51 protein-coding genes (2 of these 51 only partly in view) are annotated in these 55930 nt (G+C 73.3%); 34 read left to right on the forward strand and 17 right to left on the reverse strand.

The window, feature by feature from the left end:
- Together ACIPSJ_RS17740 and ACIPSJ_RS17745 are read left to right on the forward strand one after the other, a co-directional pair.
- Positions 1–428: the 3' end of a PP2C family protein-serine/threonine phosphatase gene (locus ACIPSJ_RS17740; protein WP_359211270.1), read on the forward strand. It extends 694 nt beyond the left edge of the window; the window shows 428 of its 1122 coding nt (coding positions 695–1122); its start codon lies off the left edge, out of view; the stop codon is at positions 426–428.
- Positions 429–871: 443 nt separating this feature from the next.
- On the forward strand, positions 872–1927 hold the full coding sequence (locus ACIPSJ_RS17745; protein ID WP_359211268.1) for a hypothetical protein: 1056 nt from the start codon (positions 872–874) through the stop codon (positions 1925–1927).
- 7 nt (positions 1928–1934) lie between these two features.
- On the opposite strand, the gene ACIPSJ_RS17750 is transcribed toward ACIPSJ_RS17745, so the two are convergent.
- The 3 genes from ACIPSJ_RS17750 to ACIPSJ_RS17760 form a co-directional block, all read right to left on the reverse strand.
- The gene (locus tag ACIPSJ_RS17750) at positions 1935–3905 is read right to left on the reverse strand and encodes a YncE family protein (protein ID WP_401346692.1); all 1971 of its coding nucleotides are present in this window, start codon (positions 3903–3905) and stop codon (positions 1935–1937) included.
- A 190-nt stretch (positions 3906–4095) separates the two neighbouring features.
- A complete protein-coding gene (locus ACIPSJ_RS17755; RefSeq protein ID WP_359211263.1) occupies positions 4096–4860 on the reverse strand; it encodes an NPP1 family protein in 765 nt (254 codons plus the stop codon).
- A gap of 243 nt (positions 4861–5103) precedes the next feature.
- A complete protein-coding gene (locus tag ACIPSJ_RS17760; protein WP_359211260.1) occupies positions 5104–5277 on the reverse strand; it encodes a hypothetical protein in 174 nt (57 codons plus the stop codon).
- A 112-nt stretch (positions 5278–5389) separates the two neighbouring features.
- Here ACIPSJ_RS17760 and ACIPSJ_RS17765 point away from each other — a divergent pair, with 112 nt between their 5' ends.
- Entirely contained in the window at positions 5390–6733 is a 1344-nt protein-coding gene (locus ACIPSJ_RS17765) for a tetratricopeptide repeat protein (protein ID WP_401346695.1), read from the forward strand.
- Between the two features lie 10 nt (positions 6734–6743).
- Here the strand turns inward: ACIPSJ_RS17765 and ACIPSJ_RS17770 are convergent, their stop codons facing one another.
- Complete coding sequence (locus tag ACIPSJ_RS17770; RefSeq protein ID WP_401346697.1) at positions 6744–7730, reverse strand: Lrp/AsnC family transcriptional regulator; 987 nt, start codon at positions 7728–7730, stop codon at positions 6744–6746.
- Positions 7731–7856: 126 nt separating this feature from the next.
- Between ACIPSJ_RS17770 and ACIPSJ_RS17775 the strand changes: the two genes are divergently transcribed.
- From ACIPSJ_RS17775 to ACIPSJ_RS17785, 3 genes are all read left to right on the forward strand, one after another.
- Positions 7857–9464, forward strand: coding sequence for an amidohydrolase (locus ACIPSJ_RS17775; RefSeq protein WP_401346698.1), 1608 nt, complete (start codon positions 7857–7859; stop codon positions 9462–9464).
- Between the two features lie 144 nt (positions 9465–9608).
- Entirely contained in the window at positions 9609–10613 is a 1005-nt protein-coding gene (locus ACIPSJ_RS17780; protein ID WP_359211249.1) for a permease, read from the forward strand.
- Positions 10610–11380: a TIGR03943 family putative permease subunit gene (locus ACIPSJ_RS17785; RefSeq protein ID WP_401347429.1), complete on the forward strand. Its 771-nt coding sequence runs from the start codon at positions 10610–10612 to the stop codon at positions 11378–11380. The genes ACIPSJ_RS17780 and ACIPSJ_RS17785 overlap by 4 nt, the downstream gene beginning before the upstream one ends.
- Before the next feature lies 1 nt (position 11381).
- Here the strand turns inward: ACIPSJ_RS17785 and ACIPSJ_RS17790 are convergent, their stop codons facing one another.
- Both ACIPSJ_RS17790 and ACIPSJ_RS17795 read right to left on the reverse strand, forming a co-directional pair.
- On the reverse strand, positions 11382–12167 hold the full coding sequence (locus ACIPSJ_RS17790) for a hypothetical protein (protein ID WP_359211246.1): 786 nt from the start codon (positions 12165–12167) through the stop codon (positions 11382–11384).
- Between the two features lie 180 nt (positions 12168–12347).
- Positions 12348–12920, reverse strand: a complete 573-nt coding sequence (locus ACIPSJ_RS17795) for a TetR/AcrR family transcriptional regulator (protein WP_401346700.1) — start codon at positions 12918–12920, stop codon at positions 12348–12350.
- A gap of 95 nt (positions 12921–13015) precedes the next feature.
- On the opposite strand from ACIPSJ_RS17795, the gene ACIPSJ_RS17800 reads away from it, so the two are divergent.
- Together ACIPSJ_RS17800 and ACIPSJ_RS17805 are read left to right on the forward strand one after the other, a co-directional pair.
- Positions 13016–13906 (forward strand): SDR family oxidoreductase, encoded by an 891-nt coding sequence (locus ACIPSJ_RS17800; protein ID WP_401346702.1) that lies wholly within the window; start codon positions 13016–13018, stop codon positions 13904–13906.
- Positions 13907–14106: 200 nt separating this feature from the next.
- A complete protein-coding gene (locus tag ACIPSJ_RS17805; protein ID WP_359211237.1) occupies positions 14107–15087 on the forward strand; it encodes a nucleoside hydrolase in 981 nt (326 codons plus the stop codon).
- A gap of 104 nt (positions 15088–15191) precedes the next feature.
- Here the strand turns inward: ACIPSJ_RS17805 and ACIPSJ_RS17810 are convergent, their stop codons facing one another.
- Positions 15192–16142: an LAETG motif-containing sortase-dependent surface protein gene (locus ACIPSJ_RS17810; RefSeq protein WP_401346703.1), complete on the reverse strand. Its 951-nt coding sequence runs from the start codon at positions 16140–16142 to the stop codon at positions 15192–15194.
- 250 nt (positions 16143–16392) lie between these two features.
- On the opposite strand from ACIPSJ_RS17810, the gene ACIPSJ_RS17815 reads away from it, so the two are divergent.
- Positions 16393–18039, forward strand: a complete 1647-nt coding sequence (locus ACIPSJ_RS17815) for a glycoside hydrolase family 13 protein (RefSeq protein ID WP_401346705.1) — start codon at positions 16393–16395, stop codon at positions 18037–18039.
- A 1-nt stretch (position 18040) separates the two neighbouring features.
- On the opposite strand, the gene ACIPSJ_RS17820 is transcribed toward ACIPSJ_RS17815, so the two are convergent.
- Positions 18041–18793 carry a DUF4142 domain-containing protein gene (locus ACIPSJ_RS17820; RefSeq protein ID WP_359211227.1) on the reverse strand — a complete coding sequence of 251 codons (753 nt, stop codon included), beginning with the start codon at positions 18791–18793 and terminating at the stop codon, positions 18041–18043.
- 270 nt (positions 18794–19063) lie between these two features.
- Between ACIPSJ_RS17820 and ACIPSJ_RS17825 the strand changes: the two genes are divergently transcribed.
- The 3 genes from ACIPSJ_RS17825 to ACIPSJ_RS17835 all read left to right on the forward strand — a co-directional run bounded on the left by ACIPSJ_RS17825 (position 19064) and on the right by ACIPSJ_RS17835 (position 21164).
- On the forward strand, positions 19064–19792 hold the full coding sequence (locus ACIPSJ_RS17825; protein ID WP_401346707.1) for a DUF6445 family protein: 729 nt from the start codon (positions 19064–19066) through the stop codon (positions 19790–19792).
- Between the two features lie 151 nt (positions 19793–19943).
- Positions 19944–20684, forward strand: coding sequence for a DUF4232 domain-containing protein (locus ACIPSJ_RS17830; RefSeq protein ID WP_401346710.1), 741 nt, complete (start codon positions 19944–19946; stop codon positions 20682–20684).
- Positions 20685–20732: 48 nt separating this feature from the next.
- Positions 20733–21164, forward strand: a complete 432-nt coding sequence (locus ACIPSJ_RS17835) for a hypothetical protein (protein WP_401346712.1) — start codon at positions 20733–20735, stop codon at positions 21162–21164.
- A gap of 13 nt (positions 21165–21177) precedes the next feature.
- On the opposite strand, the gene ACIPSJ_RS17840 is transcribed toward ACIPSJ_RS17835, so the two are convergent.
- The gene (locus tag ACIPSJ_RS17840) at positions 21178–22155 is read right to left on the reverse strand and encodes a formylglycine-generating enzyme family protein (RefSeq protein ID WP_401346714.1); all 978 of its coding nucleotides are present in this window, start codon (positions 22153–22155) and stop codon (positions 21178–21180) included.
- Between the two features lie 116 nt (positions 22156–22271).
- Here ACIPSJ_RS17840 and ACIPSJ_RS17845 point away from each other — a divergent pair, with 116 nt between their 5' ends.
- The 4 genes from ACIPSJ_RS17845 (at position 22272) to ACIPSJ_RS17860 (ending at position 25484) form a co-directional block, all read left to right on the forward strand.
- Positions 22272–22940, forward strand: coding sequence for a hypothetical protein (locus ACIPSJ_RS17845; protein ID WP_401346717.1), 669 nt, complete (start codon positions 22272–22274; stop codon positions 22938–22940).
- A gap of 73 nt (positions 22941–23013) precedes the next feature.
- Entirely contained in the window at positions 23014–23664 is a 651-nt protein-coding gene (locus ACIPSJ_RS17850; protein ID WP_401346720.1) for a DUF4328 domain-containing protein, read from the forward strand.
- An 86-nt stretch (positions 23665–23750) separates the two neighbouring features.
- Positions 23751–24416 (forward strand): SDR family NAD(P)-dependent oxidoreductase, encoded by a 666-nt coding sequence (locus tag ACIPSJ_RS17855; protein WP_359211214.1) that lies wholly within the window; start codon positions 23751–23753, stop codon positions 24414–24416.
- Between the two features lie 129 nt (positions 24417–24545).
- Positions 24546–25484: an MIP/aquaporin family protein gene (locus ACIPSJ_RS17860; protein ID WP_359211211.1), complete on the forward strand. Its 939-nt coding sequence runs from the start codon at positions 24546–24548 to the stop codon at positions 25482–25484.
- Positions 25485–25497: 13 nt separating this feature from the next.
- Here the strand turns inward: ACIPSJ_RS17860 and ACIPSJ_RS17865 are convergent, their stop codons facing one another.
- Positions 25498–25719: an antitoxin gene (locus ACIPSJ_RS17865; RefSeq protein ID WP_355721146.1), complete on the reverse strand. Its 222-nt coding sequence runs from the start codon at positions 25717–25719 to the stop codon at positions 25498–25500.
- Between the two features lie 149 nt (positions 25720–25868).
- Here ACIPSJ_RS17865 and ACIPSJ_RS17870 point away from each other — a divergent pair, with 149 nt between their 5' ends.
- On the forward strand, positions 25869–27104 hold the full coding sequence (locus ACIPSJ_RS17870; protein WP_401346723.1) for an amidohydrolase: 1236 nt from the start codon (positions 25869–25871) through the stop codon (positions 27102–27104).
- Between the two features lie 28 nt (positions 27105–27132).
- On the opposite strand, the gene ACIPSJ_RS17875 is transcribed toward ACIPSJ_RS17870, so the two are convergent.
- Positions 27133–29856: a LuxR C-terminal-related transcriptional regulator gene (locus ACIPSJ_RS17875; protein WP_401346726.1), complete on the reverse strand. Its 2724-nt coding sequence runs from the start codon at positions 29854–29856 to the stop codon at positions 27133–27135.
- A 488-nt stretch (positions 29857–30344) separates the two neighbouring features.
- Between ACIPSJ_RS17875 and ACIPSJ_RS17880 the strand changes: the two genes are divergently transcribed.
- The 3 genes from ACIPSJ_RS17880 (at position 30345) to ACIPSJ_RS17890 (ending at position 33686) form a co-directional block, all read left to right on the forward strand.
- Complete coding sequence (locus tag ACIPSJ_RS17880; protein WP_355721154.1) at positions 30345–30947, forward strand: response regulator transcription factor; 603 nt, start codon at positions 30345–30347, stop codon at positions 30945–30947.
- A 124-nt stretch (positions 30948–31071) separates the two neighbouring features.
- Positions 31072–31731, forward strand: a complete 660-nt coding sequence (locus ACIPSJ_RS17885; protein ID WP_355721157.1) for a DUF4255 domain-containing protein — start codon at positions 31072–31074, stop codon at positions 31729–31731.
- The gene (locus ACIPSJ_RS17890; RefSeq protein WP_401346730.1) at positions 31728–33686 is read left to right on the forward strand and encodes an AAA family ATPase; all 1959 of its coding nucleotides are present in this window, start codon (positions 31728–31730) and stop codon (positions 33684–33686) included. Before ACIPSJ_RS17885 ends, ACIPSJ_RS17890 begins: the two co-directional genes overlap by 4 nt.
- Here the strand turns inward: ACIPSJ_RS17890 and ACIPSJ_RS17895 are convergent, their stop codons facing one another.
- From ACIPSJ_RS17895 to ACIPSJ_RS17905, 3 genes are all read right to left on the reverse strand, one after another.
- A complete protein-coding gene (locus ACIPSJ_RS17895) occupies positions 33687–35126 on the reverse strand; it encodes an RICIN domain-containing protein (RefSeq protein WP_401346732.1) in 1440 nt (479 codons plus the stop codon).
- Positions 35123–36568: a hydrolase gene (locus ACIPSJ_RS17900; RefSeq protein ID WP_401346735.1), complete on the reverse strand. Its 1446-nt coding sequence runs from the start codon at positions 36566–36568 to the stop codon at positions 35123–35125. Before ACIPSJ_RS17900 ends, ACIPSJ_RS17895 begins: the two co-directional genes overlap by 4 nt.
- 89 nt (positions 36569–36657) lie before the next feature.
- Entirely contained in the window at positions 36658–38718 is a 2061-nt protein-coding gene (locus ACIPSJ_RS17905; protein ID WP_401346738.1) for a DUF4157 domain-containing protein, read from the reverse strand.
- A 237-nt stretch (positions 38719–38955) separates the two neighbouring features.
- Here ACIPSJ_RS17905 and ACIPSJ_RS17910 point away from each other — a divergent pair, with 237 nt between their 5' ends.
- The 4 genes from ACIPSJ_RS17910 (at position 38956) to ACIPSJ_RS17925 (ending at position 41676) form a co-directional block, all read left to right on the forward strand.
- On the forward strand, positions 38956–40536 hold the full coding sequence (locus ACIPSJ_RS17910) for a phage tail sheath subtilisin-like domain-containing protein (protein WP_359211185.1): 1581 nt from the start codon (positions 38956–38958) through the stop codon (positions 40534–40536).
- A gap of 65 nt (positions 40537–40601) precedes the next feature.
- Positions 40602–41045, forward strand: a complete 444-nt coding sequence (locus tag ACIPSJ_RS17915) for a phage tail protein (protein ID WP_355721173.1) — start codon at positions 40602–40604, stop codon at positions 41043–41045.
- A complete protein-coding gene (locus ACIPSJ_RS17920; RefSeq protein WP_359211181.1) occupies positions 41045–41512 on the forward strand; it encodes a hypothetical protein in 468 nt (155 codons plus the stop codon). The genes ACIPSJ_RS17915 and ACIPSJ_RS17920 overlap by 1 nt, the downstream gene beginning before the upstream one ends.
- Positions 41509–41676, forward strand: coding sequence for a DUF6760 family protein (locus tag ACIPSJ_RS17925; RefSeq protein ID WP_355721179.1), 168 nt, complete (start codon positions 41509–41511; stop codon positions 41674–41676). Before ACIPSJ_RS17920 ends, ACIPSJ_RS17925 begins: the two co-directional genes overlap by 4 nt.
- Here ACIPSJ_RS17925 and ACIPSJ_RS17930 read toward each other — a convergent pair.
- Complete coding sequence (locus ACIPSJ_RS17930) at positions 41616–42836, reverse strand: hypothetical protein (protein ID WP_401346741.1); 1221 nt, start codon at positions 42834–42836, stop codon at positions 41616–41618. The two genes, ACIPSJ_RS17925 and ACIPSJ_RS17930, sit on opposite strands and share 61 nt — an antisense overlap.
- Before the next feature lie 1711 nt (positions 42837–44547).
- On the opposite strand from ACIPSJ_RS17930, the gene ACIPSJ_RS17935 reads away from it, so the two are divergent.
- From ACIPSJ_RS17935 to ACIPSJ_RS17975, 9 genes are read left to right on the forward strand one after another with little or no spacing between them, the layout of a single operon-like run.
- Positions 44548–44940 (forward strand): hypothetical protein, encoded by a 393-nt coding sequence (locus ACIPSJ_RS17935; RefSeq protein ID WP_359211177.1) that lies wholly within the window; start codon positions 44548–44550, stop codon positions 44938–44940.
- Positions 44941–44990: 50 nt separating this feature from the next.
- Entirely contained in the window at positions 44991–45413 is a 423-nt protein-coding gene (locus ACIPSJ_RS17940) for a phage tail protein (RefSeq protein ID WP_355721187.1), read from the forward strand.
- A gap of 26 nt (positions 45414–45439) precedes the next feature.
- Complete coding sequence (locus ACIPSJ_RS17945; RefSeq protein WP_359211174.1) at positions 45440–46162, forward strand: LysM peptidoglycan-binding domain-containing protein; 723 nt, start codon at positions 45440–45442, stop codon at positions 46160–46162.
- The gene (locus ACIPSJ_RS17950; RefSeq protein ID WP_359211172.1) at positions 46162–48072 is read left to right on the forward strand and encodes a VgrG-related protein; all 1911 of its coding nucleotides are present in this window, start codon (positions 46162–46164) and stop codon (positions 48070–48072) included. Before ACIPSJ_RS17945 ends, ACIPSJ_RS17950 begins: the two co-directional genes overlap by 1 nt.
- A 40-nt stretch (positions 48073–48112) precedes the next feature.
- Positions 48113–48556, forward strand: a complete 444-nt coding sequence (locus tag ACIPSJ_RS17955) for a GPW/gp25 family protein (RefSeq protein WP_355721196.1) — start codon at positions 48113–48115, stop codon at positions 48554–48556.
- A gap of 6 nt (positions 48557–48562) precedes the next feature.
- Positions 48563–50524, forward strand: a complete 1962-nt coding sequence (locus tag ACIPSJ_RS17960) for a putative baseplate assembly protein (protein ID WP_359211169.1) — start codon at positions 48563–48565, stop codon at positions 50522–50524.
- Complete coding sequence (locus ACIPSJ_RS17965; protein WP_359211167.1) at positions 50521–51081, forward strand: phage tail protein; 561 nt, start codon at positions 50521–50523, stop codon at positions 51079–51081. The genes ACIPSJ_RS17960 and ACIPSJ_RS17965 overlap by 4 nt, the downstream gene beginning before the upstream one ends.
- Positions 51078–52430: an NADase-type glycan-binding domain-containing protein gene (locus ACIPSJ_RS17970; RefSeq protein WP_401346742.1), complete on the forward strand. Its 1353-nt coding sequence runs from the start codon at positions 51078–51080 to the stop codon at positions 52428–52430. The genes ACIPSJ_RS17965 and ACIPSJ_RS17970 overlap by 4 nt, the downstream gene beginning before the upstream one ends.
- 60 nt (positions 52431–52490) lie before the next feature.
- Entirely contained in the window at positions 52491–52787 is a 297-nt protein-coding gene (locus ACIPSJ_RS17975) for a hypothetical protein (protein ID WP_401346744.1), read from the forward strand.
- On the opposite strand, the gene ACIPSJ_RS17980 is transcribed toward ACIPSJ_RS17975, so the two are convergent.
- Both ACIPSJ_RS17980 and ACIPSJ_RS17985 read right to left on the reverse strand, forming a co-directional pair.
- On the reverse strand, positions 52784–53689 hold the full coding sequence (locus ACIPSJ_RS17980) for a glycoside hydrolase family 26 protein (RefSeq protein ID WP_401347432.1): 906 nt from the start codon (positions 53687–53689) through the stop codon (positions 52784–52786). The two genes, ACIPSJ_RS17975 and ACIPSJ_RS17980, sit on opposite strands and share 4 nt — an antisense overlap.
- A complete protein-coding gene (locus ACIPSJ_RS17985; protein WP_401346747.1) occupies positions 53577–54377 on the reverse strand; it encodes a M23 family metallopeptidase in 801 nt (266 codons plus the stop codon). The genes ACIPSJ_RS17980 and ACIPSJ_RS17985 overlap by 113 nt, the downstream gene beginning before the upstream one ends.
- Positions 54378–54551: 174 nt before the next feature.
- Between ACIPSJ_RS17985 and gndA the strand changes: the two genes are divergently transcribed.
- Positions 54552–55930, forward strand: the 5' portion of a protein-coding gene (gndA, locus tag ACIPSJ_RS17990) for an NADP-dependent phosphogluconate dehydrogenase (RefSeq protein ID WP_401346749.1). It continues 61 nt past the right edge of the window; only the first 1379 of its 1440 coding nucleotides appear in the window; it begins with the start codon at positions 54552–54554; its stop codon lies off the right edge, out of view.

Raw genomic sequence — 55930 nt, forward strand, 5'->3', positions numbered from 1 at the left:
ACGACGGCGACCGCTTCGCCACCGCGGTCCTCCTGGGCTTCCCGCCGGGCGCCTCCGATGTCGTCGAGGTGGTCAACTTCGGCCACGAGCCGCCGCTGGCGGTGAGTTCCGGCGGCGTACGGTCGCTGCCGCCGGGCGGCGGGCTCCCCCTGGGCATGGGCGAGTTGCAGCCGGCGTCCGGCCCCCCACCCACCCTCACCGTCGCCCTCGCCCCCGGCGAGACCCTCCTCATCACCACCGACGGCGTGACCGAATCCAGAAACGGCGACGGCGAGTTCTACGACCTCCTCCAGGCGGTCTCCCCGACGGCCCCACCCGACCCCTCCCGCCTGGTCGCCCGGATCCGCGACGGCGTACTCCACCACACCCACGGCCACCTCTCCGACGACACCACGATCTTCGCGATCCGCCGCAACCTGACCCCGTAGAAACTGAGGCACGGCAGCGCCCCGGCAGGGGCGCGGGGCTGCATTCGACATGCGGCTACCGCCGCGTGGGCGCGTCCAGCCACGACGGCGCGGCACTCCGCAACCGGTCGGCAGACCGATGGCGGGCAGCGGCAGTTCGGCACCGCCGAGTCGCACCGACGTGCCTGAACACCGTTGCGGTGGAAGAAGGGGCACGGCAGCGCTCCGTCAGGGGCGCGGGGCGGCGGAGAAGAGTGGGGAGTGCCGGGAGAGAAGGGCGGGACAGGGGCGGAGGGCGTGACTGTCAAGGGGAGCGGGGGCAGGAAGGGTGGTCCGGGGGAGCTCTGGTGGTGGTCGTACCGGTCGTTACCCGGCCCAAACCTCCCCCGTGGCCCCCGCTTTGCAAGCGCAGCGGTTAACGTGCTGACGTAAGTGAAGCCGGTGAACAAGGGGGGGAGGGCGCGATGCCCGGAACCGTGCTGCTGCTCGCGGCCTCGCCGAACGGGAAGGGGCGGCTGGTGGACGCTGCCTCGGTGCTCCCCGTGCTCGCGGCCGTGCCCCCGGCGATACTCTCCGGCACCGACACCGCCAACGTGGTCGAACTCGCCGACCCGCTGGAGCCGCAGGCCGTGCTGACCAGGCTGCGGGCGGCCGCGGCCGCCCCCGGTCCGCTGACCCTCTTCGTCGCCGGGCAGCTGCACCTGGACCGCAAGCAGCGGCTGCCGCATCTCGCGCTGGCCCGGACCACGCCCGCCACCGTCCGGTACACCGCGCTGCCCTGGCACTGGATCCGGGAGGAGCTGCGGCTGCGGCCGGCCGGCGCCACCACCCTCGTCCTCGATCTGCACGCGGATCAGGAGACCTGGGAGCTGCTGCGGACCGCCCCGCTCGACTCCGGGCGCAACAACGCCGTGCACGGGCGGATCGCCCCGCCGCCCGCCCGGCGGGAGGTGGCCGCGCCGTCGTACATGAAGGCCGTGGCGACCGTGCTGCGCAGCGGGCACCGGCCGCCGCTGGCGCAGTTGCACCAGCAGGTGCTGGCCCGGGCCGGCGCGGAGCTCGCGAGCAGCATGCTGCTCAGCACGCACACCGGCGACGGCGGGGATCCGCACGACGCCATCAGCACGGCCGTGCGGGGCGGGCGGCACGCGGAGGCGGACGAGCTCGCCGCGCGGTGGGAGGAGGCGGCCGCACGGGCGCACGGGCCCGCCTCCGAGGACGCGCTGCACTGGTCCGAGGTACGGGCCGATCTCGCGATGTTCGCCGGGGACCCGGTGCGCAGCTGCCGGGCCTGGCTGAGCGTGGCCCGGGTCCGGCTGGGTGCGGGGCAGCCCGCCGACGCACCGCAGGTGGAGGCCGCCGTGGACCGGGCCCACCACCAGTGGGGGGCCATCAAGGACGCGGCGCGGGCCCGTGAACTCGGGCCCGCGCTCGCGGAGTTGAGACTGCGGGTGCCGGGCCGCCGGGAGGGCGCCCTGGACCATGTCCAGCAGCACCTCCGGCAGCTTCAGACCAGCTGAGCAGCCGCTAGTTGGTGAAGGTGAAGTACTTCCAGGCGCCGTACGTCGTGGAGTTGACGGTGTCGCCGGAGGAGCCGTTGATGTAGTCGGAGCGGACCCGGAAGCGCCAGCCGACGTCGTCCTTGTGGCTGCCGGTGAACTCGACCTTGGAGAGGCCGCTGCTCGCCAGCCCGAAGTACTGCGAGGTGTCGGAGTACCACGTGCCCTGGTAGTAGACCTGGAAGTCGAAGCGCTGCGCACGGCCGGTGTAGTACGGCATCTTGGTCGTGAACAGCGGGTTCTTGGTCTTGTGGAAGACGTAGTACTTCTGGCCCCAGGCCGACTTCGTCTTGTAGTGGCGGCTGACCGACATGGAGATGCTGACCTTCGCGCCCACCGAGCTGGACACCGAGCGCGGCTGCCAGCGGGCGTCGCCGGTGAACTTCGCGGTGACCTTGGTGTCCCGCTTGAGGTCGAGGACCACGGACAGGTTGCCGTGCGAGTCGACCTTCCCGGACTTCACCAGCTTGTTGGGCTTGTCCGAGCCGAACGGGTCGGCCCAGATCTCCACCGTGCGGTTCTTGTACGTCGTGCCGAGATGGGCCGTGAACTTCACGTCCTTCCCGTACGTGTACACCTTGCCGTTGTTGTTCAGCGTCAGCGTCGGCTTGGCGCGGGAGACGTCGACGGTGTCCTTGGCGGTGCTCGGCCCGTGGTCGGCGTCGCCCGCGTAGGAGACCTGGTAGGTCACCTTGCCGCCGGCGGGCGGGGTGTCCTTGAAGGAGTAGCTCCCGTCCGCCGCGACGGTCACGGCGGGCAGGGCCTTCCCGGCGGGGGTCTCCAGGTCGGTGCGGACGACCGTGACCTGGGTGCCCGCGGGCAGCGCGGTCGCCGAGGAGAGCGCGCCGGTGACCGTGAGCTGCTTGGCGCGGGTCGCCGTCGCCGGGGCGTTCACCGTGAGGGTGGTCGCCGTCTTGCCGGGGGCGTCGTACTCGCGCAGGGAGTACGCGCCCTGGCTGTTGGAGGTCACCGCGAACAGGCGGGAGGCGTCCGGCGCCCAGGCGAGGCCCGCGTCGGCGACCAGGTCGGAGCCGCTGCCGCCGCCGGTGTTCGGCAGGTCGTAGCTGCGGACGGCCTCGCTGCTGCCCGGGTGGAAGATGTAGATGTCCGCGTTGTAGGAGGCGTCGCTGCCGCCCGCCACCGTGCCGTCGGGCGCGATGGCGACCGAGTTCGGGTAGTTGACGCTGGTGTACTTGCCGTCCGCGCTGAGGTCGGACGTCTTGAAGATCTGGTGGTAGTACGGCGCCCCGCTGGCCACCACGACGTCCTTGCCGTCGGGGGTGACCTGGAGGTCGCCGAGGTTGCTGCCGGCGTCCCGGGTGCTCGCCAGCTTGCTCGGGGTGCCCGACGAGACGTCGTAGGAGGCCAGTTCGACCGGGCTCTGGCCGACCGCGCCCGCGACCAGCACGTCGGAGCCGGGTGCGGCGTCCACCAGCGGCGCCTGGTACCAGCTGCTGTCCTGGCCGAGGGTGACCGTGTGGTCGCCGGTGAGGTCGACCGATCCGAGGTTGCCGGACGCGGCACCGCCGTAGCCGAACCACAGCTTGCCGCCGGCGAGGGCGACGCTCAGCGGCTTGTCGCCGACCGGGTAGCGGGTGGTCTCGGTGTCCGTCGCGGTGTCGATGACGGCGATGGCGTCCATGTCCTGCACGGCCGCGTAGAGCGTGCCGGAGTCGGCGGACAGTTCGAGGCCGTCGACCCCGGACAGGTTGGTGGTGAGCTGCTTGAGCACGTTGCCCGAGTAGTCGGTGACGACGATCTTGCCGTTGCTCGGGTCGCTGAGGAAGACCTGCTGGTGAGCGCCGTCGACGACGATGTCACCGAGCGACTTGACCGGCAGGAGCCCGCTGGTGTCGGCGTAGGCCGGAGTGGCGGCCAGGGCGGCGGAGCTGAAGAGGACGGCCAGAGTGGTGGCGGCCGTGACGGTGCGCATACGCACGCTGATTCGAACCCCCCGGATCGAATGTGAGTGGACGCCACGGAACGCGGCCCACGAGTGTGCGAGTCCTCTTGTGTGAGTTCTCTGTGGGCCACGTGTGGCGGATGCAACGAAGACTAGGTCATGCCACTGACAATCGGCATCCGGGATTCACCGGGGGCTGGATTCACCGGCGGGGGGCGGGAGTTGGTCAGGCGTACGGGTCGAACGTGATCGCGCTCGGCTTGGCCTTGTTGAGGTGGTCGTCGAACTTCGCGTCCTGGAGCGGGAAGTTCGCGTCGCCCCAGTCGGAGGCGTTCAGGATGTCCCGCAGGTTGGACGCCATGTTCTCCCAGGTGAGCAGGTTCTCCTGGTGCCAGGCGCCGTCGTCGTTCTCCGGGGTCTCGCCCCACTTGGCGAACCGGAAGTCATGGGTGCTCAGGCCGTCCTTGTGGTAGACGACCTCGACGCGCTGGCTGCTCATCGGGACGTCGGCGACCGCCTCGGTCTCGAAGTCGCCGTGCTGGGAGGCGGACAGGTACGACGGGGTGGAGTCGCCCTGCTTGACCCAGACGACGATGCACTCCCAGTCGTGGCGGTGGCCGATGCCGGGGGAGGCCTCGTCCTTCTCGAAGTAGCTGGCGTAGATGGTCCCGCACCAGCCGTTGTTGCACTTGGTCCGCGAGTAGGTGTTGGCGTGGTCGAGGTGGCCGCTGCGGCAGCTGCCGGTGACCGAACCGGTCGGCTTGAGGCCGCCGTTGAGGTTGCCGTCCGGGTCGATGGCGGCGGCCGGGTAGCAGCTGTCCGTGTCGTAGTCGTACAGCGGCTCGAAGTTCTTCTCGTACGCGGTCGCGTTCTCCGGGAGGTTCTGCAGCACGCCCGCGAAGGCGCTGGAGGGGAGGGCGAGGGTGAGCGCGGCGGCGCTGCCCACGACGGCGGCGGCTCGGCCGAGGCGGTGGGTCCTGGTGCGGGACATCGGGGGCTCCAGTCGACGGTCCGGGGCGGTTGGTACGGTCCTTTTCGCCCCGGACATGACATCCGGTTCGGAGAGAGACTGGCGCTCCGAGGCGTGCGATGGAAGGGCTTTCCGTGAAACGGAGGAAGGTATTTCGCCGAACTGATCAGCGGGCGTTCACAGGAACGGGCGGGAACGGTGCTCCCGTCAGAGAGCGCTTGCCCTCGGCGCTGGTTATCGCCGCTGACTGTCGTCGGTGTGCCGCTAGCGGGTGGCGGTGGGGTGGGCCGCGGCCGGAGCCGGGAAGCCGGCCGGGTCGTCCGTCGCTCTGGCCGGCCCGGCGTTCGCCGCGATGATGAGCGCGGCGACGGCGGCGACGGCGGCGGCGACGCTGCGGAAGTAACGTGCGGTGGGGCGTGCGGATGTGCGTCCGAGCACGGCGACCTCGCAACGACAGGGGCGGGTTAAGCACGTTTAACTCGCGGTTTAACCTAGAGGTAGTCAGAGCTCAACGGCAAGAGGCACAGGGGGAGTTGGGGGGAGTGGCACCATGCAGGAAAGGGACGACCCGGAGACCATAGGGCGGCGCGTGCAGCAGCTGCGCACCGAACGGGGGCTGACCCAGCGGCAGCTGGCCGAACCGGCCTACACACCCGCCTACATCTCCACGCTGGAGGCGGGCCGGGTACGGGCCTCGGACGAGGCGCTGCGGCACATCGCCGGGCGGCTCGGGGTCGGCTTCGAGGAGCTGGCCAGCGGACGCCCCGCCCATCTCGCCACCGACCTCAGGCTGCGGCTCACCGAGGCCCAGCGCACCCTGGCCACGGGCGCGGCCGAGGAGGCCGCCGCCCAGTACGCCGCCCTGTTCGAGGAGGCGGAGGCACACGGGCTGGCGGTCGAGCAGGCCACCGCGCTGCTGGGGATGGGCGAATGCGCACTGGACACCGGCGAGTTGGGGCAGGCCAGGGAGTTCTTCGAGCGGGCCGAGCTGTGGACGGCCGACGAACCGCTGCCGGTGCGCGTCCCGGCGATCCGCGGCCGGGCGGTCTCGCACTACCTGGCCGGTGAGCTTCGTTATGCCGTCTACCTCCTTGAGACCACCCTCGACGAACTGAACCGGAGCGGTCTGCACGACCCGGACGCTCTCCTGCTCCTCTACGCCTCCGCCATCGGCCCGTACATGGACATGGGCGCCCACGCCCGCGCCGCCCAGGCCGCCGAACTCGCACTCGCCCTCGCCCCGCACGCCGGCGACCCCGCCCTGATCGCCCGGATGCACCGCTCCGTCGCCCGCACCCTGCTCGCCGAGGGCCGGGTCGCCGAGGCCGACGCCTCCCTCGCCAAGGCCGCCGAGCTCTACCGCCAGCTCCAGCTCCGCACCGAACTCGCCAACTGCCACTGGATGCGCGGCTACGTCTATGCCCAGAACGGCGAACTGGAGCGCGCGGAGAGCGAGTTGCGGGACGCCCTCGCGATGCTCTCGGAGACCCGGGCCGCCCTGTACCGCAGCCAGGCCGCCGTCGAACTCGCCGACGTACTGCACCGCCGGGGCAAGTCCGACGAGGCCGCCGCACTCCTCCACGACGTGCTCGGCGACTTCAACTCCGAGCGCGGCGCGGTCCATTCGGCCGCCGCCCACCGGCTGCTCGGCATCATCGCCGAGGACGCCCGGGACACCGAGGCGGCCGAGGAGCACTACGTCCGGGCGCTCAGCCTGCTGGAACGGGCGGGCGCGGCGGGCGACCTCGCCGACCTGTGCCGGCTCCTCGGCGACCTGCTGCGCCGCACCGGCCGGGTGGAGGCGGCCCTGGACGCGTACCGCACGGGCCTCGGCCACCGTACGGCCCCGGGCACCACGACCCTCGGACCCGCCCCGGCCCAGCCGCCACTGTGACCGGCCGCCGCTACCCCTGCCCCTGGCCGGAGTGGCGGATCAGGCCGGTGCGTTTGACGGTCGCCAGCAGCGGGGTGGTGTCGATGGCGGTGATGCCCTCCAGCGGACCGACGGTGCCGGTGAGGAAGGTGTAGAGGGCGTCGAGGTCCGCCGCCGCGACGGCCACGACCAGGTTGGCGGGGCCGGTGGTGGCCGCGCAGAACCGGACGTGCGGGTGGGTGCTGAGGGTCGCCGCGGTCTCCTGGAGCGCCCCGGGCCGTACCGCGATCCACAGCAGCGCCTCGGTGCGCGCGCCGAGCAGCGCGAGGTCCAGCTCGGTGGCCGGCCGCAGCACCAGCCCCGCCATGAGCGCGTCGAGCCGGCGGCGGGCGGTGAGCGCGGTGGTGCCGGCCCGGCGGGCCAGGTCCGTGTAGGTGGCCCGGCCGTCCTCGGTCAGCGCCGCGATCAGCGCGGAGTCGATGTCCTGGGGCACCGGCGGGTCCGGCGGTGCCCCAGGGGCGGCCGGGTCCGGGGCCAGTCCGGCCAGTTCGGCGGGGGTGAGCAGACCGGCGGTCCAGCGGAACGCGGTGGGGAAGACCCGTAGCAGGGTGTGGGCGGTCCAGGTGCCGACGGCCTCGGTCGCGGGCAGGTCGCGCAGCAGCAGGGTGTTGCGGGCCTCGGTCCCGTCCAGGAAGAAGACGGTGGAGATCTCGTCGCCGCCGCCGAGGATGTCCACCCAGACCGTGTCCGGGCGCCGGGCCAGCGCCTGTGCGACCTGCCGGATCCGGTGGGGCCGGCAGCGGATCCGCAGCACCACCGGGACCAGCCGCGGGAAGCGCGCAGGGTTCCGTACGACGGTCGCGCGCAGGGTGCCGTCGGCGTACAGCAGCGCCACCCGGCGGACGACGGTCCGCTCGGACAGCCCCAGCACCCGCGCCACCTCGCGCCAGGAGGCCCGCGGGGCGGCGACCAGCGCGGCCGCGATCCGCCGGTCGGTCTCGTCCAGCACGTGTCGCATGATCCGCATGATAGGCCGCATCGGTGGCGTACTTTCTGCGTGAAGGTGCTCGGTATGGCAGTGAACCGGCGACCCGCCCCTAGAACGGTCTCCTCAGCCGAACGCTTCCAGCCGAGGGAGAAGACGATGACCGACCACGGAGCCGACCTGCTGATCCGCGCCGACGTGGTGCACACCCTGGTGCCCGGCCAGGCCCCGCAGCGGGCGCTGGCGGTGCGCGGCGACCGGATCATGGCCGTGTCCGCCGACCCGCACGGCCTCGACCACCTGGTGACGGAGCGGACCGAGGTCCACGACCTGCCCGGCGCCACCGTGCTGCCCGCCTTCGACGACACCCACACCCACCTGGTCTTCGCCGCGCTCGGCGCCCAGGACGTCCCCGTCCACCGGGCCCGGACCATCCCCGAGTTCCTCGACCTGATCCGGCAGCGGGCCGCGGTCACCCCCGAGGGCGAGTGGATCCGCACCACCACCAACTGGCAGGAGCTCAACCTCGCCGAGCGCCGCATGCCCACCGCCGCCGAACTCGACACGGCCACCGACCGGCACCCCGTCCTGGTCAAGCGCGGCGGCCACAACGACGTCGTCAACCACTACGCGCTGCGCCTCGCCGGCCTCACCGAGGACACCCCCGTACCGCCCGGCGGCACCATCGGCCGCGGCGCCGACGGCAGGCTGGACGGCCGGCTGATCGACAACGCCCTGCACCTGGTCGAGCACCTGGTCCCGGCCCCCGACCGGGCCCGGCGCATCGAGGGACTGCGGCTGGCCTCCCGCGACTACGCCGCCACCGGCATCGGCACCGTCCGGGACTGCGCGGTCACCCCCGAGGACCACGCCGTCCTGCGGGCCGCCCGGGACGCGGGCGCCCTGCACACCCGGGTCCGGACGCTGATCTCGGCCCTCGGCCTGACCGGCGCCGCCCAGGTGGAGGACCTCCTCGACGTCATGGAGGAGTGGCGCGACACCTCCGACCCGTGGCTGTCGGTGTGGGGCGTGAAGTTCGGCCTCGACGGCGGCCTGGAGGCCGGCGCCACCGAGCAGCCGTACGCCTGTGACCACTCCTTCTCCGGGATGCTGGTCTGGGAGCCGGACGCGCTGGTCGAGGCGGTCGAGGCGGTGGTCCGGCGCGGCTGGCGGGTCGGCACCCACGCCTACGGCGACCGCGCGGTCCGCACCCTCCTCGACGTCTACGCACGCGTCCTCGCCCGCAACCCCGGCCTGCCCGCCGGCACCCTGGTCATGGAGCACGGCGGCCTCGCCGGCCCCGAGCAGCGCGCCCGCGCCGTCGCCCTCGGCATCCCCGTCACCATCCAGCAGCCGCTGCTGCACGACACCGCCGAGGTCGAGGAGGTCTTCTGGGGCCCCGAGCGCGTCGCCCGCCTCTTCCCGGCCCGCGGCTGGATCGACCTCGGCGCCCGGGTCAGCGCGGGCTCCGACTTCCCGGTCGGCCAGTTCGGCGCGATGCGCTCGGTGTGGGGCATGACGACCCGCCAGACCGTCATCGGCGTCAAGGGCCCCGAGCACGCGATCAGTTACGACGAGGCGGTGGCCCTGCACACCACCCAGGCGGCCCGCCTCACCGGCGAGTCCCACCTCCGCGGCACCCTGACCCCGGGCCGCTGGGCGGACTTCACGGTCTGGGACCGCGACCCGGCGAACGCCTCCGGCGAGGAACTGCGTGACCTGATGCCGACCCACACGGTGATCGGCGGCTCTGTCGTGACCCCGTGAGCGGACGCGCCCCGTCAGGGGCGCTGGGGGCACCCCCGGCCGAAGGCTGGGGGAGGAACTGCGCGCTCAACCCCCACCGGACCCGCACCCGACACACAGCAGTCTCTCTGCAAACCAACAGCCCCTCTCACTACCGTCCCCCACGTGCAGAACCACCGGACCACCGCCGACGGCCTGCGTCTTCTGACGCGGGCCGTCGTCCACGTGGTCCTCGGCGGCACCGCCCTCCTCGCGACAGCGACCGTCGTCTCCTTCCTGGGCCCGACGCTCGCCCTCGACCTCTACACCCCACCGGTGGCCGCCTGGTGGACCGTGTTCACGGCGGTCGCCGTGCAGGGCGTCCCCTTCCTCCTCCTCGGCACCGTCGTCTCCGCGGCGATCGGCGCCTTCGTCCCGGAACGCGTCTTCGCCCGCCTCCTCCCCCGCAACCAGGCCCTCGCCGTCCCGCTGGCGGGGGCCGCCGGCGTCGTACTGCCGGGCTGCGAGTGCGCGTCCGTCCCCGTGGCCGGCAGCCTGATGCGGCGCGGGGTGGCCCCGGCCGCGGCCCTCGCCTTCCTCCTCTCCGCCCCCGCGATCAACCCGGTCGTGCTGGTCGCGACCTCGATCGCCTTCCCCGGCCGGCCGATGATGGTGCTGGCCCGGCTGCTCGCCTCCCTCGCCGCCGCGGTGGTGATGGGCTGGCTGTGGGCACGGTTCGGCCGCGACGAGTGGCTCCGCCCGCCCCGCGCCGAGCACGGCCCCCGGACCTCCGGCCCCCGCGCCTTCCTCACCGGCCTCCAGCACGACTTCCTGCACGCCGGCGGCTTCCTCGTGCTGGGCGCGGCGGCCGCGGCGACCTTCAACATCGCCGTACCCAGATCGGTCCTCGACGTCTTCACCGGCTCCGCCTGGACGGCCGTCCCCCTGCTCGCCCTGCTCGCCGTCGTGCTGTGCGTGTGCAGCGAGGCCGACGCCTTCGTGGCCGCCTCGCTCAGCGCCTTCCCGGCGACGGCGCGGCTGGCGTTCATGGTGGTGGGCCCGATGGTCGACCTGAAGCTGATCGCCCTCCAGGCGGGCACCTTCGGCCGGGGCTTCGCGCTCCGCTTCTCCTCGGCGACCTGGCTGGTGGCCCTGTCCTCGTCCGTCCTGGTGGGCTGGTGGCTGCTGTGAGGCGGTACGGCGGCCCGGTCCTGCTCTGCCTCGTCGGCGCGGCGGCCCTGCGGATCACGCTCTTCGGTGACCTGTACCTCCGCTACGTCCAGGCCGCCCTGCGCCCGTACCTGATCGCGTCCGGCATCGCCCTGATCCTGCTCGGCGTCACGACGGCGGTGCTGCGGACCCGTACGCACACGGACCCCGAGGACGACGAGAACGCCCCGGAAGAACCGGAAGAACCGGAAGAACCGGAAGAGCAGGCCCACGGTCACCACCACGGCCCGGCCGGCCCCCGGATCGCCTGGCTGCTCACCCTCCCGGCCCTCGCCCTGCTCCTCTTCCCTCCCCCGGCCCTCGGCTCCTACAGCGCGGGGCGCGAGGCGGCGCAGCGGGCCGCGCAGGGCGTCGGGACCTTCCCGGCGCTGCCGGCCGGGAACCCGGTGGAGCTGACGCTGGCCGCGTTCAGCTCGCGGGCGATCTACGACAGCGGGCGCTCGCTGACGGGTCGTACGGTCCGGATGACGGGCTTCGTCACGCACGGCGCGGACGACGGCACCTGGTACCTCACCCGGCTGATGGTCACCTGCTGCGCCGCCGACGCCACCACCAGCAAGGTCGAGATCAGGGGCGAGGACGCGCCGTCCACGGACACCTGGGTCACGGTGACCGGCACCTGGCACCCGAAGGGGAGGCTCGGCTCGGACGCGGCCTGGCCGCCGGTGCTGGACGCGGGCTCGCTGAAGACCGTACGGCAGCCGTCGGACCCGTACGAGACGCGGTGAACTAGGCCTGCGCCCGGCCCTGTTCGCGTACCTGGGCGAGGCGCTGGACGCCGATGCCGAGGGCCTGCTCGGTGGTGTCGTCCGGGAGGGTGCCGAGGGCGCCGGCGGTCAGGACGATCGCGTCGTCGCCGACCCGGACGACGGCGACGTCGACGGTGAGGGTGGTGGGATCGGCGTTCGGCGAGGCCTGCGCGGTGACGGTGACCCGCAGCCCCTGGCGGGCGTCGCCGACCTGGGGCAGTCCGGCGTCGGCGACCCGGACGGCCGTGGTGCCGGCCCCGGTCGTCTGCGCGGCGAACTGCCCGCAGACACCGGGCAGGGTCCGCAGCCAGGCCAGGGTCCGGTCCACGTCGGCGGCGTGGCTGGCGTCGACCTGGTAGCGGAGCTGGGCCTCGTCGTCGCCGTCGTCGAGGACGGCGACGGCCTGCGGGCCGGCCGGGGCGCCGAGGAGTTCGTCGGTGTACAGGGATTCGAGCAGGCGCTGGCACTCGGGCTGTCCGGTGGCCGCCTTGAGCAGGCCGTCCCGCCAGGTGGCCGTGCCGTCGGTGGCCGTCCACGGCACCCCCAGATCGGCCTCGCCGATCAGCGCGGCCTGCGCCTGCTCGACGGTGAGCACCGGGGTGCCGGTCGCGGCCGCGGGGCCGGTCGGTGCGGGCCGCTCGGCAGCGGTCGCGTTCGGGGCCGGGGCGGAGCCGGGAGCGTCCGCCTCCGGCGGCCCGGCGGCCGTACACGCGGAGACGGCCGCGAGGAGACCGGCGACGACCAGACCGGAGGCGGTGACTCTCATGACGGGGCCTCCCCGGGAGCAGGTGAGCAGCGGAACGCGTGCTCTCACGCCCCCACGCCATCACCACCCGGCCCCACCGACCACCGCTCCGGTCCGTCCGGGTGAGTCCCCCGGGTCGCGGGTTCACTCGGACCGGCGACCGGCGAGATCACCGTCACCGCCAAGTCCCCCGCCGGGTCGTCAGGTCAGGGCCGCTGCCGCTCTGCGGAGTTCTTCGAGGGAGTGGCGGGCGAGGGTGGGGAAGGGCCGGTCGTTCGTCGGGGTGATCCAGTGGGTGAAGGCGGTGGCGAAGGCGCGGACGGCCAGGTCGGCGGCGAGGGTGGCGGTGGGGTCGGGGATGCCGCGGCGGTGGAGGGCGTCGGTGGCGGTGGCCGCGAGGTTGAGTTCCTTGAAGGCGAGGCGTTCCCGCAGTTCGGGGTGACCGGCGATGACCGCGCTGAGGCGGGGGGCGAAGGCGCGTTGCTCGGGGGTGAAGGAGGCGGTCAGGGCGTCCAGGCCCGCGGCGACCGCCTCCAGCGGGGTCGCGGACGCGGGGGCGCCCTCGATGCCCTCCGTGAGGAGGCGGCCGTGCTCCTGCTGGCCCGTGAACAGCACCTCGCGCTTGTCGGGGAAGTGCCGGAAGAAGGTCGTCTTCGTCAGCCCGGCCCGCTCGGCGATCTGGGCGACGGTGGTGCTGTCGTATCCCTGCTCGCCGAACAGGTCGATCGCGGCTTGTACGAGGCGCAGTCGCGCGTTCGGTTCCCATCGGGCCATGAGGACACTCTAGGTGATGTGACTCGGTACCGTCACGGTGCTACGGTGACGGTACCGAGTCACATCACTTTCTTCTCGCTCTCGGGAGAGTCGTCATGCGTGTTTTCGTCACCGGCGCGGGCGGTCATATCGCCTCCGCCGTCGTTCCCGAACTGCTGCGGGCCGGGCACGAGGTCGTCGGCCTCGCCCGGTCGGAGAACTCCGCCGCGGTGGTCAAGGGGTGGGGCGCCGAGGTGCGTCGCGGGGACCTGAACGATCTGGACGGGTTGCGGGCGGCCGCCGGCGACGCCGACGCCGTCGTCCATCTCGCCTTCGACCACACGGCCATGGCCGCCGGGGACATGGCCGGTGCCGCGGCCACCGACCTGGCCGTGGTGCGGGCCTTCGGGGAGGTGCTCGCCGGGACCGGCAAGGCCCTCATGGGGATCGGCATGGGGCACGGAGACGGCAACGAGCACCTCGGCAAGGCGTACGCGGCCAATCCGCGGATTGCCACGGGGCGCCTGCTCGGCGAACTCGCCGGACAGGGTGTGCGGACCGTGCTCGTGGGGATCCCGCCGGTCGTGCACAGCACTCGGGACCGGAGCGGGTTCCTGCCGACGCTGATCCGGATCGCGCGGGCCAAGGGGGCCTCCGGCCATGTCGGGGAGGGTACGAACCGGTGGTCCGCCGTGCACACGCTGGACCTCGCCCGGCTGTACCGGCTGGCGCTGGAGAAGGCGCCGGCGGGCGCGGAGCTGCACGCGGCGGCCGAGGAGGGGGTCGAGGTACGGGCGATCGCCGAGGTGATCGGGCGGCGGCTGGACGTGCCGGTGGAACGGATCCCGGACGAACGGGTCGCGGAGCACTTCGGGTTCTTCGGGGCGTTCATGACCCTGGACGTGCCGGTGCGCAGCGGGCGGACGCGGGAGCTGCTCGGGTGGGAGCCGGCGGAGGCCGGGCTGCTGGCCGACCTGGAGGAGGGCCACTACTTCGCGGACCAGTGATCGGGGATCGGGGGGGCGGAGGGTGGGGGCGGGGATCCGTGATCGGCGGGCGGGGAACTGGGGGCGGCTGCGGGTTCGCGGTGGCCGGTCGCGTCCGCGCCGTGGTGGCCGGTCGCGTCCGCGCCGCGGTGGCCGCATATTGGTACGGCCCCGCGCCCCTTTAGGTTGGCTGCCTTGCCGCCTGTCGCGAAGGAGCCCCCATGTCCGGTCAGCCCGTCCCCGTGATCATCGACTGTGACACCGGTGTCGACGACGCCCTCGCCCTGCTGCTCGCCGTGCGCCACCCGGGGCTGGAACTGCGGGCGGTGACCTGTGTCGCCGGGAACACCGACGTGGACGGGGTGGTGCGCAACACCCTGACCGTGCTGGAGCGGGCGGGGGCCGGGGACGTTCCCGTCGCGCGCGGGGCCGAGCGGCCGCTCCTGGAGGCGGCGCGGTCGGCCCGGCATGTGCACGGGGCGGACGGGATGGGGGACCTCGGGCTGCCCGCGCCCACCCGGCGCCCCGCCGACATCGACGCCGTCGGCCTGCTGCGGCGCGAGATCCTCGCCTCGCCCCGCCCGGTCACCCTCGTCCCGACCGCGCCGCTCACCAACATCGCCCTGCTGCTGCGCACCCACCCGGAGGTGACGCGCAACATCGAGCGGATCGTGTTCATGGGCGGCGCGGTCGCCACCGGGAACGCCACCCCGGTCGCCGAGTTCAACGTCTGGCACGACCCCGAGGCCGCCGCGATACTCCTCACCGCCGGGGTGCCGATCACCATGTACGGCCTGGACGTCTTCCAGCGGGTCGTGGTGCCGGGCGCGGAGGTACGACGGCTGCGCGCCAGCACGGAACCGGGCGCCCGGCTCGCCGGTGAGCTGCTCGCCCACCGGCCCGCCGCCCCCGACCCGGACGCTCCGGAGAGCGACGACGCGGCCGGCGGCCTCGGGGACGCGGGCGCGGTGTGCGCCGTCGCCGATCCGGAAGGTCTCACCACCCGCCGCCTGCCGGTGGAGGTCTCGCTGGCCCCGGGGCCGACCCGGGGCCAGACGATCGTCGACCGGCGGCCCCGCCCCGGCGAGGCCGAGATCCACGGCGGCGCACGTGAACAGGCCATGGTGGACGTGGCGTTGGACGTGGACGTGGAGCGGTACGTGAAGCTGTACCTGGAGACCGTCGGGGGAGTGCGGGGGTAGGAGAGAAGCCGGTTGGCGGGCCGGGCCCACTGCTTCCTACGCGTGTGCCCCAGCCGTCATGGACGGCTGGGGCACACGCGTGAGCGCATCGCATCCAACAGGGACTAGGCGCGGGTCGCCTTACGGCGTCGCGTCGCGACGACGATCGCGCCGCCGCCGACCAGCAGCACGGCCGCGCCGCCGGCGAGGTAGCCGGTGCTGGAGCTGGCGCCGGTGTGGGCGAGGTCGCCGCCGCCGCCCGAGTTGGTGCTCGGGGCCGCCGCCGGGCCGGTCGTCGAGTCGGACGGGGAGGGGGTGGCGCCGGCCGTCCCGGTCTCCGAGGACTCGGAGGGCGCCGGGGTCGTGGTGTCCGAGGCCGGCGGGGTCGACGACTCGGCCGGGGTCGACTCGGAGGCGGAGGCCGACGGGGACGGGGACGGCGAGGACGACTCGCTCGTCGAGCAGTCCTTCGTGCCGCCGTTCCAGGAGGCGATCAGCTTGTCCTTGATCACCGCGTGGTCCGGGCCGGCCGGCAGGTCACCGTGCTCGAAACCGTCGTTGGCGTCCTTGTCGCCGTCGAACTTCGTCGCGCCCCGGTAGAGGTCGATCTGCCCGAAGCAGCCGGCGTCCGGCACCGCGATGTCGAGGGAGTCGGTCTGGCCCTGCTTGACCGTCACCGAGTCGAAGTCGACGAAGACCTGCTGCCCCGAGGTGGCGAAGGTGGGGCCGTGGGCGATGTAGGAGGCGAGCGAGGCGGTGCAGCTCGTGGCGTCACCGGCGGCGCGGACCTTGAGGTGGACCTTGCCGTCGTCGGTGACCTTGAGGTTCTGGTCGTCGACCTTCACCGAGTCGTAGAAGTTCGAGCCGTCGATCGAGAACTGGCACTTGTCGGTGCCGGTCTCCGTGCCGGCTCCGGTGCCGGGGCTGTAGTGGCCGCCGGACTTCCAGCCGTCACCGCCGGGCGTGCCGTGCGCCCAGGCGCCGGACGCCCCGGCGACGGAGACGGCACACAGGGCGAACGACGCGACGCCCGTCCCCAGCAGGCGGCGCGCGGTGACATGTCTGGCTATGGACATGGATATCCCATCGTGAAGGCTCGCGGAATGCGAAGAAACACTGGGCCCATTGGTCACATGCGCCACAGCGTGCGCCCATGGTCGTCGGGCGCGCCGAACCCTGTCAACCTGCGGTGAAGCAAGGAGTGTTGGGGGCTCATCACAACTCCCTCACACAGGGAACGATCCCCTCCGGGCGGTGTGAAGGTTCCCTTTCGCGGCATTGTGGACAGGCTTCTGGTTGCTGTTTCTCCGTCCGAAGGGAACGCGCGTGGTCGACCTCTCCTCCAGGAACCCCGACTGGTGGCGTCAGGCCGTGATCTACCAGGTGTATCCGCGCAGCTTCGCCGACGCGGACGGCGACGGGCTCGGCGATCTCAGGGGCGTCACCGAGCGGCTTGCCCATCTGGGCGCGCTCGGGGTGGACGCCCTGTGGCTCAGCCCGTTCTACCCGTCCGAACTGGCCGACGGCGGCTACGACGTCGCCGACCACCGGGACGTCGACCCGCGGCTCGGCACCCTGGACGACTTCGACGCGATGGTCGCGGAGGCGCACCGGCTGGGCCTGAAGGTGATCGTCGACATCGTCCCGAACCACACCTCGCATCTGCATCCCTGGTTCCGGGAGGCCCTGCTCGCGGGCCCCGGCTCGGCGGCCCGGGAGCGCTACGTCTTCCGGCCGGGGCGCGGCGAGCACGGTGAACTGCCGCCCTCCGACTGGCAGTCGGTGTTCGGCGGCAGCGCCTGGCGGAGGGTTCCGGACGGCGAGTGGTACCTGCATCTCTTCGCCCCCGAGCAGCCCGACCTGAACTGGGCGCACGAGGAGGTCCGCGCCGACTTCCGCACCACCCTGCGCTTCTGGTCCGACCGGGGCGTGGACGGCTTCCGGGTCGACGTGGCCCACGCCCTGGTGAAGGACCTCGCCGCACCGCTGCGGGACGTGGCGGAGTTCGGCGCCACCGGCGAGGAGGCGCTGGAGCGCGTCCCGCCCGGCACCCACCCCTACTGGGACCGGGACGAGGTGCACGAGATCTACCGGGACTGGCGCACGATCTTCGACGCCTACAGCCCGCCCCGCACGGCCGTCGCCGAGGCCTGGGTGCCGGACGCCCGCCGCGCCCTGTACGCGCGCCCGGACGAACTGGGCCAGGCCTTCAACTTCGAGTATCTGCAGACTCCTTGGGACGCGCGCGCCCTGCGTGAGGTCATCACCGGCTCCCTCGCCACCGCCCGCGCGGCCGGCGCGTCCGCCACCTGGGTGCTCTCCAACCACGACGTCGTGCGGCACGCCTCCCGGCTGGTGCTGCCGCCGGGCACCGACGAGAACGCCTGGCTTCTGTCCGGCGGACGGGTGCCGCGGACCGATGCCGCCCAGGGGCTGCGGCGCGCCCGCGCGGCCACGCTGCTGATGCTGGCGCTGCCCGGTTCGTCGTACGTCTACCAGGGTGAGGAACTCGGCCTGCCCGAGGCCGCCGACCTGCCCGCGCCGGTTCTCCGGGACCCGATCTGGGAGCAGACGGGCCACCTCCGCAAGGGCCGCGACGGCTGCCGGGTGCCGCTGCCGTGGACGGCGGCCGGTCCGTCGTACGGCTTCGGGTCCGGCGGTGCCTGGCTGCCGCAGCCGGAGTGGTTCGCGTCGTACGCGGTGGAGGCGCAGGCCGGCAAGGAGGGCTCCACGCTGGAGCTCTACCGCGGCGCGCTGCGGCTGCGCCGCAAGCTGCTCGACGGCGAGACGCTGACCTGGGGCGAGGCGCCCGAGGGGGTGCTGCACTTCGCCCGGTCGGAGGGCTGGCGGTGCGTCACGAACGTGTCGCACGCGCCGGTGCCGCTGCCGCCGGGCGAAGTACTGCTGGCGAGCGTGCCGTTGCCGCTGGACGGCACGCTCCCGCCCGACACCACGGTGTGGCTGGGCGCCTGAATCAGGCGGTGGGGCTGGGCGCCGGGGTCGCCCCGGTCCCGGCCCCGGTGCCGACATTCGCACCGCTGCCGTTGAAGCCGCTCTCGCCGGGCAGGGCCGGCGGGCTGGTCGTGCTGTTGACCGGCGGGGTGAGGACCACCTGCGGCTGGCCCGCGGCCGGGGGCGGCGGGGTCAGATCGGTGGCGGGCAGCTTCGGCGGGGTCGTCTCCTGGAAGAGCACCGACGGGAAGTCGACCAGGCCGGTCTGCTCCATCACCGTGATGTGGTCGAGGACCGTGGCGTTGGCCTGGTCGGCCAGGATCCGGACCAGGGTGTTCCGGGTGGTCGAGCGGATCTTCGCGATCGTGTTGAAGATCGAACCGTGCGTCACCCGCAGGATGTTGGCGAAGTCCGTGTCGAACTTCTTGCCGGAGTCCGCGCTCAGGGTGTTGACGAACCCCTGCTGCTGCGGCGAGGGCAGGTCGGGGATGGTGATGTTGAGCATCGGCGCGATCTTGCGGCAGCTGGCGTCCAGCGCCGCGTGGCCGTCGATCAGGTGCTTGCTCGCGGTGATGACCGCCTGGGACTGGCCCTTCTTCAGACCGAGCTGCCCCACGGGGTACTCCCAGAGCCCGGCTGCCCGTACCTTCACCACGAAGTCCCGGTCGCCCTCGGTCAGTGGGCCCCATTGGGTGTTGGCGATGATCCGGGTGGTGTCGCTGGACACGGTGTTCAGGCCCAGCATGCTCGGGTAGGCGAGTGCGACGAGGGTCATGCTCAGGGCGCCACCTACGAAGAGCGTTCCCGTCGCGTTCCGCGAAAAGCGCACTGGTGCCTCCTGCCGGTCGGGGGTCCCGCGCAGGGGCGGGGGGTCGGACGCCGATGAATACGGATGGGGATGCCACGGGAAACCTTTTGGTTTGGCAAAGAACTTGTGAGGCTCCGCTCTGCCGGAGGCGCCTTCCTGCCATGACTTGGCCAGGGGACGGTGATGGTTTCCCCTGGTAGGAGTGGTCATGACAAAGAGGCGGACTAGCTTCGCCGCATGCCCCCACAGTCATCCCCCCGTGTCCCGCGCCTGCCCAACGGAGCGGGCCGCCGGGGTCCCGCCGCGCCCCCGGCCCTGCCCGTGCTGCCCTACCGCAAGCCCACCAAGGGCCGTGACTACTGGGTGTTCGACGACGTCCTCCCGGACGTGGACGCCGTACGCGAGCGGTGCCTGGCCAAGGACGACTGGGTCCAGGGGTACCCGTACACCTCGGAGACCTGGCCCGGGCTGCGCACCATGCCCGGCCTGGAGCCCGCCGAACTCGCGGTCGTCGAAGGGCTGGTGACCCGGGCGACCGGCGCCGGGAGGCTGTGGGTGCAGGAGGCGCCCGGCGGCGGCACCCTCAACCACAACTGCGTCCAGGTCGTCGGCGAGGGCGAGAGCGAGCCGCGCCCGCACACCGACTCGCGGGCGCTGTGCCGGTACGCGGCGGTGCTGTACCTCAACCCCGGGGTGGCCAAGGACTGCGGCACCGCCTTCTACCGCCAGTCGCTGCCGGGCGGCCGGCTCGGCGGGAACATCGTGCAGGCCCCGCACAACAACCTCGTCGAGGCACTCGGCACGCGGTTCGTCCCGGGCGACCACTTCGAGGAGGACGTCCGCGTCCCGCACAAGTACAACCGGCTGCTCCTCTACAACGCCAACCTCGTGCACAGCGCGACCGGTTACGCGGGCAGGACGCTGGAGGAGAAGCGGATGACGGCGGTCTTCTTCTGGATGGCGTGAGCGGACGGACCATGTCCCGGGTTCTGTAACAGCGGGCGTGACAGGAACACGACGGGTCCGTGACGGCGATCTCCGAACTTCCCCTCCGGGGGCCGCATCGAAAGGGGTGTCCGGCAGAGAGCCGGGGAGATCACCACCGCTGGGGGACCCCATGTCGCACCTTCGCAACCGCCGCCCGCACCTCCGCAAGACCGCCGCCGCGCTGACCGGTGCCGCCGCGCTGATGGCCCTGCTGACCGCGTGCAACGGCACCGCGAGCGGCTCCGTCAGCGCCGACGGCGGCTCGGCGGCCCCGGCCGCGGGCGACTCCACGACGGCGTCCGGCTCGACGGGCGGTGCGAAGGGCGGCTCCGGCACCGGGTCCGGCACCGGCAGCACCTCGGGCTCGTCGGGCACCTCGGGCTCGTCCACGTCGGGCGGCTCGTCCACGTCGGGCGGTTCGTCCACCTCGGGTGGCTCGTCCACCTCCGGCGGCTCGGTGCCCGCCTGCCAGGCCTCCCAGCTCGACTACTCGTGGGCGAGCGGCGACGCCGCCGCGGGCGCGGTCAAGGGCGACCAGCAGGCCGTCGTCGTGGCGCTCACCAACAAGAGCGGCCACACCTGCACGCTGTACGGCTTCCCGGGCGTCGACCTGGTCAACAGCGGTAAGCAGTGGTCGCTCCAGCGCAGCGGCGCCACCCCGCAGCGGGTCACCCTCGCCAACGGCACCGCCGCCCACTTCACGATCACCTACCTGGAGTCGGACGACTCCGACGCGTTCAGCCCGAGCACGGTGGTCATCACTGCGCCGAACCAGCGCACGTCGTACGACCTGCCCTGGCAGGGCGGACCCATCGTGCTCCAGGACGGCGCGACGCACCCGGGGACGTACGTCGGCCCCGTCACCCGTTAGGCGTAATCCCCGTGGTGGGGGTACGAGGGCGGCCGGATCGTCGTACCCATGACACAGCAGACGCATCCGGCACCGACCCCGAGCGCCGGCCGGACCGGCGACGGGATCGTCTTCGCGGGGGTCCTCCTGCTGATGAACGGCGTCTTCGCCATCCTGCAGGGCATCTCCGCGCTCGCCACCGACGACGTGTACGCACGCGTCCACGACTACGTCTACAAGATCAGCCTCACCGGCTGGGGCTGGATCCTGGTGGTCCTGGGCGCCCTCGGTGTCGTCGCGGGCGCCGCCCTCCTCAAGGGCGCCCCCGGCTGGGCCCGCGGGCTCGGTATCTTCCTGGCCGCGCTGAGCATGATCGCCCAGTTCATGTTCCTGCCGTACGCCCCGCTCTGGGCGCTCATCATGATCGCCATCGACTTCTTCGTGATCTGGGCGCTGGCGCTCTACCTCCCGGACACGCCGGACGCGGCGGGACGTCCGTAGCCGCGCCCGTCGTTCACCCCGCGTCGCGGACGCAGCGGAAGCCGGTGTGGCCGGTGGAGCTGTCGGGGGTGTTGGCGGTGCGGGCGGCGACCCGGTAGCGGTTGCAGTAGGAGGCGTGGCAGAGGTGGGAGCCGCCGCGGATGACGCGCGCGCCCCCGTGGACCGGTGCGGCGTGGCCGCCGTGCTCGGTCGTCCACCAGTCGGCGCACCACTCCCAGACGTTGCCGGACGTGTTGTACAGGCCGTGGCCGTTGGGCGCGAAGGCGTCGACGGGCGCGGTGCCGCGGTACCCGTCGGCGGCGGTGTTCCGGGTCGGGAAGGTGCCGCGCCAGATGTTGCACCGGTACTCGCCGTCCGGGTCCAGCTCGTCCCCCCACGGGTAGCGGGCCTGCTCCAGACCGCCGCGGGCCGCGTACTCCCACTCCGCCTCGGTGGGCAGCCGCTTGCCGGCCCAGGACGCGTAGGCGGCGGCGTCGTACCAGGAGACATGGACGACGGGATGGTCGCCGAGCCCGTCGAGGCCGCTGCCCGGTCCGGCCGGCCGGTTCCAGGCGGCTCCCGCGACCGCACACCACCAGGGCGTCTCCGGCGGCCGGGGCGCGTCCCGGCGCAGCGCGGCGGGCAGGAAACCGGCGAAGACGTACGACCAGCCCAGCCGTTCGGCGTCGGTGACATGCCCGGTGTCGGCGACGAACTCGGCGTACGCGTCATTGCTCACCGCGCACGCGTCCACCAGGAACGGCGCCACCCGCACCGCCCGCACCGGCCCCTCACCGTCCGCCGGAAACCCGTCGGCGTCCTCGGCCCCCATCAGGAACTCCCCGCCGGGCAGCGCGACCATGCCGTCCTCCCGCGGCGCGCCGGCGGGAGCGGGCAGGGACCGGGAGGACGGCCGCACGGGGACGGGGAGCGGCGGTTCCACGGGGACGGGGAGTTCTTCCGCGCGGGCGGAGGGCGCGCAGCACGCGGACGGCGGACGGGTGGACTCCATGTGCGGAGTGTGCCGCAGGTGTCTGTGCGCACCGCACCCGCACCCGCCCCCGGCGATAATCGCCCCATGGCACCCCCCTCGGCCTCCGCGCTCCCCCGCGGTACGGCGGCCGCCACGTGAACGTCACCCACCTGCACAGCCGTCTGCTGCCCGACCTGCTGGCGGTCGGCGCCGCGTATCCCCTGATGCTGGCCGGGGACCACGCGGCCCAGGCCCACGGCCTGTTCGACCGTGCCGGACGGACCGTGGAGGCGGCGACGCAGCATCCGGCGCCGATGCGGACGATCGCCACCACGGTCGAGGCGGGGCTGCGTGAACGCGGCTGGCGGGTGCGGATCCGCGAGTCGGACCCGCTCTCCGCGCAACTCGTCGTCACGGACGCCGTCTCGGAGGAGGACGGCGAGGTCGTCCTCCTCAAGGAGGTGCTCTGGCACCCGCCGGTCCGCACGGAACTCGGCCCGGCCCTGTCCCTGGAGGACGTGGTCGGCATGAGGGTGTGGACGCTGACCGACCGCGGCCTGCCCCGGGACCTCCTGGTCGTGCACGCCGCCGCGGCCCGCTGGACCCTCCCCGACCTGGAGGACCTCGGCCGCCGGCACGCCCGTGACACCTTCGACCTCACGGACCTGCAGTCCCGGCTGACCGGCGCGGACTGGATCGACGACCGGGAGTTCGCGGCCTGCGGTCTGGACGACGAGGCGATCACCGAGCTGCGGCAGTGGGCCCAGGCGTGGGCGGACGACATCGCGGAACGTCTGATCGAGGCCCAGCCGCCGGAGGACTGAGCCGGGAAGAGCGCCTGTCCCAGGCCCGTAACAGCCGTGGCTCCCGTGGCTGTCCGTGCGCAAGGATCATTGCGTGAGTGAAGACATAGTCGGCTTGAACCCCGTCCGGGCGGCCGGGGCCGTCGCCTCCTCCGCGTTGTTGCTGGCCGGTGCCGGGTGGGCGGTGCGGGCCGGGTGGGAGGTGCGGCTGGCCCGGGCCGGGGAGCCCGCGGGCGGGCCGCCGGACCAGGGGGACGGGCGGCACCGGGCGCTGACCTCCCTGGAGGACGGGTATCACCTCGTCAGTTCCGTGGGCGGGGTACTGACGGCCGTGTGCGTGGTCGCCTTCCTGGTGTGGCTGGGGCGGGTGCGCGGCAACGCGCGGGTGCTGTCCGGGCGGGCCCCCCGGTACCGGGGGGTGTGGGTGCTGCTCGGGTGGGTCGTGCCGATCGGGAACCTCTGGATTCCCCGGGGGGTCGTCGCCGAGGTGTACCGGGACAGCGCGCCGGGGCGGCGGCTGCCCCGGGTCGTCGACGTGTGGTGGGGGCTCTGGCTGGTGGGGCTGGTGAGCGGGGTGGGGCTCGTCCACGGCGACTCCACCGACGAACTCGTCGCGCGGGCCTACGACAACGTCTGGCCGCTGGTGCTGTGCGACCTCGCGCTGGTCGGGGCCGCCGCCGCGGGTGCGGCCGTGGTGCGGGCCGTCACCCGGGTCCAGACGGAGCGGGCGGCGCTCCACGTGTGAAGTCCGGGGCGGCGCGGTACGGACCTAGGTGCACCCGGACACCTCCGGGTGCGCGCCCCGCCGCCTCAGCCGTCAGGAGTCACACCGTGAGCAGTATCGCCATCGTGGGGGCCGGACCCGGGCTGGGGGCCGCCGTCGCCCGGCGGTTCGGGCGGGAGGGGTACGAGGTCGCGCTCGTCGCCCGGGACGGGCGGCGGCTGGACGCCCTCGCCCGTGAGCTGTCCGGCCTCGGCGTCTCCGCGCGCGGGTTCGCCGCCGACGTACGGGACCCGCTGGCCCTCGCGGGGGCGCTGGCGCGGGCCGCCGAGGAGCTCGGGACCGTCGAGATCCTGCAGTACAGCCCGGTGCCGCAGCGGGACTTCATGCTTCCCGTGCTGGAGACCACCCACGCGGACCTGCTCGGGCCGGTCGAGTTCTCCGTGTACGGGCCGGTGGCCGCCGTGCAGCAGGTGCTGCCCGGGATGCGCGAGCTGGGCCGCGGGACCGTGCTGTTCGTGAACGGCGGCACCGCCGTCATCCCCCATCCCGACCGGGCCGGTACCTCCATCGCCTTCGCCGCCGAGAGCGCCTACGGGCATCTGCTGCACGACCGGCTCGCCGGGGAGGGCATCCATGTGGCGCAGCTGGTGATCCCGGGCGCGATCGTGGCCGGGCACGCCCGCAAGGACCCCGCCGTGCTCGCCGACACGCTCTGGGAGATGCACCGGGACCGGCACGGGTTCCGGCACTACGCCGACGACCTGGAGGGGTGACCGAACGCCACAAAAGCCCTCTTGACCTCCCGTTTCCGGTCGATCTGCGCGAACATCATTTTTAGGTCAATATGGTGTTCGGTCTGATTGCTCCCCACTGGGAGCCAGGGATGGCTAAGGGGGCCAGCGATGGCTGTGGAAATCTCTCCTCTCCTCAAGCCCTCCAAGCTCAGAAGCCGTGGAGGGCTCCTCGGGGAGTGCCTGGCAGAGTTCCTGGGGACGTTCGTCCTCATTTCGTTCGGGTGTGGTGTCGTGGCGATGGCCGTCGCGGCGCTGCCCGGGTCCGGGCGCGCGGAGACGCCCACGACGATCTTCCTCGCCGCCGGCGACTGGCTCCTGATCACCTGGGGCTGGGGCCTGGCCGTGACCTTCGGCGTCTATGTGGCCGGAGGCGTCAGCGGCGCCCATCTGAACCCGGCGGTGACGCTGGCGTTCGCCGTCCGCCGCAAGTTCCCCTGGGCGAAGGTGGTGCCCTTCTGGGTGTCCCAGGTGCTCGGCGCCCTCGCCGGAGCCGCCCTGGTCTACCTCGTCTACCACGACGCGATCAACGCGTTCGACGCCGCCTCCAAGCCGCCCAAGGTCGGCGGGCACACGGAGGCCACGTTCTCCATCTTCGCCACCTTCCCCGCGCCCTACTTCCACGGCGGGATCTGGGGGCCGCTGATCGACCAGATCGTCGGCACGGCCTTCCTGGTCATGTTCATCGTGGCCGTCGTCGACCTGCGCAACACGGCCGTAGGGGCCAACCTGGGACCGCTCGTCGTCGGCTTCGTCGTCGCCGCGATCGGCATGTCCTACGGCGCGAACGCCGGCTACGCCATCAACCCCGCCCGCGACTTCGGACCGCGGCTGCTCACCTGGTTCGCCGGGTGGAAGAGCTACGCGTTCCCCGGCGACGGGGCGTGGTTCAGCGGCTACTGGTGGATCCCCATCGTCGGCCCGCTGATCGGCGGCCTGATCGGCGTGCTGATCTACGACCTGTTCATCGGCGACATCCTGCACGCCCGGCTCCAGCGGGGCGAGTTGCCCGAGCCCGGGCGCACCCGCCCCGAGACGGACGAGAAGTGAGAGCTGCCGGGGGTCACGTCTCCTTCGGCGGCTCCGCCTGGCGGCCGAGGCGCTCCACGAGCTGCTGCGCCTTGGTCACCCCCGTGTCGATCTGCTCGGTGTACTTGCCGTCGGTCCGCTCGTCGGCCAGGTCGCCGGCCTTCTCCAGACCCGTCTCGATGACGTCGCCGTGTTCCTCGGCGAGGTCCTTGGCCTTGTCCGCCAGGTTCTTCAGCCCGTCCATTCCATCGAACATGCCGAAATCGTCCCCAGGACCGGCCGGCGGTGACAAGACGGCGCCCGGGGTACCGGGCGGGGCGTGAAAGGAGCGCCCGGGCGTTTCCCGCGGTGGGCGAGGGTGGAGACTCGACGGGCAGGCAAGCCACCCACCCCTGGAGACACGCCATGAGCAGCAGCCCCCTCCTGACCGGCCTGAGCGGGAAGCTCCCCGAACTCCGGGCGCTCTACGAGGATCTGCACGCGCACCCGGAGCTGTCCTTCCAGGAGGAGCGGACCGCGTCCGTCGTCGCGGAGCGGCTGCGGGAGCAGGGCTGGGAGGTCACCGAGGGCGTCGGCGGCACCGGCGTGGTCGGGGTACTGGCCAACGGGGACGGGCCGGTCGTCCTGCTGCGGGCCGACATGGACGCGCTGCCGGTCACCGAGGAGACCGGGCTGCCGTACGCCTCGAAGAACGACGGGGTGATGCACGCGTGCGGGCACGACATGCATGTGGCGTGGCTGCTGGGGGCGACCGGGCAGCTGGCCGGCGCCCGGGACGGCTGGCGGGGGACCGTGGTGGCGGTGTTCCAGCCGGCCGAGGAGGTCGGCGGGGCGCCGAAGATGCTCGCGGACGGGTTCGCCGAGCGGTTCCCGCGGCCGGACGTGTGCCTGGCCCAGCATGTGGCGGCCGCCCCGGCGGGGCTGGTCGGGACCCGGGCGGGGGCGCTGATGGCGGGCGCGGACAGCCTGCGGGTCACGCTGTTCGGGCGGGGCGGGCACGGCTCCACGCCGGAGGCGACCGTCGACCCGGTGGTGCTGGCGGCGGCCGTGGTGCTGCGGCTGCAGACGATCGTCTCCCGGGAGGTGGGCGCGAATCAGCAGGCCGTCGTCACGGTCGGTTCGATCCATGGCGGGACCAAGGAGAACATCATCCCGGACACCGTCGAGCTGAAGCTCAACGTGCGGTCCACCACCGAGGTCGTACGGGAGCGGGTCCTCGCCGCGATCGAGCGGATCGTCCGGGCCGAGGCCGCCGCCTCCGCCGCGCCGAGGGAACCGGAGATCGCCGTCATCGACTCCTTCCCGGTCACCCACAACGACCCCGGCGCCACCGGCTCCGTCCAGGCCGCCCTGGCCGGCGCGTTCCCGGGCCTCACCTTCGAACTGACCTCTCCGGTCCCCAACAGCGAGGACTTCGGCGCCTTCGGTACGGCCCTGGGCGCGCCCTCGGTCTTCTGGTTCGTCGGCGGCGCCGACCACAAGCTGTACGAGGGCGTCGACCTGGAGGCCCTGATCCGCGACGGCATCCCGCCGCAGATCCCCTCCAACCACTCCCCGCACTTCGCCCCCGTCCCGGAGCCGACGATCGAGACGGGCGTACGGGCCCTGCTGGCCGCCGCCGACCACTGGCTGGCCCCCTGACCCGGGCCCCCGGCGGCCCGTACGGAGGCTAGGCGCCCTGCTCCAGGGCCGGGCGCAGATCCGTCCGCCGCCGTATGCCCAGCTTCTTGTAGGTGTGGGTGAGATGGGTCTCCACGGTGCGCCGGGCCAGGTGGAGCAGGGCGGCGATCTCCCCGTTGGTGCGGCCCTCGGCGGCGAGTTCGGCGATCCGCCGCTCGCTGCCGGTGAGGGAGGCGGCACCGGTACGGCGCCGGGGGGAGCGGGCGCCGCCCTTGCGCAGCGTCCGCTCGGCCAGCTCCACCAGCCGTACGGCGCCCAGCCGTTCGGCGTGCCCGGCGGCCTCGCGCAGACAGTCCCGGGCCCGGGCGGCCTCGCCGGCGGCGGTCAGCCGGCGGCCGAGCGCGATCAGTGCCTCCGTGGGCTCCGCACCGGCGTCGGGGGCGTCCCGCAGCAACGCCACCGCCTGCTCGGCGAGTTCCAGGCCGCGGCGGCCGACGGTCGCCGCACCGAGCACCCGCAGCGCCCGGCCCACCGTGCGCGGGGTGCCCCAGACCCGGGCCAGCCGCAGCTCCTCCTCGGCCAGGGCGATCGCCTCCAGCGGACGGCCGAGGGCCAGCCGGCACTCGGCGGCGGCCGTGCGCCAGGGCGTCACCACCGGGCTGACCACCTCCCGGGCCGACTGCCGGCGGCCGCACTCCAGGAAGTCGTGCAGTGCCGCGGCCGGATCACCGGCGGCGGCCCGCACCACCCCCCGCGCGTACAGGAACCGGTTCAGCTCCCAGGAGTCCGGTGCCTCCCCCAGGTCGATCCCGGCGACCAGCCGCTCGGCCTGCGCGGTACGGCCCGTCTCCACCAGCGCGATCAGGGTGTGCGCGTGGACGTTGGTCGGCGCGACCGCCTCGGACGCGTCGGCCAGGTGCGCGTAGTCGGCGCGGGCCGCCGCGATGTCCGTACGGTTGTTGATCAGGGCCTGGTGCATGGGGTGCAGCAGGTCGGGGCGCTGCCCGGCCAGACCGCGGTCCACCAGCCGGTCGGCCTCGTCGAGTTCGTCGGCCCACTGGGCGACCGTGGCCGCGGTACCGACCAGGAACGGCTCGGTGAGCGGGTCGGAGGGCTCGGCGAGCAGGGTGCGCAGCTGCCGCATGGCGTCCCTGGCGGAGGTGAGGCCCGCGCCGGCCGCGTGCCGCACGAGCAGGGCCTGGCCGGCGGTGCCGACCAGCTCCGGGGAGCGGTCGGCGTTCTCGGACAGCCGCTGGTAGAGCTCCTGGCGTATCTCCTGGTCCTGGTCGGAGAAGAGGACGGAGGCGGTGTGCAGGGTGCGCACCAGGTCCGGGTGGCCGTCCAGTTCGCCGTCCACCCAGCGCAGCACCTCGACGGCCTTGCGGGTGCGGCCCCGGCCGGTCAGCGCGGTGCCGAGGGCGACGGCCGCGCGCACCCGGTCCTGCGGGGCGGCGGGCAGCCGCACTGCCTCGGCGAGCCGGGGGATCGCGGCGGTGGAGCGGGGCGCCGCGTACTCCAGTGAGCCCAGTTCGGTCAGCAGCCGCTGCCGGCGCTCGTCGGGAAGGGGTTCCTCCAGGGCGCGGCGCAGGTAGGCGACGGCGTCCTCCTGGCGGCCCTCGTAGAGGGCGAGGGTGGCCGCGTCCTGCAGCAGGGGCGGGGCCCAGGGGGCCTCCACCGGTCCGGTGGAGAGCAGTTGGCGGGCCACGGCCTCGGCGGGGGCGTCCTGGTGCAGCAGCGCCTCGGCGATCGCCCGGTGCGCGGCGCGGCGGTCGGCGCCGGGGACGCCGGAGAGGATCGCGTCGCGCAGCAGCGGGTGCGGGTAGTGCGGGCGGCCGTCGGGACCCGGCGTGAGCAGGCCGAGGTTGGTCATGGCGGTGAGCCAGCCGGCCACCCGGGTGGGGTCGGCGTCGGCCAGTTCGGCGAGGAGCGGGGTGATGTCCTGCTCCGGCAGACCGCCGGCGGTGTCCTCCTCCAGGACGGCGAGCGCGCGGGCCACCTCGGTGGTGGCCGGGCCGGCGCTGTCCAGCCACCACTGGACGGCCGCCGGGTACGCGCCCGGGTAGAGGGCGGCCGTGGCGGTGGGGACCTGCGGGTGCCGGGTGTCGTCGAGGTCGTCGAGGAGGGCGCGCAGCAGCAGCGGGCTGCCGGCGGCGGCGCTCACACAGGCGTCGACCCAGGCCCGGTCTGCGCCGGGGAACGCCTCGCGCACCCGGCCCGCCGCGGCCTCGGGGGTGAGGGGGGCGAGGGTGTGGGTGCGGACCAGGGCCGGGGGGAGGGAGTGGGCGAAGCCGGGGGCGGGCGGGGCCAGGTCGTACTGGCTGCGCTCGCTGACCAGGAGCAGGATCGGTAAGCGGTCGATGTGCCGGGCGGACTCCACGAGCCAGCGGTGCGAGGGGGCGTCGGCGAGGTGCACGTCGTCGACGGCGACGAGCAGCGGGGAGTCCTCGGCGTAGGAGCGCAGCACCCGCCAGAGTCCGGCGGCGGTGGCCCGCTCGTCGCCGTCCACCGCGAGGTCGGCGAACTCCGGTACCGGGCCGAGGAGTTGCAGCACCGTGGCGAAGGAGATGGCGGTGTCGGCGGGGGAGCAGCGGGCGCGCAGCGTTCTCAGCCCGAGGGCGGCCGCGTGTGCGGCGGCGGCCTCCAGGACGGTGGTGCGGCCGGTTCCGGTGGCGCCCCGCAGCAGCACGAGCCGGCCGCCGCCGGTCCGCGTGCGGTCGGCTTCCGCCGCCAACAGGTGCATGGCGTCGGCGAGTTCAGGGGACGGATGGGTCATTCCTGGCTCCTCGCGGTGCGCGTGTGGGTTCGGGGGGTTAGAGGGGGTGGGGGCGGGAGAGGTTGTGGGAAGGCGGGGGCGGGGGTGTCGTTTGTTGCCGGGGCGTCATATTTGGTACGGGGCTGTGGAGTTGGGTGGGATGCCTGCGGTTGTGGGGCCGGTGCGGGTGCTTTGTGGCTGGTCGCGCAGTTCCCCGCGCCCCCAAGAAGGTGGGTCCACCGGTCGTGCCCCGATAGGGGCGCGGGGAACTGCGCGAACGGCCCCCACCGGCCCGCACCGGCCCCACAACCCCGCCACCCCCACCCGGCGCCCCAACATCTCGTGGTCGTTCTCGTGGTGCTCCACGATTGCCGGTGCCCCATCGGGCACAGCAGGCTGAGGTACTCCCGCCTGTCACCGTTCCCTCAGGGGTGGCCGGCACGTGGACATAGGGGAAGCGGTTGCTCAGCCACAGCTCAGTCGTATCGGGCGGGCGCACGCCCGTCACTGTGTACGCACCGGACCCGATCTCGCGAGAGGGCGCGCTGAGCCAGTTGCGGCGCCATCCGGAGGTCGAGTTGCGGGAGGAGTCCGAGACCGGGCCCGGCACCGTCGCGCTGCTGATCAGCGACAGCCTCGACGAACCGGAGCTGACCCGGCTGCGCAGGGTCGTGCGCAGTGAGGGCGCGCGCGCCGTGCTCGTGGTCGGGGCGTTGCGCGAGACCGAGTTGCTCGATGTGATCGAGTGCGGGGTCGGGGCCATCGTATGGCGCCAGGAGGCCACCGAGCACCGGCTGGTACAGGCCGTGCTCGCGGCCGCGCGGGGCGACGGGGACCTGCCCGCCGACCTGCTCGGCCGGCTCATCAACCAGGTCGGGACCCTGCACCGTAACGCGGCGGGCCGGCCGGGCGCGCCGGCCTCCGGGCTGTCCGCCCGCGAGGTGGACGTACTGCGGCTGGTCGCCGAGGGGCTCGACACCGGTGAGATCGCCAGCAAGCTGTCCTACTCCGAGCGCACCGTCAAGAACGTCATGCACGGGCTGACGACCCGGCTGCATCTGCGCAACCGGGCCCACGCCGTGGCCCATGCCCTCCGGGAAGGCTACATCTGACCGAACGGGCACCGGACACCGGTTCGGGGGCAGCGGGGTCTGCCCGGTGGTGCCTGCGGGGCGCCCGTGGTGGGCGGCAGGATGGAGACTGGGCGAAAGGTGAGCGGGGAGCGGTGAGTTCGGCGTGATCCACGAGGTGGACCAGGTGCTGCGGAACCTGCTGACCGGCGGTGCGCTGGCCGGCGCCGGCATCGAGGTCTCCTTCGACGCCCCGACCCGGGACTGGGCGGCCCGCCGCAACGGCCCGGTGATCAACAGCTATCTGTACGACATCCGCGAGGACGTGGCCCGGCGGCAGCGCGGGCACATCGACGTCCGGGACGAGCGGGACGTCGTCGTCAAGCGCCGCCAGCCGCCCCGCTGGTTCCGGCTGTCGTACCTGGTGACGGCGTGGACCAAGCGGCCGGAGGACGAACACCGGCTGATCAGCGCCGTGCTGGCGACCTTGATCCCGAGGGAACTGATCCACCCCTCCGAACTTCCTGGTTCGCTCGGCGCGCTGGGCCTGACGATCCCGCTCTCCTGTGCCGGGATCCAGTCCGAGGCCCGCTCCCTCGCCGAGATCTGGTCGGCGCTCGGCGGTGAGCTCAAGCCGTCCCTGGACGTCGTCATCACGGCGCCCTTCCCTGCCTACCCGGAGTACGACGCCGGACCGCCCGTCACCGAGGGCGCCGCCGTGCGGGTCCGCGCCGGACTGGAGGAGACCGCGCCGGTGCTGGAGGAGCGGGCCCACCGGGCCGGGCAGATCGCGGAGGCCAAGGCGGCCCGGGGGACCCGGGCGTGACCCTCGACGTCTCCGTGGAGACGGCCGCACCGCTGCTCGCCCGGCTCTCCGAACTGCGTGAGCGGACCGCCGCCCTGGTCGCCCACCGCTCCGCCGACGACCCGACCGCCACCGACCCGCTGCGCGGCCTCTATCTGTCGGCGGAAGCGGTGCGGCATCTGCTGCGCCCGGCGGACCCGGCCGAACTCCCCCCTCTGGAGGGGGACTTCCCGGACCGGCTCGCCGACCTCGCCGTCCGCCTCCGGCTCACCCCCCTCGACACCGCGGTCCTGCTGATCGCGCTCGCCCCGGACCTCGACCGCTCCTTCGAGCCGCTGTACGGCTACCTCAACGACGACGTCGGCCGCCGCCGCGCCACCGTCGGCCTCGCCCTCGACCTGTACGGCCTCCCCGTCCACCTCGCCGAGGCCCGCGCCCGGTTCCACCCCACCGCCCCGCTCACCGTGCTCGGCCTGCTCACCGTCGAGGAACCCGAACGGCCCTTCCTCAGCCGCTCGTTGCGCGTCCCCGACCGGGTGCTGGCCCACCTCCTGGGCGACGACACCCCGGACGCGGCGCTCGCCGGCCGGCTGCGAGAGGCGTCGTACGACGGGGAGGCCGTGGACGAGGAGTTCGTGGCGCGGCTGGGCGCGCGGCTCGGCCGGGGCCCGCTCTTCGGCTATCTGCGGGAGCGGCGGGAGGGGGCCGGGCTCGGCTCCGCGACGGCCGCGCTGCGGTATGCGGGCCTGGCGGCCTGGCACTACACCGGTCCCGAGGAGCAGGTCCCGGAGCTGTTGCGGGAGGCCCGGCTGAGCGGGCGGGCCGTGCTCGTCGACCGGCCGAAGCCGGGGGAGCTCGTCAAGGCGCTGGACTCGGGCGCCGGGGATGTCACCGTGCTGGTCACGACCCCGCACCCGTACGACCCCCAGTGGTGCGACCACGGTGACCCGCTCGTCCTGGAGGTGCCCGCCCGGCGCGCCGCCGCCGTGGACGCCTGGGCCGCCGCACTGCCCGGGGACTTCGGGTTCGATCTCGCGGCGACCGTCGCCCCCTACCACCTCGGCGGCGACCGGCTGGTGCGCGCCGTCCGGGCCGCGCGGGACCTCGCCGCGTTCGACGGGACCCCGCTGGCCGCCGCGCATCTGCGGCTGGCCGCCCGCCAGCAGTCGGCCTCCGGGCTGGAACAGCACGCCCGCCGGATCCGGCCCGCCGTCGACTGGCGCGACCTGGTGCTGCCCGAACGCCCGCTCACGGAGCTGCGGGAGCTCGCGCTGCGGGCCCGGCACCGCGACCGGGTGCTCGGCGACTGGCGGCTGAGCGCGGGCGGCGGCCGGGGCCGCGGGGTGCTGGGCCTGTTCGCCGGCGAGTCGGGCACCGGCAAGACCCTGTCGGCGGAGGTGGTCGCCGCCGAGCTGGGACTGGACCTGTATGTGGTCCAGTTGTCCTCCGTCGTCGACAAGTACGTCGGCGAGACCGAGAAGAACCTGGAACGCATCTTCAGCGAGGCCGACCGCACCGACGCCGTGCTGCTCTTCGACGAGGCCGACGCCGTCTTCGGCAAGCGGTCCGAGGTCAAGGACGCCCACGACCGGTACGCCAACCTGGAGTCGGCCTACCTCCTGCAGCGCCTGGAGGCCTTCGACGGCATCGCGCTGCTCACCACCAACCTGCGTGCCAACATCGACGAGGCCTTCACCCGCCGTCTCGACCTGGTCGTGGACTTCCCGTTCCCGGACCGGGAGCAGCGGCTGGCGCTGTGGCGGCACGGCCTGGCGCACGTGCCGAGCGAGGAGGGCGTCGAACTGGGCACGCTGGCCGCCGAGTTCGAGCTGGCGGGCGGTTCGATCCGGAGCGCGGTGGTGACGGCCGCCTATCTCGCCGCCGGGCGCGGCGGCCCGGTCACCGCGGCGGACCTGCTGGAGGGCGCCCGGCGCGAGTACCGCAAGGCCGGGCGCCTGGTGCCGGGCGTCTGGTGATCAGACGCCCGACGACTTCACGATCTTCCACTCCTGGTCGTCGTCGTTCGAGCAGTAGTACAGGGTCAGGTTCGTGTCGTTGCCGCCGGTGCTGAAGCCGGCGACGTCCAGGCAGAGGTTGTTGCTGGCGAAGTTGCGGATCCAGTAGTCGCCGCTGGGCTGCTTGTCGATCCACCAGAGCTGGTTGTCGGCCTTGGTGCCGTCGCAGTTGTACTCGGTGATCGGCGCGGACAGCCTGGCCGAGCCGTAGTCGGGCAGGTCCATGCAGAGCTGGTCCTTGACGTTGCGGATCTGGAAGAGCGCGGCCGAGCCGGGACCGCCCTTCGGGTACCGCACCTCCAGGTTCCACAGCTGGTTGTCGGCGCTGGTCTCGTCGCAGGTGTACTCCCGCACCGGGCCGTTGCTGCTCCCCTTGTCGTAGCCGGGGATGTCCGCGCACTTCTTGGTGGTCGCGTTGCGCAGCAGCACGCTGTACGCCGGCACCACCGGCTTCGGGGTCTTCTTCTTGGTCGCCTCGGGGGACGGCTGGGCCTGGCCGCCGCCCCCGCCCGACTGCGTGTCCGGTGTCGTGTCGCCGCCGTTCTCCGGCTGCTGCACCGGCGACTGCGAGGGGGCCGGCGCCGCCGCCAGCGGTGCGCTGGCCGTGGGGCTGGGCGCCAGGCTGCTCACGCCCGCCGCCTGGACCTCCTGGAGCTGGCTCTTGACCGGTGGTTTGTAGGCGAACCAGATCAGCGCGAAGGTGATGGCGAGGGCGGTCAGGGTGCCGAAGAGGGTGGCCAGCCAGCGGGGCAGGAACCCGCGCTGGACGTAGGTGCCGTCCACAGGCTGTGGATTGACGCCCGCGCGCTGGACGGTGAGCTGGTACGGCCGCTGTTCCTTGGGCCCGAACCAGATGATCTTCCGGGGCTTGAGCGTGGCCTTGACGAAGGCGGCCCGGCCGGGCTCGATCTGGACGTTGCTGGGGTGCAGGTCGTAGGCGAGCTGGTCGCCGTTGTCACTGCCGCTCACCGAGGCGGTCAGCCTGGTGTTGCCCAGGTTGTCGATCGCCAGCTGCGGGCGGCCCCGGAACCGGCCCTTGACCGTCGGCGGGACCAGCTCGGCCCGGACCTCCGTGAAGGGCGTGATGGTGAGGTTGCCCTCGGGGACGGTGACGGCCTCGGGGTGCTCGGTGGGCGTGATCCGGACGGCGTACGGGTTGGGTCCGGCCGTCGCGTCGGAGGTGCGGGGCGGGGCGAAGGTCAGCTCCACCGTCCCCGTCGTGCCCGGGTAGAGGCGCAGGGCCTGGGGCTCGATCGTCGTCCAGGGGGCGAGCGCGCCCACCGGTTCGAAGCGGTACTCGTCGACGACGTCCCCGGTGTTGCGCAGCCGCAGCCGCACCCGGGTCGAGGACCCCGGGTCGACGGTCGCGGAGGCGGGTTCGAGCGAGGTCCACAGGGTCACGGCGTCACCGTCAGCTTGAAGGCCTCCAGCCAGAGCGTGTTGTCGAGGGTGCCGACGAAGTCGAGGTCGTTGTTGTCACTGCGTGAACCCTTGCACCACTGGTCGCCCCAGTCGTGGTCGCGGACCTTCGCGTAGTTGCAGCCGTGGCCGCTGCCGACGTTGAAGGCGAAACCCTCGATGTAGGGGTCGGACGCCTTGGTGCTGCCGATGTAGTTGTCCTTGCCGTCGGCGATGATCGCCGTCCAGTTCGGGCTCCACGTGCCCTGGCCGTTGGTGGAGTTCGGGTCGTAGTGGAACCAGTTCGCGGCGGAGCCCTGGACGCCGTACACCGCGAGGTTGACGGCCTTGATCGGCACGTTCTTGCCGACGGTGCCGGACATGGTGCCGTCGCAGACGGGCTTCTGCCAGCCGGTGCCCTGGACGTAGGAGCGGTAGCAGATGTGCCGCCCGGCCGGGTCGTCGGCGGCGAGCCGGTTCACCGCGGTCGCGGCCGTCTCCTGCTTGGGCTTCGCGGTCACGGTGGCCGTCGCGCCACCGCCGCCTCCCCCGCCACTGCCACCGCCGCCGTCATTGCCGCTGTTCCCGGTGTCGGCGGGCGCGGTCGAGGGCGTCTCGCTGGGGGCCGGCGGCGGGGTCGGGGTCGCGGTGGGGCTGGGCGCCAGGCTGCTCACGCCCGCCGCCTGGACCTCCTGGAGCTGGCTCTTGACCGGTGGTTTGTAGGCGAACCAGATCAGCGCGAAGGTGATGGCGAGGGCGGTCAGGGTGCCGAAGAGGGTGGCCAGCCAGCGGGGCAGGAACCCGCGCTGGATGTAGGTGCCGTCCACCGGCTCGGGCTTGAGCCCCGACCGCTGCACCGTGAGCTGGTACGGCCGCTGTTCCTTGGGCCCGAACCAGATGATCTTCCGCGGCTTCAGGGTGGCGTCGACGAAGGCGGCCCGGCCCGGTTCGATCTGGACGTTGCTGGGGTGCAGGTCGTAGGCGAGCTGGTCGCCGTTGTCACTGCCGCTCACCGAGGCGGTCAGCCTGGTGTTGCCGAGGTTGTCGATGGCCAGCTTGGGGCGGCCCCGGAACCGGCCCTTGACGGTGGGCGGAACCAGTTCCGCGCGCATCTCCGTGAAGGGCGTGATGGTGAGGTTGCCCTCGGGGACGGTGACGGCCTCGGGGTGCTCGGTGGGGGTGATGCGGACGGCGTACGGGTTGGGTCCGGCCGTCGCGTCGGGGGTGCGGGGCGGGGCGAAGGTCAGCTCCACCGTGCCGGTGGTCCCCGGATAGAGCCGGAGCGTCTGGGGCTCGATCGTCGTCCAGGGGGCGAGCGCGCCCACCGGTTCGAAGCGGTACTCGTCGACGACGTCTCCGGTGTTGCGCAGCCGCAGGCGTACGCGTGTCGAAGCGCCCGGGTCGACGGTCGCGGAGGCGGGTTCCAGGGAAGTCCACAGGCTCACGGCACGACGCTAGGGGACCCGCGGCGAATGGTCAGGAGCCCACGGGGCAGGCCGGGTTGCCCCGACCCGCGCCCGTGTTGCCCCCGGGTTCACCACTCGTCGTCGGAGTCGAGGATCACGGTCCGGCGCCGCCGGGAGGCCCGTGGCCGGACCCGGTTGTAGTCCGTCTCGTAGTCCTCGTCGTGCACCTGCTGGCTGCTCACCGGCTCGTCGTACTGGGAGGACGGCGCCGCGTAGTTGCGCTCCGCCGCGTACCGGCTGCGGCTGCGGTGGCGTGCCGCGCGGCTCTGGCTGCGGGCCCGGCGCGAGCGGGACGCCTGCTCCTCCTCGTAGTCCCCGCCGCCGTACTCGACGTAGCTGTCGAGATCGGCCTGGGTCAGGGTGACGGGCGGCCGGCTCCGCCCGCGCTCGGCCCGCCGCACGCTGCGGCTTCGGCTGCGCTCGCGGGGCGTCGGCGCGGCGTACAGCTCCTCGTCGTCGTACACCTCGGGGGCGGCGGGGGCCGGCCGGCTGCGGCTGCGGCCCCGGGGGTCCTCGTACTCGCTGGTCCGGCGCCTGCGGCTGCGGCTGCGGGCGCGCCGCTGCTCCGTCTCCTCGCGGTCCCGGTACTCCCGCGGTTCCTCGTGCTCCTCGGGGCTGTTGCTGCGCCGGTCGGACTCGATGTAGTACGTCTTGCGGCGGCCGGCCACGTCGGCGCTCTTGTTCTTCCCGGAGATCCGGTGCTGGTAGCCGTACTCCTCCAGGTTCTCGTCGGGGTCGTGGCCCGCCCTGACGACCCGCATGCCGGGCGGGACCGCGTTGCGGTTCTCCAGGCCGTAGAAGCTGTTGTGCACGCCCGGGCGCGCGTACTGGTCCGGGCGCGGTGTCGTGATGCTCACGGACACGTCGTCGCGGCCCATGCGCTCGGGCAGCCGGTTGGTGTCGCGGACCAGCTGCTGGGTGGAGTAGCCGCGGGTGCCGCGGGGCACGCGCGGCATCTGGAAGTGCAGGTTGGCCTCCGGGCCGACATGCTGCAGCCGCTGCGCCGACTCCTCCCGGCTCAGGTCCATGTCGTTGAGGACCGGCACACCGAGGCGGCGCAGGTCCTCCCGGTTGCGGTCGTAGGTCTCGTAGTCCTGCTCGGGTTCGCGCTCGAACGTCGTGATGGCGATGTCGTCCGCCGCGCGGGGGTCCCTGCGTACCCGTGCGCGGGCCGCCGACCCGTCGGCCTCGGACAGGAAGACCTGGCTGCGGTCGGCGAGGTTCTCCTCGGCCGGACGCCGCTGGCCCGGCGGATGGATACCGCCCACCCGGGCGCGCGGCCCGAGGACGTTGGAGGGCCGGATCTCCACCCGGCCGAAGCGCTCGGTGTCGAAGACCTCCCGGCCGTTGGACCGGACCCGGACGTACCGGCCGACCTCCTGACGGCCGTTGACGAGGATCTCGAAGAGCTGTCCCGCGTCGGCCGGGTGCATCCGGCTCCCGCCGCTGCCGCCGCCCCCGCCCCCACCGCTGCTGTTGCCGCCCTTCGGCATCCGGGCCACCGGGACGGTACCCGTGCCCGTCGCCGCCGCCGGGCTCTGCGCGGCCGTGGGCGCGGCCATCGAGCCGCCGCTGCGGATCCGGTGGGCGATGGAGTCGGCCTCCTGCTCGTGCCGGTCGCTCGGGTCGGAGAGCCGCACCCCGGCGCCCGTGTCGGTGCCCTCCACCGGGCCCTTCTGCTGCTGCCAGGCGTGCGCCAGCTCGTGCAGCATGGTGTGTTCGTCCGCGCCGCCCGCGCCGACCACGATGTGCCGGCCGGAGGTGTACGCGCGGGCCCCGAACTCGGCCGCCGAACGCTCCGCCTCGGGACCGGTGTGCATGACGACGTCGCTGAAGTCGGTGCCCATGCCCTGCTCGGCCTTGGCCCGGATCGCCGAGTCGACCGGACGTCCCGGTGTGCCCAGCACCCCCAGTACCGCCCTGCGCTGCACCGGGGTGTCCTGCTGGGCGTGCCCGCAGCCGGCGTCGTGCTCGTGCCGCTCCTCCTCGACGGCACGGGCCACGGCCGCGTTGCCCGCCCGGCGCTGGAGCGCCAGCATCCGCTGTGCGGTGGTGCCGACGGGCGGCGGGACACTCGGGCTCTGCCGCCGGCCGCGGTCCTGCCGTTCCCCGGACTGCTGTTCGCGCACGCTGTTTCCCCTCACGTCGGGCCGGTCCAGCCTTACCGCCCCGGTCCCGGGACGGGGAGGGCCGAAGGGGCAGCCCGAGGGGCAGCCCGGCCGAGTCCCGGGGCAGCGGGACCCGGCGAACTGCCCTTGAGGGCAAGGAGATTGCCCGCCGACAGGCACCGGAGGCCGTTTCGGCGCACGCGCTTCGCGCGTGAGGGTGGGGATTGTTCCTGTCTCGTACCCCGAGGAGAGCAGAGCATGCCGTCCTACCTGTCGCCCGGCGTCTACGTCGAGGAGGTGGCCAGCGGCTCGCGCCCCATCGAGGGGGTGGGCACGTCGGTGGCGGCCTTCGTGGGCCTGGCCCCGACCGGTCCGCTGAACGAGCCGACGCTGGTGACCAACTGGACGCAGTACGTGGCGGCCTTCGGTGAGTTCACCGACGGGTACTACCTCGCGCACTCCGTCTACGGCTTCTTCAACAACGGCGGCACGGCGGCCTACGTCGTCCGGGTCGGCGGCTCGCCCGAGGGCGCGGCGGCCCCCGGCACCCCGGCGGCCGTGGGCAGCTCGGCCGCCCCGGCCGCGCTGCCGCCAGGCGAGGCCCGGCAGCTCGGCACCTTCACCGTGAGCGCCCTGGCCTCCGGCGACCTGAGCGTCGAGGTCGCCGACCCGGAGGGCGAGGGCCCCGCCGAGCGCTTCAAGCTGGTCGTCAAGGACGGCGGCAAGCCCGTCGAGACCTTCGACGTGACCGCGAAGAAGGGCGGCCGCAACTACGTCGTCACCCAGGTCAAGGAGCGCTCCAAGCTCATCACCGTGACCGAGGCCGCGCCCGCCGCGCAGCTGGCCCGTCCGGAGAACCAGACGGTGGCCCTGGTGGCCCCGACCCCGGCCCCGGCGTCCGCGCCCCCCGTCGCGGACGCCGGCTCCCACCCCGGCCCGGCCACCTACCTCGGTGACTCGGCCGACCGCACCGGCTTCGGCGGCCTGGAGGCCGTCGACGAGGTGTCCATGGTGGCCGTGCCCGACCTGATGGCCGCCTACCAGCGCGGCGCGATCGACCTGGAGGCCGTCAAGGCCGTCCAGCTCGGCCTGATCGCGCACTGCGAGCTGATGGGCGACCGGGTCGCCGTCATCGACCCGCCGCCCGGCCTCAACGCCCGGCAGATCCGGGTCTGGCGCCAGGAGACGGCCGGCTACGACTCCAAGTACGCGGCCCTGTACTACCCCTGGATCAAGACCTTCGACCCGGCCTCCGGCACCTCCCGGCTGATCCCGCCGTCCGGCCACGTGGCCGGCGTCTGGGCCCGCAACGACGCCGAGCGCGGCGTCCACAAGGCCCCCGCCAACGAGGTCATCCGCGGCGCGGTCGACCTCGAACTCCAGATCACCCGCGGCGAGCAGGACCTCCTCAACCCGATCGGCGTGAACTGCATCCGCGCCTTCCCGGGCCGCGGCATCCGCATCTGGGGCGCCCGCACCCTCTCCTCCGACCCGGCCTGGCGCTACCTGAACATCCGCCGGTACTTCAACTACCTGGAGGAGTCGATCCTGATCGGCACCCAGTGGGTGGTCTTCGAGCCCAACGACCACAACCTCTGGGCCCGCATCCGGCGCAACATCTCCGCCTTCCTGGTCAACGAGTGGCGCAGCGGCGCCCTGTTCGGGCAGCGGCCCGAGGAGGCGTACTACGTCAAGTGCGACGAGGAGACCAACCCGCCGGAGTCGGTCGACGTCGGCCGCGTGATCTGCGAGATCGGCATCGCCCCGGTCAAGCCCGCCGAGTTCGTGATCTTCCGGCTGGCCCAGTTCTCCAGCGGCAGCGGCGAGCTCCAGGAGTAGCGGCCCACCCGGGTCCCAACCCCCTTGTTTCCCAGGCACTTTGAGAAGAACGGGCAGTAACAGAGATGAGTCTCCAGCCGGGTGACGCCCTCACATCGCACAATTTCGGTCTGCAGATCGACGGCGTGATGGTCGAGTACCTCGCCGAGGTCAGCGGCCTGTCGATGGAGCAGGACGTCATCACCTACCAGCAGAACACGCCGGACGGGAAGAACCACGTCCGCAACCTGCCGGGCGTGAAGAAGAACGGCACCTGCACGGTCATCCGCGGTATGACCCAGTCCTCGTCGTTCACCCAGTGGATCAACGAGTCGATCAACGGCCAGATGGCCACGGCCCGCAAGAACGCCACCATCATCATGATGGATTTCCAGAACACCCCGGTGAAGCGCTACAACCTGCGCAACGCCTGGTGCAGCAAGATCGACACCTCCACGGTCAAGGCGGGCGAGGCGTCCGCGCTGACCGAGTCGGTGACCATCACGTTCGAAGAACTGGTCATCGAGTAATGAGGCGTTCGGCCGGCAGGGCCGGGAGCGTGGCGGCGCCCCCGGCCCCGGAGGTGACGACGACGGCGCCCCCGCAGCAGGAGGCGCCCCGCGAGGTGCTGCGCACGGAGTTCCCGTTCCAGCTCCCGCGCGGCTACGTCGACGAGCAGGGCACCGTCCACCGGGACGGCGTGATGCGCCTGTCCACGGCGCGCGACGAACTCATCCCGCTGCGGGACATCCGCGTCCAGGAGAACCCGGCGTTCCTGTCGGTGGTGCTGCTGGGCCGGGTGATCACCCGCCTCGGCACGCTGCCGCTCATGCACGACGGCATCGTGGAGAACATGTTCGCCTCCGACCTGGCGTTCCTGCAGGACTTCTACCGCCAGATCAACGCGGAGGGCCACACCCGGGCCGCGGTCAACTGCCCGCACTGCTCGGAGCCCTTCGAGGTGGAACTCGGCGGGAGCCGCCTGGGGGAATCGTGACGTACGCGACCGACCGGCTGCACGAGGAGATCGCGTACGTCGCCTACCACTTCCACTGGAACCTGGAGGACATCCTGGACCTGGAGCACGCCGACCGCCGCCGCTACACCGCGGAGATCGCGTCCCTGGTGACCCGGGCGGCCTCCGCAGGGGCGGAGGGCTGAGCGGTGGGGCTTTGGGATCGCGTACGGGGGCGTGAACGCGCACCGGAGGCCCAGGCGGAGCCCGAGGTTTCCGCCGAGGCGCCGCGTGCCGTGGTGGCGGCGGCCTGGCCGGGACTGCCGCCGATCCAGCGTGCGCTGGGAACGGGCGGCCCGGTCGCCGACCCCGGCTTCGGCGGCCGCCTGCCCACCTGGCAGAACCCCTCCTTCCTGGGCCCGCGCTCGCACGCGGTCCTGGACGGCGAGTCGAGCGCGTCCCTGGCGAGCGGCGGCCTGACCGGGCGTACGGGAGCGGGGGCCATGTCCGGCCTCGAACGGCCCATGCAGTCCATGCCGTTGGCCGGCCCCACGAGACCTCCGGGTCCGCCGCTGCCGGTGGTGCCGCTGCGAGCGGTCGGGAGCGGTCCGAGGACGGGGGCGGCCGGTTCTCCGGTCGGATCGGTCGGTCGGGTTGGGTCGGTCGGTGCGGTCGGTTCGGCCACCGCCGGGATCGCCGGGTCCGCCGGGGCCTCTGGGGCGGCGCCGGTGGTGCAGCGGGTGCCGTTGGCGGGGCGGCGGGGTGGTGGTGCGACCGCGCCGGTGCCGCAGCCGCTGCCGACCACCGAGAGCAACGCCAACGTCGTCACGGGCAAGGGGCAGAGGCCGGTGGCGCCTGCTGCCCAGCGGTCGGTCACCTCGCCGACGGCGGCGGGTCCGGCTTCGGTTTCCGGGGCCGTGCCGGTGGCGTGGGCACCGCAGGCGGCTCCGGTCGCTCCGGCTCCGGCCACGGGGCCGCGAGTCACCCCGGCACCTCCCGTCGCGCCTCGGCGCAGCGCGCTCACGCACGCGCCGGCGAACACGGCGGTCACGGCCGTGCAGCGCCGGACGCTGCCGTCGGCGCCGAAGGCCCTGGCGAGCGAGGGCGGTGCGGTGACCGCGCCGGGGGAGGGCGACCGAGCGGGGGACGGGGCCGTACAGCGAGCGGTCACGCGCCCGGACGTCGCCGACCGCACGTCCCCCAGGACCACGGCACCCATGTCCCCTACGACGACACCTCCCGCCCGTGCCGCGACCCCCTCGGCCTCCGCAACGCCCGCCGCCGTGGCCCCGGTACAGCGGCGGACGGCGAGCGCCGCTTCACCGGACGGCAGCCACACGCCGACTTCTCCGACCGCACCCGTCACCCCGGCACACCCGTCCACCAGCGCCGGAGCCCACCCGCCTTTCGTGCAGCGCAGTCCGTCCCTCTCTCCCCCCACCCCGCCTGCAGCGCCCCCTAAGGGGCGCGGGGCAGTGTCCGATGTGCGGCTACCGCCGCGTGAGCGCGCTCAACCCCCACCGGCCGCCCCCCGAACCACAACCGCCACCACGCCCTCCACCCCACACGTACGGCCACCGTCAACCCCGGCCAAGAGCATCGGCCGAGAGCCGACTGTGCAGCGCGGTGTGCCCGAGAGCACACCGACCGCTGCCGATGTCGTACCGGATGCACGCGCAACCGCGTCGGCTGAACCGAGGCGCCCGAGTGAGCCTGGCCGGCCTTCCGCGACTGCGCCTTCGGTGGTGCAGCGTCGGGTGGCGGGGAGCGCGGCGCCGCCTGCTGCTGCCGTGCCGGGAGCACCCGCGGCTGCGTCGGCTGAATCGCCCGGTCTGCCTTCCGTGACCGGGTCTTCGGTGGTGCAGCGTCGGGTGGCGGGGAGCGCGGCGCCGCCTGCTGCTGCCGTGCCGGGAGCACCTGCGGCCGCGTCGGCTGAATCGCCCGGTCTGCCTTCTACGACCGGCCTGTCGGCTGTGCAGCGGCCGGTACCGGAAGTACGCGCAGCTTCATCGGCCGAGCCGAAGTCCCGGCGTGAGTCCGCCCAGGCCCCCCTGAGCGGTCCTGCGTCGGTGGCCGTGCCCGCTGCTGGTGTCGTACCGGAGGCACGCGCGGCCGGGTCGGCTGAACCGAAGCGTCCGAGTGAGCCCGGTCTGCCTTCAGTGACCGGCTCTTCGGCGGTGCAGCGGCGGGTGGCGGAGCGTGGGGTCGCGCCTGACGCCGTACGGGAAGCGTCCCGTCCCGCGGAACGCGCGGCTGTACCGGTTCGGCCGAAGTCCCGGCGTGAGCCCGCCCAGGCGCCCGCGACCGGTCCTTCGCCGGTGGCGCCGCCCGCTGCCCCCGCCGTCGCGGGGCGGGAAGCCCCGGCGGAATCGGCGCCGATGCCTTCGCGTGGCCCCAACCCGTCCCCGGCGAGCGGCACTTCGGCCTCCGCGCCGGTCTCGGGTACCGCGACGCCGGCCGGCTCCCTTCGCCCGGGCCTCGGCGCGCCGCTCGTCCGTCCGGCGGGGGCCGGAGCCCTCGGGGCGGCGCCCGTACAGCGGCGGACGACGGATCAGGTGCCGTCCGGCCCGAGCGCGCACCCGCAGCCCGCCCCGACCGCCCTTCCGGCCACGGCCTCGCCCGCCCCCACTCCCCGCCTCGGTCTCGGCGCCCCCGTGACGGGCCCGGCCACTCCCGTCCCGTCCGTCCAGCGGCGGCGGGCGACGAGCGGCCCGGGAGCGCGGCCGACCGTTCCCGTCCCGCACCCGACGCCCGAAGCGCCTCGTCCGACACCTGTCCCGCCGAGCACCACCCCCGCCAGCGCCCCCACCCCTCTCGCCGTACCCCCGTTCCTGCCCGGAGCCCTCGCCGCGGCCGACGGCCAACCGCCTTTCGTACAGCGCCGTCCGTCCCTCTCTCCCCCCACCTCGCCTGCAGCGCCCCCTCAGGGGCGCGGGGCAGTGTCCGAGGTGCGGCTACCGCCGCGTGAGCGCGCTCAGCCCTCACCGGCCGAGACCAGGACAGCAACCACAACCACCCCCCACCCCGTCCCGCTCCGCCCCACCACCCCGCCCTCCACCGCCGCTGTCCCCCTCCCTGTGGCCCCCCTCAACCTCCCCACCATCCAGCGCGCCGCCCTCACCGCAGCCCTCCCGGCGGCGATCACGGGAATCAAGAACTCGCTGAAGAAGGAGCCGGTCAGCACCACGCCCCCGCCTCCCTCCGCCCCCGTCACCAAGGCGCCCGGGCAGTCGCCGCCCGACGGTCCGCCGCCACCCCCGCCCGGGGGCCACGTCGTCAGCGCCACGAACGACGACCTTCCCCCGGAGTACCGGGCGGTGGAGGAGGGCGGCTTCGATCCCGGCGCTCTGACGGAGTACCAGGTCGACGCGCTCGTGCACCGGATCATCGACCGCATCACCCGGCACGTCCGCACCGAACTCCGCCGTGACCGCGAACGCGTGGGCAAGCTCCGCGACTTCCGCCCCTGAACACCGCCGCCCCACCCGCCCACGCCACCTCCTCCGCAGAAAGGCCCCCGATGGCTCGCCAGGACCCGGGAACCACGATCTGGTTCAGCCTCTCCATCGACGGCGAGAGCCTCGGTTACTTCAACGGGTGCGAGGGGCTGTCGTCGCAGGTGGAGATCGAGCGGCGGCAGGAGGGCGGCAACAACGGCTTCGTGTGGCAGCTGCCGACCCGGGTCACCTTCTCCACCATCCGGCTGACGCGGCCGCTCACCCCGGACACCTCCAAGGTCGCGAAGTGGATCTCCTCCGTGCAGACGGGCATCAAGCGGCCCACCGCCCAGATCACGGCGCTGCGCGCCGACGGCTCGGAGGTCGCCCGCTGGGGCCTCCTCGACGTGCTGCCGGTGAGCTGGCAGGGCCCCTCCCTCGACCCGGCCAGCCCCGCCGTGGCCACCGAGGTCCTGGAGATCACCCACCACGGCTTCACGGACTGAGCGGGACGAGAGGGCAGAGGAAGACAATGGCCAGCAGCAGCCGGGGCGCCGGCAAGAGCCTCGTGCGCGCCACCCTGGAGATCCACCAGCCCCCGCCGAGCGGCAGCCGTACCCCGGGCGCTCTCATGAAGTCCTTCAACTTCGACTTCAACCCGGCGCAGCTCACCATCGGCCGCCGCGCCGACTGGAAGTCCTCCTACGCGCCGATCGAACGCGACGGCCCGCTCCCGGAGTTCCTCGGCGCGCACCCGCGCCAGATGAGCGTGGAGATCTTCCTGGACTCCTCGGACGAGCCGACCGCGAACTCGGTGCTGAAGAAGGTCGAGTCGCTGCTGACGTGCTGCGAGGTCACCGCGCAGAGCATCGCGAACAAGCGGCCGTCGCCGCCGTGGGTGGTGTTCGAGTGGGGGTCGTTCTCGACGGCCCGGTTCACGGCGTACGTCGCCTCGGTCGACGCCTCCTACACCCTGTTCGGGACGAGCGGGATGCCCATCCGGGCCACCTGCCGTCTGCAACTCCAGGAGATCCCGACCAAGACCCCCGGACAGAACCCCACCTCCGGCGCGCTCACCGCGCAGCGCGTGCACCGGGTGGTCGCCGGGGACTCGCTGCAGGCGCTGGCCTGGCGGGAGTACGGCGACGCGTCCGCCTGGCGGGCGATCGCCGACGCGAACGGGATCGACGACCCGAACCGGCTGCCCGCCGGGACGGAACTCGTGCTGCCTGCCGCCGAGGAGGTGCGGCACTGATGGTCAAGTACGCCTATTCGAACATCATCAAGGTGACCATCAACGGGAAGGACCTGAAGTCCGACCCGGTGTGGGGGTCCGCGCTGATGGACGCCCATGTCGACCAGGGCGTCGGCGTGCCGGCCGCCTTCCAGCTGACCTTCCGCGACAAGGACCGCAAGCTCCTCGGCGACCTGGGAGTGAAGTTCGGCAGCGAGGTGGTGCTCACCCCGATGTCCGACGGCCTGGACACCGCGGGCCCGCTGCTGACCGGCGAGGTCACCGCGATGGAGGCGGAGTACGACGGAACCGGCAGCTACGCCGTGATCCGCGGCTACGACAAGGGCTTCCGGCTGATGCGGCAGCGCCGGGTGGTCGCGTACCGCAACCAGACCGCCTCCGACATCGCCCGCAAGCTGGCCGGGCAGGACGGGGTGCCGATCGGCCGGATCGACGCGACGAAGACCGTCTACGAGTTCATCAGCCAGAGCAATGTCACCGACTGGGAGTTCCTCGCGCGGCTCGCCGACGAGAACGAGATGGTCATGTCGGTCGACGCGAAGGGCAAGTTCCAGTTCGTGAAGCCGAAGGACGCCTCCGGGGCGCCCTCGACCAGCACGGACGGCGACAAGAGTCCCTTCGTCCTGGAGGCCGGCCACGACATCCTGCGGCTGCGCTCCGCCGTCACCGCCGCCGACCAGGTCGCCACCGTCGAGTCCCGCGGCTGGGACGTGACGACGAAGAAGACGCTGACCGCGACCTCCCGGGCCAACGGCAACCAGGGGTACAGCATCGGCGCCACCCCCGGCGACGCGTACGCCAGGTTCCCGGCGGCCAAGCTGGTGGAGACCCGGACCCCCTACGACAAGCAGTCCGAGGTGAAGTTCGCGGCCGCCGCCCTCGCCGACGACGTGACGTCCGGGTTCGCCGAGGTCGAGGTCGTGGTGCGGGGCAATCCGCAGCTGCGGCCCGGGGTGCCGGTGGCGCTCAAGGACGTCGGCACGCCCTTCGCCGGCAAGTACACGGTCACCTCGGTCCGGCATGTCTTCGGCGACGCCAAGCACTACGAGACCTGGGTGACGGTCAGCGGCCGGCAGTGGCGGTCCCTGTACGGCGTCGCCTCCGGCGGCGGTGCGGACGGCGGCCTCGACCGGCAGCTCAGCGTGGCCCCGGCGCTCGTCACCGACGTACAGGATCCGCTGCAGCAGGGCCGGGTGAAGGTCAAGTTCCCCTGGCTGGACGACACCTACGTCAGCGACTGGACCCGGTCCGTGCAGCTGGGCGGGGTGCGCGGCGGCGGGGTGTTCCCGATGGACGTCGGCGACGAGGTGCTGGTCGCCTTCGACCGGGGCACCCTCGACCACGCGTACGTCATCGGCGGCCTCTACAACGGCAAGGACAAGCCGACCCGGGTCAAGGACGTCCCGCTGCACGACGGCATGCGCGGCCGGGCCACCCGGCACACCGTCTCCGACCGGTCCGGCAACCACATGGACCTGCTCGACCAGAAGGGCCGCAAGGAGGGCGTCCGGCTGGCCAGCGGCGACGGCAGACTGACCGTGTTCCTCGACCGGACCAAGACCGAGATCACCGTGGACAGCAAGGGTGACGTCTCCATCAAGGGGAACCGGGCGGTGTCGGTCGAGGCGGGCACCAGCCTGTCGCTGCGGGCGAAGGGCGCGCTCAGCATCAGGAGCGGGGGACCGCTGTCCCTGCAGAGCGCCGAACTCGTCGACATCAAGGCGCCGACGGGCGCGGTCTCGGTGAACGCCGCCGCGCTGAACCTGATGGCGACCGGAGCCGCCTCGCTGCGCGGCAACGGCGCCCTCGCGCTCGGCTCCCTGGCCACCGTGGCGATCACGGCCCCGCAGGTGCCGGTCCTCGGCAACCTGACCATGGCCGGTCTGACCGTGATGGTGATCCCGGCATGAGCGGGCGCCACGACTTCCCGGAGGGGCGGGTGCGGGACTGATGGCAGAGCAGTTCGTCGGCTCCGGCTGGTCGTTCCCGTTGCGCATCGGGCCCACCGGCGGTATCGCCCTGGTCAGCGGCGAGAAGGAGGTCGAGGAGGCGATCCGGCTCGTGCTCTCCACGGCCCCCGGCGAACGCCCGATGCGGCCGGAGTTCGGCTGCGCCATCCACGACCTGGTCTTCGCGCCCGTCAACGAGCAGACCGCCGGCCGGATCCAGCACGAGGTGTACGCCAGCCTGGACCGCTGGGAGCCCCGGATCGAGGTCGAGGACGTCGAGGTCACCACCGGCGCCGACCCGAGCGTGCTGATGATCGACGTCCGCTACTCGGTCCGCGGCACCAACAACCCGCGCAGCCTCGTCTTCCCCTTCTACGTCATCCCCTCCCACGACGAGCCGGACCTGCCGCCCGCCTCCTCGGACTCCTCGGAAAGCGACCGCTGATCCCCGATGGCCCTGCCCTCCCCGAACCTCGACGACCGCCGCTTCCAGCAGTTCGTCGACGACGCCAAGCGTTACATCCAGCAGCGCGCCCCGGAGTGGACCGACCACAACGTCTCCGACCCCGGGATCACGCTGGTGGAGACGGTCGCGCACATGGCCGACCAGATCGTGTACCGGCTCAACCGGGTCCCGGAGAAGAACCATCTGGCCTTCCTGGACCTGGTCGGCATCACCCTCTTCCCGCCCTCCGCGGCCCGCACCGAGGTGACGTTCTGGCTGTCGGCGGCCCAGGAGGACCCGGTGCCGGTGCCGGTCGGCACCGAGGTGGCGACCCGCCGTACCGAGACGCAGGAGGCGGTGGTCTTCGCGACCGAGCGCGCCCTGACGGTCGTACCGAGCGAGCTGCGGCACCTGATGAAGCAGGAGCGCGGTTCGGCGGTGGTCGATCTCACCCACGAACTCGCCGAGGGCAAGGACCTGTTGTGCTTCACCGAGGCCCCGAACCCCGGTGACTGCATGCTGCTCGGCCTGACCGCGGCCGTCCCGCACTGCGCGGTCGCCCTCGACCTGGACAGCCGGGTCGACGGTGTCGGCGTGGACCCGCGGCAGCCGCCGCTGGTGTGGGAGGCGTGGACGGAGGACGGCTGGCGGGAGTGCGAGGTCGACCGGGACGGTACCGGCGGACTCAACCGCCCCGGCGAGGTCGTGCTGCACGTCCCCGGCGGCCACGTGCTCTCCCGCAACGGCGGCCGGGAGGCGGGCTGGCTGCGCTGCCGGGTCACCGAACCCCACTCCGACCAGCCCTTCTACACCACCTCCCCGACGGTCCGGTTCGCCGAGGCCTGCACGGTCGGCGGCACCACCGGCGCCGTCCACGCGGAGACCGTCGAGGACGAGGCGCTCGGCGAGTCCACCGGCCTGCCCGGCCAGCGGCTGCGGCTCGCCCACGCCCCCGTCGTCGGCGACACCCCGCCGCTCCTCCTGCAGACCGCCGAGCACGACGGCGAGGGTGGCTGGCTGGACTGGCAGGTGGTCCCGCACTTCGCGGCCTCCGGCCCCTACGACCGCCACCTCACCCTCGACGCGACCACCGGCGAGATCGCCTTCGGCCCCGCGGTCCGCGAACCCGACGGCTCCCTGCGCCAGTACGGCGCGGTGGCCCCCAAGGGCGCGGTGATCCGGGCCCGCCGCTACCGCACGGGCGGCGGCCGGGACGGCAACGTGGCCCGGGGCGCCGTACAGATCCTGCGCTCCTCCATCCCGTACGTCTCGGAGGTCGTCAACCGCGAGGCCGCGCGCGGCGGAGTGGACGGCGAGACGGTCGCCGAGGCCAAGGTCCGCGCCCCCATCACCCTGCGCGCCCAGGAACGCGCGGTGACCCTGCGCGACTACGAGGAGCTGGCCCGCCGCGCCGCCCCCGAGACGGCCCGGATCACCTGCCTGGAGGGCGCGGAGACCGAGTACGGGTCGTACGCGGTACGGGTCCTGGTGGTGCCCCAGGCGGTCCCCGACCCCGGTGGCCGGCTCCGCTTCGAACAACTCGTCCCCGGCGACGCCCTGCTGGACCGCATCACCCGCCACCTGGACGAACGCCGCCTGATCGGCACCCGGCTGGCGGTCGGCCCGCCCTTCTACCAGGGCGTCACCGTGGTCGCCACCGTCCACGCCTTCCGCGGGGTGGACGTCGACCGGGTCCGCCGCCAGGCCCACGACGCCCTCTACCGCCACCTCGACCCGCTGACCGGCGGCGCGGACGGCAAGGGCTGGCCGTTCGGGCGCCCGGTGCAGTCCGGCGAGGTCTTCGCTGTTTTGCAGCGCGTCCCCGGCGTCGAACTCGTCGACGAGGTCGTCCTCCACCCCGCCGACCCGCTCACCGGCAAGCGCGGCGACCCGACCGACCGCATCGACCTCGAAGCCCCCTCCCTCGTCTTCTCCTACGACCACCGGGTCCGGGTGATCGGCGAATGAGGGGCTCCATCGACGGCCTGGGCTCCTCCGTTCCCATCGGCCCGATGCTCCCGGCGGTCTTCGCCGACGACGACCTCGCCCTGCGGTTCGTCGCCGGCCTCGACGACGTGATCGCCCCCATCCCCAACGTCCTCGACTGCCTCCCGACCTACTTCGACCCGGCCCTCGCCCCCCTCGACTTCACGGAGTGGCTGGGCACCTGGGTCGGCGCGGAGACCGACGGCACCGAACCGGAACCGCTGCTGCGTGCCGCCGTCGCCGCGGCCGCCTACCTGCACCGCATCCGCGGCACCCGCCGGGGCCTCGCGGAGGCGGTCCGGCTGGCCTTCGGCGTCGCCCCGGAGATCACCGAGAGCGGCGGCGCGACCTGGAGCGCCCGCCCCCTCGGCGCCTTCCCCGGCACCCCGCGCCCCCGCCTCCACGTCCACCTCACGCTCCCCGCCCCCACCGCCGCCGACGAGGTCCGCCTGGAACACCTCGTCGCCGCCGCCCGCCCCGCTCACATGCCCTACACGGTCCAGGTGACCGCGTCCGCCGAAAGGACCCCGCAGCCATGACGACCACCCAGAACTGCACAGAGTGCGGCACGGTCGCCGAACCGGGCCAGTCCTTCTGCGACGCCTGCGGAGCCGTCCTCAGCTGGACCGGCAACCGCGACACCCCGACCCCCGAACCGACCCCGGCCACCGCGCCGAACTCCGGCACGGCGGCTCCTGCCTGGGACGCCTTCACCCGGAGAGACGGCGGCTCGGGTCTACCGCAACGAGAAGTCCGGGCCACGACCACGACAGCGCCCCGTGAGGAGCAAGGGGACGTGCCCCGTCAGGAGCCGGGGGACCTCTCAACCCCGCCCACCACAGCGCCCCTTCAGGGGCGCGGGGCTGAATCCGATGTGCGGCTACCGCCGCGTGAGCGCGACCAGCCCCCACCGGCCGTCACCACTCCCACGGCCGAAACCACCCCCCTCCCCCAGGCCGCCGAAGGCGAAGACGCCGACGACGCCCACGACCGGGCCCGCCGCCTCCTCGTCCCCGTACAGGACCCCGACGCCACCCCGCCCCCGGCCCCCTCCGTCGCCCCCGTCCTCCCCGGCCGCCCCACCCCCCAGCGCCCCGCCTCCGTCCGCACCCCCGGCGAGGACCTCGGCGCCCACGGCGGCACCCCCTGCCCCTGGTGCGCCACCCCCAACCGCCCCGACCGCCACTTCTGCACCCGCTGCGCCATGCCCATGGCCGGCCATGACAGCACCTCCCCCTCGGCCCCCCGCCCCTGGTGGCGCCGCATCCTCGACTTCCGCAACCGCGAGACCCCCTGGGCCGGCGACCGCCCCCGCCTGCGCCGCACCTTCGACCGCGTGCTGACCTGGATCGTCGCGGCCGTCGTCCTCGCCCTCGTCACCGTCCTGGCGTTCAACATCCCGAACGCGGTGAGCGCCACCCGCGACCACTTCGCCCAACGGGCCCAGGTCTCCCCGGACCGGATCACCGCGTCCCGTTCGTACGCGGGGCACAAGCCGGACCTGGCCTTCGACAAGGTGAGCAACACCTGGTGGGGCCCCGGCGTGATCCAGGGCGGCGAGGGCGAGTGGATCGAGGCCCGTTTCGACGAGCCGACCCGCCTCCTGAACGTCATCGTCTCCTCGGGCGAGTCGAACCACTTCGACCAGCTCAAGAAGTCGGCGCTGCCGCACCGCGTGAAGGTGACGATCAAGACGGCCGACGGCAAGACCGAGGACCGCGAGCTGACCCTCGACCAGATGGTCGGCGGCCAGACCCGCAACCTGCGCGCGGCGGACGTCGTCTCCGTCCGCTTCACGATCGAGTCCTCCTACCAGGCCTCGGCGGAGACCCAGGTCGCCATCGCCGAGATCGAGTTGTTCGGCCCGTCGAGCGCGAGCTCCTCCTGACGGCCGCACCCGCCCGGCCCGGCGGCCCGCCTCACAGGGAGTGATGCGAGGATCCGGCCCATGACCGGGGACGACACGGGGAAGCGGCGCACCGCGCGCAGAAGCTGGCGCGACGTGCCGCTGGCCCCGATCGCCTTCCTCCTCGTCGGCAACGTGGTGGTGAAGTTCCTCGTCGCCCTGTTCTCCCTCGCCTTCGGTTCCGGCGGTTTCTCCGCCGGGCGGCTGGCGGATGCCGTCCTGGACCTCGTCGGGCGCCTGCTGATCGCCGGCCTCTGCCTCTGGCTCTTCACCCGCGTCCGGAAGTGGCGGCGCGGGGCGAACCCACCGGGCCAGAGCCAGGGGCAGGGCCAGGTCTAGCCCCGCATCAGCGACCGGTAGACCGCCGTCGACCGCGGGTTGCCCCGGCAGCCCCACACCCCGTGCGGGCAGTAGTCGGTGATGGTCTGGTACAGCGGCCGGTTGGCCGCGAACCACTCCAGCATGCCCCGCAGGTACGCCGGATCGTCCCCGTTCGCGTACAGCCCCCACTCGGGATAGGACACGGGTTTGCCGTGGGCCCGGGCGAAGTCGACCTGGGCCCGCAGCCCGTACGGCTCCGCGACCTGTTCCTCGAAGGAGAGCCCGCGCGGGGAGTCGTAGGCGTCCATCCCGATGACGTCCACGAAGAGGTCCCCGGGATAGCAGCGGGTCCAGGGCACGGCGTCGCGCCCCCGGTTCGGCGTGAAGTCGAACCGGAACCGCGCGCCCGGCACCGACCGCATCGCGGTGACGATCCGCACCCAGTACGCCTTCCAGGCGGCCGGGTCCGGCCCGCAGCGGTGGCTGTACGTCTCCCCGTTCATCTCCCAGCCGAGGACGACGACGGTGTCCGGCGCGCCGACCGAGACCAGCCGCCGGGCCAGCGTGCGGAAGTGGCCGTCGTAGGCCCCGGCCGCCCCGAGCCGCAGCTGCCGTCGTACCTCGGCGTCGGGCAGGTGGTCCTCGGTCCGCTCCAGCATCGGCACGTTGAGGACGAGGAGGCGGTCCGGCTCGGCCCGCCGCCAGTGCGCCCACAGCCGTACGAAGTCCGGGGCGCCCTCGATGTTCCGCCACACGTCGCCCGGGAGGTAGGTGTGGCCGACCCGGGGCTCGTCGTGCCCCAGCCAGTCACCGAGCGCGCTCACCCGCCGTACCCCTTCGGCGCCGTAGCCGACGTACGCGCCGAAGGGTCCGGGGGCGGCGGGCCGTGGGGTCTCCGGCCGGGAGACCGGCAGCAGCAGGAGGACGGCCATCGTGATGAGGAGGACGAACCTCAAACGAGCCATGAGGGGAAGTCTGGTCGTTGCCGGGAGCCGGCGGGCGCGGTGCGGGCATCTTCGAACTTTGTGCGAGGCCCGCCGGATCGCCGGAGACCTGGACCCCGTGCCCGCGCAGCCAGGGCAGCGGCGCCACCGCGGAGCCCGGGTACGGGCTGGTGCGGACCTCGAAGTGGAGGTGGGGGCCGTCCGCGTTGCCGGTCGCGCCGGCCGAGCCGATCCGCTCGCCCGCCGCGACCCGCTGTCCCGGGCGGACCAGGATCACGGACAGATGGGCGTACTGCGTCCAGTACCCGTCCGGGTGACGTAAGACGATCTGGTTGCCGTAGCCGTCTCCGCAGGACGTGGTCACCACCTGGCCGGGGCCGACGGCGTACACGGGCGTACCGGCGTCCACCGCGAAGTCCTGGCCGGTGTGCCGGTGTTTCCACAGGCGGCCCTTGGCGGCGTAGCCGGCGGAGAGCCGGTAGCGGACCGTCGGCGCGGTCCAGCCGTCGGCGCCGGCCGGCGGGTCGGGATCCGCGATCCCGGGGGCCCCGAAGGCGCAGCGCTCGGTGGCTCCGGGGTCGGCCTTGGCGGGCGTGGCGAGGAACGCGCCGGTCAGCAGGAGGACGAGCGCGGCCGTGAGCAGTCGTAGATCATCCGTTCGCATTGTCGGATCCTCGGACGAGCGGACGGTCCCGGGCCGCACACACACGCCCGGAGCCGCGACTTTCGCCCGTTCGGGTCCGGGATCGGCACCGGTGTCCCGGCGGGCTGAACGGACGCCCACCGTCCGCCCGTACCACGGGGCACGTCAGCGTTCGTCCGCAGATCGGAGTCCCCCGTGAACGCATCCGCAGCCATCGGCGTGACCGGCCTGGGCGTGATGGGCCGCAACCTGGCCCGGAACTTCGCCCGGCACGGTTACCCGGTCGCCGTCCACAACCGCACCCCCGCCCGCACCCGCGCGCTGGTCGAGGAGTACGGGGACGAGGGCAGCTTCGTCGGCGCCGAGACGGCCGCCGAGTTCGTCGCCGCCCTGGAACGCCCCCGCCGCATCATGATCATGGTGCAGGCGGGCGCCGCCACCGACGCCGTCATCGACGAGTTCGTGCCCCTCCTGGAACCCGGTGACATCGTCATCGACGGCGGCAACGCCCACTTCGCCGACACCCGCCGCCGCGAGGCCGCGCTGCGCGAGAAGGGGCTGCACTTCGTGGGTGTCGGCGTCTCCGGCGGCGAGGAGGGCGCGCTCAACGGGCCGTCCGTCATGCCGGGCGGATCCGCCGAGTCGTACGCCGTGCTCGGGCCGATGTTCGAGGACATCAGCGCGAAGGTGGGCGGTGAGCCCTGCGCCACGCACGTCGGCGCCGACGGCGCCGGGCACTTCGTGAAGATGGTCCACAACGGCATCGAGTACGCCGACATGCAGCTCATCGCCGAGGCCTACGACCTGCTCCGCCAGGTCGGCGGCTACGCCCCCGCCGAGATCGCGGACATCTTCCGCGAGTGGAACGGCGGCCGCCTCGGCTCCTACCTCATCGAGATCACGGCGGACGTCCTCGCCCACGTCGACGCCGCCACCGGCGCGCCCTTCGTCGACATCGTCGCCGACGCGGCCGGTCAGAAGGGCACCGGGCGCTGGACCGTGCAGACCGCCCTGGACCTAGCCTCGCCGGTCACCGCGATCGCCCAGGCCACCTTCGCCCGCGCCGCCTCCGGCCGTCGCGAACTGCGCGCCGCCTACGCCGGACTGCCCGGCGGCACGACCCCACCGCTCAGCGCCACCGAGGCCGACCGCTTCGCCTCCCGCGTCGAACACGCCCTGTACGCCTCCAAGGTCATCGCCTACGACCAGGGCTGGACGATGATCCAGGACGCCGCCGCCGAGTACGGCTGGAAGATCGACCTCGGCGCGGTCGCCCGGATCTGGCGCGGCGGCTGCATCATCCGCGCCTCCTTCCTCGACCGCATCCGCGCGGCCTACCGCGCCGACCCCGACCTCGTCAGCCTGCTCGCCCAGGAGGAGTTCGCCCGGGAGATCGCCGACGCGCAGGTGCCGTGGCGCGAGACCGTCGCCTCCGCCGCCCGCCGCGGCATCCCCGTCCCGGCGTTCTCGGCGGCCCTCTCCCACTACGACACCCTCCGCGCCGACCGGTTGCCTGCGGCGCTGCTCCAGGGCCAGCGCGACTACTTCGGCGCCCACACCTACGGTCGTACGGA

This window comes from Streptomyces sp. NPDC090088, from assembly GCF_044747345.1.
In the GTDB taxonomy this organism is placed as follows: Bacteria; Actinomycetota; Actinomycetes; order Streptomycetales; family Streptomycetaceae; genus Streptomyces.

Excerpts from the sequence above, each read along its gene's own strand:
- ACIPSJ_RS17745 (WP_359211268.1), top strand. The coding sequence starts at position 872 with ATGCCCGGAACCGTGCTGCTGCTCGCGGCCTCGCCGAACGGGAAGGGG.
- ACIPSJ_RS17755 (WP_359211263.1), bottom strand. The coding sequence starts at position 4,860 with ATGTCCCGCACCAGGACCCACCGCCTCGGCCGAGCCGCCGCCGTCGTG.
- ACIPSJ_RS17765 (WP_401346695.1), top strand. The coding sequence starts at position 5,390 with ATGCAGGAAAGGGACGACCCGGAGACCATAGGGCGGCGCGTGCAGCAG.
- ACIPSJ_RS17770 (WP_401346697.1), bottom strand. The coding sequence starts at position 7,730 with ATGCGACACGTGCTGGACGAGACCGACCGGCGGATCGCGGCCGCGCTG.
- ACIPSJ_RS17775 (WP_401346698.1), top strand. The coding sequence starts at position 7,857 with ATGACCGACCACGGAGCCGACCTGCTGATCCGCGCCGACGTGGTGCAC.
- ACIPSJ_RS17790 (WP_359211246.1), bottom strand. The coding sequence starts at position 12,167 with ATGAGAGTCACCGCCTCCGGTCTGGTCGTCGCCGGTCTCCTCGCGGCC.
- ACIPSJ_RS17795 (WP_401346700.1), bottom strand. The coding sequence starts at position 12,920 with ATGGCCCGATGGGAACCGAACGCGCGACTGCGCCTCGTACAAGCCGCG.
- ACIPSJ_RS17800 (WP_401346702.1), top strand. The coding sequence starts at position 13,016 with ATGCGTGTTTTCGTCACCGGCGCGGGCGGTCATATCGCCTCCGCCGTC.
- ACIPSJ_RS17805 (WP_359211237.1), top strand. The coding sequence starts at position 14,107 with ATGTCCGGTCAGCCCGTCCCCGTGATCATCGACTGTGACACCGGTGTC.
- ACIPSJ_RS17810 (WP_401346703.1), bottom strand. The coding sequence starts at position 16,142 with ATGTCCATAGCCAGACATGTCACCGCGCGCCGCCTGCTGGGGACGGGC.
- ACIPSJ_RS17820 (WP_359211227.1), bottom strand. The coding sequence starts at position 18,793 with ATGACCCTCGTCGCACTCGCCTACCCGAGCATGCTGGGCCTGAACACC.
- ACIPSJ_RS17825 (WP_401346707.1), top strand. The coding sequence starts at position 19,064 with ATGCCCCCACAGTCATCCCCCCGTGTCCCGCGCCTGCCCAACGGAGCG.
- ACIPSJ_RS17830 (WP_401346710.1), top strand. The coding sequence starts at position 19,944 with ATGTCGCACCTTCGCAACCGCCGCCCGCACCTCCGCAAGACCGCCGCC.
- ACIPSJ_RS17835 (WP_401346712.1), top strand. The coding sequence starts at position 20,733 with ATGACACAGCAGACGCATCCGGCACCGACCCCGAGCGCCGGCCGGACC.
- ACIPSJ_RS17840 (WP_401346714.1), bottom strand. The coding sequence starts at position 22,155 with ATGGAGTCCACCCGTCCGCCGTCCGCGTGCTGCGCGCCCTCCGCCCGC.
- ACIPSJ_RS17860 (WP_359211211.1), top strand. The coding sequence starts at position 24,546 with ATGGCTGTGGAAATCTCTCCTCTCCTCAAGCCCTCCAAGCTCAGAAGC.
- ACIPSJ_RS17865 (WP_355721146.1), bottom strand. The coding sequence starts at position 25,719 with ATGTTCGATGGAATGGACGGGCTGAAGAACCTGGCGGACAAGGCCAAG.
- ACIPSJ_RS17870 (WP_401346723.1), top strand. The coding sequence starts at position 25,869 with ATGAGCAGCAGCCCCCTCCTGACCGGCCTGAGCGGGAAGCTCCCCGAA.
- ACIPSJ_RS17875 (WP_401346726.1), bottom strand. The coding sequence starts at position 29,856 with ATGACCCATCCGTCCCCTGAACTCGCCGACGCCATGCACCTGTTGGCG.
- ACIPSJ_RS17910 (WP_359211185.1), top strand. The coding sequence starts at position 38,956 with ATGCCGTCCTACCTGTCGCCCGGCGTCTACGTCGAGGAGGTGGCCAGC.
- ACIPSJ_RS17915 (WP_355721173.1), top strand. The coding sequence starts at position 40,602 with ATGAGTCTCCAGCCGGGTGACGCCCTCACATCGCACAATTTCGGTCTG.
- ACIPSJ_RS17920 (WP_359211181.1), top strand. The coding sequence starts at position 41,045 with ATGAGGCGTTCGGCCGGCAGGGCCGGGAGCGTGGCGGCGCCCCCGGCC.
- ACIPSJ_RS17940 (WP_355721187.1), top strand. The coding sequence starts at position 44,991 with ATGGCTCGCCAGGACCCGGGAACCACGATCTGGTTCAGCCTCTCCATC.
- ACIPSJ_RS17945 (WP_359211174.1), top strand. The coding sequence starts at position 45,440 with ATGGCCAGCAGCAGCCGGGGCGCCGGCAAGAGCCTCGTGCGCGCCACC.
- ACIPSJ_RS17950 (WP_359211172.1), top strand. The coding sequence starts at position 46,162 with ATGGTCAAGTACGCCTATTCGAACATCATCAAGGTGACCATCAACGGG.
- ACIPSJ_RS17955 (WP_355721196.1), top strand. The coding sequence starts at position 48,113 with ATGGCAGAGCAGTTCGTCGGCTCCGGCTGGTCGTTCCCGTTGCGCATC.
- ACIPSJ_RS17960 (WP_359211169.1), top strand. The coding sequence starts at position 48,563 with ATGGCCCTGCCCTCCCCGAACCTCGACGACCGCCGCTTCCAGCAGTTC.
- ACIPSJ_RS17965 (WP_359211167.1), top strand. The coding sequence starts at position 50,521 with ATGAGGGGCTCCATCGACGGCCTGGGCTCCTCCGTTCCCATCGGCCCG.
- ACIPSJ_RS17970 (WP_401346742.1), top strand. The coding sequence starts at position 51,078 with ATGACGACCACCCAGAACTGCACAGAGTGCGGCACGGTCGCCGAACCG.
- ACIPSJ_RS17975 (WP_401346744.1), top strand. The coding sequence starts at position 52,491 with ATGACCGGGGACGACACGGGGAAGCGGCGCACCGCGCGCAGAAGCTGG.
- ACIPSJ_RS17985 (WP_401346747.1), bottom strand. The coding sequence starts at position 54,377 with ATGCGAACGGATGATCTACGACTGCTCACGGCCGCGCTCGTCCTCCTG.